A 45,600-nucleotide genomic window follows, 5' to 3' on the forward strand; every position below is an offset into this window, starting at 1 on the left:
CTTCATGGGGATGTCCTCATGTGACTGATGAAGACATTACTAACATCGCGGTGTATTAATCAACGGGGAGCAGGTCACAGACATCAGGTTACTGAGAGTAAAACTAAGCAGCACTTTCTGGTCCTCGTCTACAGCTTTCTTGCAGCGGCTTGTAAGATCCGTTGCCTCCTTACTGGCGAAAGTGGCATCAAAGCGCACATAAGTAGTGTTGTCAGTAGGGCCGCTAAGCGCATTTATCAAAACGCATGGGAAGCCACCATTGAAGGTTTCAATTCTGCGAATGTTGCTCAGATACTTTGATGTCGAGATTGAAATTTTCCGCTTTGGTAGAAATGGTGTTGGTATTATATGCAGAAATATTGGTCGTGATAGCAGTCATGATGTTTACTCTAAGAGTGGGAAATGTTGACGGAGAAACATTCATCCCTGACGGGTAAATGCTTTTCGTAAGGAAGCGCGAATGGCTATGCCGCGCTGGCTGGTCAGTACAAAGAGCCTCATCATACAGGTGATATCCGCATTATGAGGTTAAGCGGATCGACCACTGCAAAAGCAGCACTTCTCTCAGGTCATGAAGTTTTAGATGGCAACCACGTAAGCATTTCTCTCAGGCTGCTGAAAAATTGGTTGGTTGTTGAGACAGCAACAATAATGCCGTTCAAGCGAAATAACTCTAACCTAAACTCACCCCTTCGGCTCAACGCCCCTTGCCTTAAGCTCTTTCCTCAGTATCCGCTTTATCCATGTCGCCAGGTTGACGTCACCATCTTCCCGCGCCTGTTCTTCGAGCTGCGTCCGAAATTCGTGAGAAAGTCGGATTTGGTACTGGTCTGTTTTGGCCTTTTCCTTTGACATTGTAATTACAGAATCCTTAGTATGAAGTGGTTGTAATTACACCGCACTTACAGGGTGTGATGCAACAGAAAGAGCGAAGCCCGGCTGTGCGCGAACACAAACCGGGCTTCTGACCACAACATTAAGGAGACTAATGCGATGGCTGATGTCGATAATAACATGGACACCTTTTATCAATCATTGCCCGATCGTGAGTGTCTGTATTCTGGAATGCATGACGCACTTTCTCAGCTGGACTTTTCAAATATGGAAGCGTATTCACGTTCTTTAATTACAGAGTATTGTGACGAAACACGCGCTGGGCTTTGCCATTGTCTGCACTTTATTGGCGATTCCCTGGTGACGTTTGCCGATAATAATGTGAAAGAATTTACGCCTGAAAGCCTTTGCCAGCTTGGGCACGGGCTGAATGCCATCAGCCTGCTTATTCCAGCGCTTGCCGATATGGCGAAGCGGGCGACCAAGCCGGATAACGCAATCTCTCAGGCATAGCCATCCTCAATCTCTGGAACGTTAACGCGGTAATAAAATCCGTCAGGTGCACAACCCTGTGCACCTGTTCCCTCACCGAATCCGCTTCTGACTCCGCAGCAGCGCCAGGCCGCTCAGCACCGACATCGCCATCAGGTAATAGCCGGGTGCCAGGCTGGTGCCGGTGGCGGTGATCAACAGCGTACAGATTAGCGGCGCAAATCCGCCAAATACCGTCACCGCGATGTTATAGCTGATCGCCATCCCGCTGGCGCGGGTGCCCATTGGAAACAGATCGGCCATGACCGACGGCACCGTGGAGAAGTAAATCGACTTGAGCAACGCCATCCAGCAGACCATAACGATCAACGTGGTGGGCGTGGTGTGATTCACCACCAGCTTAAAGGCAGGGTAGATGGTGACGATCAGTAAAATCAGTGATCCCCACATCAACGGAACCCGGCCCACGCGTTCTGCCCACAGGCCCATAATCGGCGTGACTACGGTCAGGATCATGCCCGCCAGCAAAGTGGCGGTGAAGGCGACAGAGCCGGGCAGGTGCAGGTTGCGGGTGGCATAGGTCGGCACATAGTTGAGCATGTAGTTAACCGCCGTAGAGATGACCATCAGGCCAATCGCCAGCAGCATCAGCTCTTTCTGACGGCCAAACAGGCGCTTAAGCGGGGCGACTTCAGGCTGCCTCGTGGCGAAGCTGGCAGGTTCATGTACGTGGCGACGAATATAAATCCCCAGCGGGCCAATCAGCAGACCAAAGGCAAACGGAATGCGCCAGCCCCAGTCCTGAATCTGGCTTTCAGTAAGAATCTGCGTTAATCCCAGACCAAACGCGGATGCCATCAGCGTACTTGCCCCCTGGGTGGCAAACTGCCAGCTGGCGATAAAGGCTTTGCGCTCGGGGAAATGCTCCACCAGAAATGCCGTCGAGCTGCCAAATTCGCCACCCGCAGAAAAGCCCTGCACCAGACGCGCCAGCAGAATCAACAAAGGCGCAGCCAGGCCAATGCTCGCGTAGCCTGGCATGAACGTAATGATGGCACCGCCCAGCATCATCAGATTGATGGACAACAGCAGCGCCTTCTTACGCCCGTGACGATCGGCGTAGTTACCCAACACAATCGCGCCCAGCGGACGGATCAGGAAGGAGACACCGAAACTGCCGAAGGTCAGCAGCATAGAAACGGACGGATCGCTGGTCGGGAAAAACGCATGGGCAATATAGCTGGCAAAAAAGCCGTAAACCGCAATATCAAACCACTCCAGCGCGTTACCGATGCAGGTGGCGAAAAGGGTTTTGTGCAGGCTGGGTTTATTCGCGTGCAGCGGTGCAGCCGTGTTGAGTGTGCTCATGCGGCACCTCCGGCATGTTGACGGTGCTTCGCCACCAGTTCGCGGCCTTGCTCGCCTAAGTCCCATAACAGTCGGGTCATGATTTGCAGACCTTCACGCGCAATCGACTTCAGCATATGTTCGTTCACGCCGTGCTGACCGCAGGCGGGATAAGAGTGCGGCACCCACAATGTGGGCAGGCCGAGGATGTCGGAAAACACCTCGTTGGGCAGCGATCCGCCCAGGTTGGGCAGCAGAGCCGGTTTTTTACCGCTGGTTTCGGCAATGCTGCCCAGCACCCAGTCGACCAGCGGATCGGTGGGATCAAGGCGGGTTGCCGGCGATCCGCGCATAAACTCGACCTTCACGTAACCAAAGCCATGCTGCGCCAGATGTTCGCTGACGTGCTGCGCCAGGTTCTTCCAGTCGGTGCCCACCACAAAGCGCAGCTGACAGACGGCGCTGGCTTCACCCGGAATGGCGTTCATCGGGCGCGCAGGATTGCCCGTCAGGAATGCCAGTACTTCAAGCGTGTTCCAGCCATACAGACGTTCCGTTGGCGTCAATACCGGTTCACCCCAGTTCGGATCGATCTCGGGATCGCCCGGCATCCCGCCAACCTTAATCTGGCTGAGAATGTCGCGCACCTGCGGGGTCAGCGAGTTGGGTTTCAGCGCCTCAACCTGAAGCACGCCCTGGGCATTAACCAGCGCGGCAATGGCGTTGGCCAGTTGGGTGCCAGGGTTGCTCAGCAAGCCGCCCCAGTTGCCGGAGTGATAGGCGTTGTCACGGGCAGTCACCGTCAGGCGGAAATTCACCGCCCCGCGTGAACCCAGAAACAGGGTAGGTTGCACTGCATTCAGACGTGGACCGTCCGAGGCGATAAACAGATCGGCTTTCAGCAGATCACCGTGCTGCTGGCACAGCTGCGCCAGGCCGGGGGAACTGATCTCTTCGCCCATCTCGAACAGTAGCTTGCAGTTGAAGCCCAGACGTCCACCGCGTGCGATGAACACCTGTTCCAGCGCGGCCAGATTCACGCAGTGCTGACCTTTGTTATCTGCGCTGCCACGGGCGTACCAGCGATCGCCTTCTTCAACGAGCTGCCAGGGCAATAATCCTTCGCGCCAGTTTTCATCATCGCCAAACACCACATCGCCATGACCGTAGCTCAGCAGGGTAGGCAGAGTGGGATCTTCAATGCGCACTGCGACCAGAAACGGACGATGGGCCGCTTCGGCGTTCTCGATGAAGTGCAGGGTAAAACCCAATGCACTCAGCTGTGGGCCGATTTCGTCATGTAAATAGTGGTGTAATTCGCTGTCGCGATCCTGACGCTGACTCTCGGTACGCTGCGAAACGCGGCGTGCGAGTAGCCGTTGAAACTCGCCACTGTCGAACCATGCGGTGGCCTGGTCTACCGCTTGTTGGGCTGTCATGTTTGCTCGTCTTTTATTCATATTATGGTTTTGTCATCATTGCTGAAACGCTGCTTTGCCACCATTATCAATTTATCTAGTAAGGTTTGCTTTTAAAGCAAAGCAAACGTGCCCGTTTTCGAGGCATGCACCAGCATGAGGCGACCGCATGATCAGTAATGAAATCCGCTATTTCCTCGCCGTCGTGAATACAGGCTCGCTCAGCGCGGCGAGTGAGCAGCTGTTTATTGCCGTGTCGGCAATCAGTCGTCAGATTCAGCGGCTGGAAACACAGGTGGGCGTGCCGTTGTTTGAGCGTCATGCGCGTGGCATGGTGCTGAATGAAGCCGGGGAAATCTTTGCTCATCACGTGCGCAAAAATATGCTGGATATGGAATACGCGCTGGCAGAAATCAAAGGGCTGAAAGCCGTGCGCCGTACGTTGATTCGGCTGGCCTGTACCGATGGACTGGCCTTTACGCTGCTGCCCCGCATGATTGCCGCCTTTCGGGAAGATAACCCCGGCATTCTTTTTGAAATCAAGGTCGCCAGCCCGCAGGGCGTATCAGAACTGATACGCAACGGAGAATGCGACCTGGCGTTACAGTTCAGCCTGCACGCTGAGCACGGAGTTGAGATCCTCGGTTCCTGGCCTGCACCGGTGCTGTTGGTGATGCATCAGAGCCATCCACTGGCCAGCGCGCCGCAGGTGACACTCAGCGATATCAGCCACTATCCGCTGGCGCTGCCGCAGCAAAACACCACGGTACGACAGCTGTTCGAGCTGGCGAGCCACATGAGCGGCAATCTGATTGAACCGGTCGTCACCTGCGATAACTTTTCAACCCTGTTTCAGTTCCTGCTGCATACGCCGTTAGCCGTGACCATTTGTAGTGCTTTCAGCGTGATACAGGAAGCCGAAGCGCACGGACTGGTTTTGCGATCCGTGGGCATCGATCAGCTAAGCCAGCGCAATTTGCAGTTGCAGGTGCCTTCCGGTCGGCCCCGCAGCGCCGCGCTGGAAGTATTTTTAGGGTTTGCGCGGCAGCAACTGAACGCGCTGGACGAGCCGCTGACCCTATAACCCCACTGCCAGTTTATTGATCACGGGAAATGCGCCAGACACGGGGCTTTTCATTCACACGTCATGTCATCTCTCTTTAGATAGTGTAAAGGACGTAAAAGGCTGTAAAAGGGCGAGGATTCTGCCTGTGACCCGCCTATCATTCCTTTCATAAGCCGCTGTATCTCTGCCGGAAGTTTGCCGATTACACAGAGTAGAGCGGCACATAACGACCTGAACATTCATCTGCAAAGGAGAACCACCATGGATTCTTTCTTTCCTGAGGATGTCATTGATACCCTCAGTAAAACGTTCTGGCAGCGCGTCAGTGCGGTGAAAGGGCTGATTGAACGTCACCAGAGTTTTCGCCTGCTGTGGTTTGGCGAAGCGCTGAAGCGCAGCCGTAACTGGACCGGCGTCACCGCCGAGCAGGCCGTTAACCGGGCGATAAGCGAACATCATGGGCTGCTGCTAGCCGATGTCAGAAAAATGACGATTGCTCAAAAGTGGGTAGCGCTCGTCCCGCTAAGAAAAGCGCTGTATTCCCGCCCGGATGGCAAAACGTTCCAATGGCTGGTGGAAAAGAAGCTCGATGAGCTTGATCGTCCTTGTCGCTTTTCGGCCTAACGGCTTTCCCTAAATTAGTCCGTAGGGGGAACACCGGTGCTTAGCTCAGCGCCTGACGGTAATAAATAACGCCCCGGATATCAGCCTGTCTCTGTATCCGGGGCGGTTATACTGTATGAAGGCTCAGCTGGCGGCGCAAAAGGTTATTATCTTCGTCATGCCCAACGCAGCGTTGAGATTGGCACGCTGTCATCCTCAGGGCATCGTCAGATAACATTGAGCATTATCATCCCTTCAACGTCCTCATTACGGCACATGCGATTGCCAACTCTTAAGCGCCTGTGCCGTTAGCGGCTTTTTGAAACGAAAACGGCATTGTTGGCCGTATGGCGATTTTCATCATCAAGCCAGCCTTTCAGATAATGCTCGATCTGCTCCAGGCTCCTGTTGCGGGTTTCCGGCACGCATTTGATAACAAAGATGGCACCAAAGAGTCCAATGGCGGCGAAAATAAAGAACGTACCCGCCAGACCCACCCGGGCAAGAAGAAGAGGAAAGAAAAGAGAGATCAGGAAGTTCGCTATCCACATGGCGAATACGGCACCGCCCATAAAGATGCCACGCAGTCGCGTCGGAAATATTTCTGACAATAACAACCATGTCACGGGTGATAAGGCACCCTGCTGGAAACTGAGAAACATCAGCATGCCCGCCAGTACCATATAAGCCCGTAGCGCATCTGGCTGACCATTAACCGTTTCAGGCAGCAGATAGCTCACCGTGCCAATAAAGACCAGACAGGCGGTGCAACCAAACTGTCCCATCATCACCATGGTTCGGCGACCCACTTTACCCAGCATCCAGATCCCAACGAACGTCATCAAGACGGACACCACGCCGTTGGCGATGGTGGCAAAAAGCGCGGCGTTATCCGACATACCGACTGACTTCAGCACGGTGGGGGCATAATACATAATGGTGTTGACGCCGGTTAGCTGCTGGATAACGGCGATACCGACACCTATCAAAAAAAGTTTGAACAGCCACGGCGTCAGCATTTCACGTAAACGCGGTTTACCCAGCGAGCTCTGTTCTTCCAGCGTCTCGGTAATCTCCATCAGCTCCCATTCCACCTCATCCTTGTGGCGCGTGCGTTCAAGTACGCGGCGAGCCTCAGCCAGACGGCCTTTCATGGCATACCAGCGTGGCGTATCGGGCATAAACATCATCCCGACCCACAGCAATACGGCAGGAAGCGTTGCTACCACCAGCATCCAACGCCAGGTGCTTTCACCTCCCCATATTTCGTGGAAGGTCGCATTCGAGATATAAGCCAGGAGCTGGCCCGAGACAATCATCAGTTCCTGGAGCGTCACCAGTTGCCCACGTTTATTGGCGGGGGCCATCTCTGCGATATAAACCGGTACGGTCGCCGCCGCGCCGCCGACCGCCACGCCCAGGATAAGACGAAAGAAAACCATCCAGTTTACGTCTGGTGCCAGTGACGTGCCTGCCGCGCCAATCGCAAAAATAACGGCCAGATAGAGGATTATTTTCCTTCTGCCCGCTGCTGCTGCCAGATGGCCTGATAACAACGCGCCAAAGGCGGCACCAAACAGCAAAGAACTGGTGATCAGCCCGGTTGTGAAGGGGGTGAGATGCAGCTCATCGCCCATAAAAAGCAACGCGCCAGAAATCACGCCGGTATCGTACCCAAAAAGTAAACCACCTAGCGTTGCGATGAGCGCAACGACCTTCACGAAAGGCGAAGTAGGTGCGTTACTGTTTGGGCCCGATGCGTTGTTCAGTGTGAGAAATTGTTCTTTCGTCATACAAGACTCCAGTCACCTGATGTAAGAGAAATAAATCTAAAATTTGTCCAGGCGCAAAGCATTCACCTCAGTACACCTAAATTAACAGCATTAATTTAGATCAAAAATTTCATCAATGTTAACTATGAAACTTTATGTTTGAGTTATGGATCATGTTTTGTTAATTATTTTTTATGAAACGACAGGAAGAGGAGAGGTGCTGAACAAAATGTGAACGCAGCATGATGGCCCGACGTGATGCCAGGATATTGATATTATTCGATTCAAACGCGTGAAAATTTACCGCGCTGTCGGCATTAAACCGGCCTGAACGAGACGGGAATTAAGTGGAGTATTTGGAATTTTTCTTTCACAAAGTAGCGGGTAGAAAATCAATGTCAGGTGGTAAGAGGCGCTTACGCACGAAGGTTGTTATCAACGATGCTGTGCCCGCTTTTCATCCAGAGAATGCGTGTGTTGCCTGCAAGCTGGGCGAGGGTAACTGTGCTCTTGCCTCTCCAGCGCTTGATGCCTTTTTGCCAGACGCTTTTGGTCAGCGTAATACATGAGAAAATCAATGACATCCTTGTCATGAGCCCGCTTGCTCTTTACCGAACGTCTTATCGTTATACTGCTGAGGTATCCTGGTGACCGAGCAATTCACGTTCAATCAATTCACGCGTTTCCACAGCCTGGTACTTCATCTTTTCCGGATAACCAAAAAGGGACGCGGCCACGATAGATTCACCGCCGACTTTAAAGGTCTTCTCGGCGAATTTCATTTCGCGCAGGGTACGGAACAGCGCGTCGAAATCCACTTCACCTTCACCTACGGCAACATGCTGGTGGATGGTGGCATCAACACCCGGAGGATTAACGATATAACGACAGTGCCTGGTGTGGTTCATGGTGTCAGCGATGAGCACGTGGGACAGATCGTCACCGGCATAGCGCAACATTCTTGCGACGTCACCGATTCCTTTGTCGTAAAAGAAGGTGTGCGGCACGCTGTAGATATATTTGACGTTATCGCTGCGAAACGATTTCACTACGTCAACCGTCCCGTCGTTCTCTTCGCAAAAATCCCACGGATGAGCCTGAATCTCAACACGAATGCCCTCGCGTTCAAAAACAGGCAACAGTTCTTCCATCGAACGATAGAACATTTCGTCGCAGATTTCTGGTTGATTTGGATCGCCGGAGAATTCGGTATTAATGACCTGCACGCCCATCTCGACGGCGATTTCAACCAGGCGCTTCCAGTTTTTCACGGCGGCCTGACGACGCAGTTCATCAGGACCCGACCAGCGATAAACACAAATAAATGAAGATATCTCTAAACCGGTTTCATTCAGCGCCCGCTTATATTCCGTAATGATTTCGCGGCTGGCGCGCGGATGTTTATAGAAAGGATTGATCTGGGGATGCGGCGACTGCTCGATGTATTTATAACCCCAATCCGCGACCTGGTGCACCATCCGGGTCACGCCCAGATCTTTTATCACGTCTACGTCAAATGCAATTTTCATCATTGTTACCTGTCAGTAAAAATGGATGGTAGGCCAGCGCTTAACGCTGATAAAAAGAGGGGCGTTCAGGCAGCGTAACGCTTACCGTTTCGCCACTTTCCGCTGTTTTCAGGCTGGCATCGGCCGCAACAGATGCTGCATAGCCATCCCAGGCTGAGGAGCCGTGAAGCTGACCGGCCTTAACGTCATTGATAGTTTTGCCGCTCAGCGCCATAAGCCTTGCAGAGGATTCGCCATCAATCCCTGACGAGGCCATAACGCTTTCCGCATTAATATCCGCTTTCGCCACGACCGTTGCGCCCCGTAATATTTGCGTGCAACGGCGAATACGTTCTTTACCGATGAGGCCAGCACCTGTGACACCGAGGCGTAACGTCATGATCTTACGCCCACATGTTCACAGGCTTCAGGATCAGGACGGCACTCAGTAATCGCGCGCCTGCGCGCGTTTTTCATTGATCTGTTTAGCAACCTTGCGAATCCGTTCCGAAAGCGCCGTTTGCGCGACGCCAACGTTCCACCAACTGCCATATTTGTGCACCATCGTTTTCGGCAACACTTTAATATCAATCAGTGTGCTGCCCGTCTCGTGGCGCGAGGCATCGAGCGCCTGACGCAGTTCATCAAGGCTGGTGACTCGCCAGGTCTTGCAGCCATAGCCCGCTGCAATTGCGGCAAAATCGACGGGAACGAGGCCACCGGTCAGTCGGCCATTTTCCGGGGAGCGGTAGCGGAACTCGGTGCAGAAACTGTTCATGCCGTGTTCCATTTGCAGGTTGTTAATACATCCGTTAGTCATGTTATCGAGCAGCACGATATTAATCTTCGCGCCTTCCTGCAGCGATGTGACGAGCTCAGAGTGCAGCATCATAAAAGAGCCGTCGCCCACCAGGGCATAGACCTCGCTTTGCGGCTGTGCCAGTTTTACGCCCAGCGCGGCGCTGACTTCATAACCCATGCATGAGTAACCGTACTCGACGTGATAGGTATTTTCGGCCCGGGTGCGCCAGACACGTTGCAAATCGCCCGGCAGACTTCCCGCTGCGGCCACAATCACCGATTCTTCGGGAAGCACCTCGTTGAGGACGCCCAGTACGCTGCTTTGTGTCAGGGTTGAGTCGGTTATTTGACGAAATTCACGGTAGACTGACTCGCGATCCAGATGGTCGTCGATTTCAGGCACGAAAGACGTTTCCTTCCATACTGCCTGATAGACACGCTGAGTTTCTTTGTGCTGTTGAGTGAGCAGCTCGGCAATACGGTCGCCCCAACTGGCGCGCCAGGTTTCTTTTTCCAGCACCGCATCCAGCGTGTTGAGCGCCGTGAGCGCATCGGCCAGAAGCGGCATACCATCCAGTTTCCAGGCATCAAAATTACTGACGTTGATATTCAGGAAGCGGACGGACGGATGCTGGAAAATCCATTTCGATGAGGTGGTAAAGTCGCTGAAGCGCGTACCGATGCCGATAACCAGATCGGCCTCTTTCGCCAGTTGGTTGGCGGCCAGACAGCCGGTTTCTCCGACACCGCCCGCGTTAAAAGGATGTGATGAGACAACGGTGCCTTTACCCGCCTGGGTTTCGACAAACGGGATACCGTAACGGCTGGCAAAATGCATCAATGCCTGGCCTGCGCCCGCGTACTTCACCCCACCGCCGCAGACGATCAGCGGCTTTTGGCTTGCTTTAATAGCAGCAATAGCGTCATCCAGTTGCGCCTGACTGGCCGGACGACGATCTAACACGTGCACCCGTCGGGCAAAAAAGGACTCTGGATAGTTCCAGGCTTCGCCCTGCACATCCTGAGGCAAACAGAGTGTGACCGCGCCGGTTTCAGCGGGATCGGTCAGAACGCGCATCGCATTAAGGCAGGCGCTCATCAGTTGTTCCGGGCGAGTAATGCGATCCCAGTATTTGCTTACCGGGCGAAACGCGTCGTTAGTGCTGATACTGAGATCGTGGCTCTGCTCGATTTGCTGCAGCACGGGATCGGGCTGCCGTGTTGCAAAAGTGTCACCGGGCAGGAGCAATAAAGGAATGCGGTTTGCTGTGGCCGTGGCTGCGGCGGTAATCATATTGGCCGCACCAGGGCCGATAGAAGAGGTGCAGGCAATGATTTGACGACGCAGAGATTGCTTCGCAAACCCGGTTGCCGCATGTGCCATCCCCTGTTCGTTACGCCCCTGGAACACCCGCAGATCGCCGCAGTTCTGCTCCAGCGCCTGACCCAGTCCCAGCACGTTACCGTGCCCGAATATAGCGAAAATGCCTTTAACAAATTTGAGCTCTTCACCATCCACTTTCAGATACTGATTATCAAGGAACGTAACCAGCGCCTGCGCCATTGTCAGTCTCACTTTGCCCATTTTGCTCATTCCTGTTTTGATCGGTAGTAGCCTGTCGCCCGGCCCCTTGCTCTGTCAGGCGGTGTTTGCCTTGACGCAGTGAAGAGGTTGTACCTTAATCTGGATAATGCCCGATTATAGGCAAACATATTTTTCATTAAACCATAATACAGAAGAAAGATTTCATTTTGCGAGGGCGATCAAACTCTACTGCTATTCCGACGGGGATGCGGGGGCGCAGTGCCTGCCAGGTGAGCAATGCATACGCATGAAAGATCGAGGAATGCGGCATTATTTTGAATTCTAAAATAAAAACGCCACCTCAGACAGGCTGCCTATTGGGATGCATTGGCCCGCCATAACGGCCGCGCGCGCCAGGCGCAGAGGAAAAAGTGACAGCGCATTCGCACTGTTTAAATTTATATTTCATTTAAATTAATTATGGAATGTAAAGTCCATACAAGGGCCATCACTGCCCCCATGCGGAACGCGCTCAGATCGATGACCCGGCCCGGCAAGGCACACAAAACGACATGCTCACAAATGCCGCCTCAATGCGGTTTGACGTCATTGTTATGGAGCGGCTGCCCGTCGCTTCCGTTGCCCGGCAAAGCGCGGCGAGGCCGGAAGATGTCGCCCGTTGCTTCAACTATCCTGGTCGCTCAGCCGGCAACGGCGCGCAGGCTATTGCCCCGATGACCACACTGTAATGGCTGGATGGCTGCTCTCCACTACTAACCTGACCCGCGATAGTCAGGTACTGCCTGACATCGGTAAAAGATTCACACCTGACTGTCGCTGTCCTCGCAGGGTGCTTAAAGGGCATTTAAATGAAATTTCCATTTCATCATGGATGCATTTTTCCACGTGAACCTGCCGGTTTTTTGTCAGGCGAAGAATGGTGAATATTCTGTTGTTAATTAAGGGAAATGGCGGGTTTTGTTCTTTCTTTTCTGAGGTTTCTAACCAGGCGTTAACGTATTTTGCGAGAGTCATCAAAGAAATTTATTTTCCTTTTAATATAAAATGAAATAAATATTTTCATTATCCCGTTGGGTTCGCTTGATGTTACCGGGTTCAGGAGAGTCGCATGACCATCGCCGCAGAACGTTTTTGTATCAACAGAAAGATCGCCCCCTCGCTGAGCATTGAAGCCTTCTTCAGGCTGGTGAACGGTTTAGGGTTGAATAAGGTTGAACTTCGTAACGACTTGCCCAGCGGTAAAGTGATGGACAACCTGAGTGCTGCCCAGGTTTGCGCACTGGCTGAACGCTATGGCATTGACATTATTACCATAAACGCCGTTTATCCCTTCAATCAGCGTACGGAACAGGTTCGCCAACTGACCGAGTCCTTACTGGCTGATGCGAAAGCGGTGGGGGCGCGTTCGCTGGTGCTTTGTCCCCTGAACGACGGCTCGTCGGTTGCGCCAGAGGTAACAGTAAACGCGCTGCGCGATGTGGCACCGCTGTTCGCGACCTATGGAATAACCGGACTGGTTGAGCCGCTGGGCTTTCCACAAAGCTCGCTGCGTTCAGCAGCGCAGGCGCAGAATCTTATTCGCGATGCCCATGTTCCCTTTAAATTATTAATCGACACCTTCCATCATCATCTCTATCCCGATGCTGACGCCGAATTCAGCCAGGTGGATATCGCCCAAATCGGTCTGGTTCACCTGTCGGGCGTGGAGGACAAACGTCCGCGTGAAAGCCTGACCGATGCCGAGCGCATAATGTTAACGCCGGAAGATCGCCTGTTCACCTGTCGCCAGGTTAAACAGCTTGAAGAACGAGGCTATAAAGGCATTTATGCCTTTGAACCTTTTGCGCCAGAACTGGCGGACTGGGATGAGACCAAGATTCAGCATGAAATTAAAAACAGCATCCAACTGATTCAACATTCCCTGAAGTAAAGTGCCTCGCGTGTGAGATTTAACCTGCTGATTTATCGATGATATCTCATGCATCTTCGGTTCACAGAAACAGCATTATGAGGAACGGCCAACAGGGCGTCGAAGTAAACGCGCCCAGGCTTCGTTGATGCACTGACGGGCAATCATGCCCGTCAGTGTGATTCATCATCTGTCCGCTCTGAGAGACGACAAACTTCCCCGCAGAGAGGCAGGATGTTTTACTCTGTCGCTACTGGCGTAGCATTCTCATCAATCTTCGTGTCGCCCTGAATCGCCTTAATGCGTTTTTCAACGGCATTAACCTGCTCGCTGTTGTGCAATAGCGTATAGGTAAGATCAAACGCCGTACTTGCTCCTGGCGCCAGCTGTTTCACCCGCTTCTGTTCACGTTCAACGGTCACCGGATAAGCATAGTTGGTGCCGGGTTCAATACCGGTGACGTAACCTTGTTTCAGCGTATCGGTATTTTTCCACAAAGTCAGCAGTGGCAGTTGTTGGGTATCAAACTGGATGGAGGCGCCTTTATTTCCGGCTTTATTGACGACGGCAGCGACCGTGTGATGATCCTTGTCGGAAAGCGGCTTGATGTTAAACACCATTTCATCAAAGTCTTTGGTCGGTCCCTGATAGGTTTGCCAGTTTTTCAAACCCGCTTTGGCGTAATCATTAAACGGACTGATGCTCGACATCGGAGCGAGGAAACGAGCGCCTTCTTCCAGAATCGGCGTACTAAAGTTGCTGTGATAAATAATCTCGTAATCGTGCGGGTAATCTGAATGGTTAGTCAGCACGTCATGCAGGCTGAACTGATTGCTGCCAGGCACATAGCGCAGTTCGGTAAGCGTCTGGAGATCCGCTTTTTTGAACGTGCTCTCTTTGATCAAACCCCGAATACGAATCTCATGCGGGGCCGCATCGGCTACCTCGACTTCAAGCTGGGATACCGGTGTATTACCCGCTTTACCGTGCAACGTATAAATGCGCCCTTTGTCGTTCACCGGATGTCCGGTCCATTCATAGCCGCAGCGCACCATCATTTCGTTGAAACCTTCCAGCCAACCCAGGCCATTTCGGCTTTCAAGATTGATGTAAGCCGGGTTCACCACCTCTTTCACGGGGGAATCCCAGCCCAGCCGGGTGCCAAAACCTTCTACTCGCAGCAGGTTCATTCCTCGGGTGGGGATCAGCGTGATGGTCAGGCCATCCTGACTGCGAATCTCAAGGATTTTACTGCCTTCTTGTTTACCGCCGTGCAGGACTTTCTGTTCGATGCTGAACGGTTTGCCCTGCAACTTCAGCTCGCTGCTGGTTATTTGCCAGTTGCCTTTGTCTGTGCCTTGTTCAGCACTCGTCAGCACCCAGGTTTTTGCTGACACGGAACCCGATATCATCACGGCGAATACGGCAAGTGCGATTTTAGTCTTCATCTTTCCTTCCTTAAGCTGAATCGTTTTTTCAGTCGTTAAGGGAATTTACTGATTTGCACTTAACCGAAACGTGATTCGCCTCACCTGCTGGAAAAAGAATCCACAAATGCCCCAGCACTGTGCGCCGGGTCACAGATAAAAATGAGAAAGGTGACGATTACGGCGGTTAACAGGATTAGCGTTGTAACGATTCAGCCGATACGAGCGGGCGTAAAGAGCCGGGCAAGTCGGGCGGGCCAGGTCATTATAAACGTGCTTTGCCGGTATGCCTGGCTGGGGAAGGGCGGCGGCATTTTCAGCCGCGCCTGGCGTGCCTGTTGCAGACGCGCGTCCGTTATGTCAGATAAAACTGGCGCCTGAATGCGAACATATCGTTCATCAGGCAATACTCAGGATTACCCAGGGTTATCACCGGGACACGTTGGGCAATGGTTGTTTTCCATGCCGCCAGCGAACGTCGCCATGCGGCGTCCTCGTCGTCGGTCAGGGGAGCGAACTGATAACCCAGGGTGATGTGGAAACCGTAACGCTCATGGTCTGGCTCATGAATGCCAGTCACCTGCGATAGCCGATCGCGCAAACGGCGCAGGCGGGTTTCGGTATCCTCATCGGCTGACAGCAGGCGAAGCGTCAGCGGCTTTTCCTTCGCGGACGGCTCTGCCGGATCAACGCGCATATGGTAAGGAGAGGCATCCTCACCCAGGCGAAATTGCCGCAGCCGATCGGCCAGGATGCGATCGCATTCCTCTATCGGTATATCGAGTGGGAGTCCGGCTGGCCAGAGGGGATAGTGACGGGCCTTGTCGTTTGCGCCACCGAAGACCGTCATATGATAGCTGGATGGCGGCAGTGCCGTGACGTTGCGCGCCCAGGGTTCAGCCGGTAATGCGCGGTAAATATCCAGTAGCGCATCGAACGCGTCAGAATCTTTTTCTTGCTGTGGCAGATGACAAATAATCGTGTTGCCCCGAAACGGCAGTACGCGCCCGTCAGCCGCAAATTTTCTGCCTATGTCGTTCGGCAAATGATCGGCAGCCCGGCTCATGGAGGTGGCCATTCCGGCCAGCGTCAACAGCGTTCCTTTCAAAAGTGTTCTCCGTGTTGTCATGGTGCTCCCCCTCTATCAGCGAATCGTCCGGCAAACGCACTCAAAAGTGTCATGCATGCGCGAACGGGATTGAGGCGGCAACTGTGCGTGCCTCTGGTCTACGCATCATTGCAGACCAACCCTTTAACCGGCGTACCAGCGTTGCACAGGCAGCCTGCCCGATGAAAATATGTGCAAATGATCAAGCAGGCTACGCGAAGTCTGTGACCATACGATGACCCAATGGGCGGGAAAGCAGAATTGAACGGGTTGCTCCGGCATCGATAAAGGGAGCCGATGGCAGCGGGCGGCATCACAATGTGATAAGGGCTGACGCGTGAGCCGCTCTGCGCTGAGGGAATGATGGTCGTCTTTTCAGGATGGCCTGACCAGGCGCGCCGCTGACGCAAGCGGTCAGCATATTATCGATACTGGCGCTTTTCGATTACACATCCAGCCTGTGAATCACGGTGACGAACTCTTTTACCCCGCTAAAAATTTCCTGAATATTGTCTGAGAGATTAGTGATCTTGTCGTTTTCTGTGGTGAGAAAGTGGTTGATCTCATCGAGCTGTCGGTACATCTCATCAATAAGATTAGTATTTTCTTCAACCACCTTGCTGATTTTCTGCGTCGCCTGAGAGGTGGAGGCGGCAAGACGTCTGACTTCTTCCGCCACGACGGCAAAACCGCGTCCCGCTTCGCCCGCACGTGCGGCTTCAATTGCGGCATTCAGCGCCAGAATATTAGTTTGTCCGGCAATGTTGTTAATGGTCGAGACAATCTCTTTGATATCTTTGGCCGAGTAATTCAGTTTGTCACTGATTGCCGTTGCCGCATTGACCTGCGAGGCCATTGATTCCGCGTTACGCACCGTTTGGCTCAGTACATCGTTTGCATTAACGGTGATATGAGAGGTTTTTTCAGATGTGCTCATGGCGATATCGGCAACCTGCTTCGCCGTTTCCACGCGTTCGGTGATATCGGAAGCCAGCTTAATCACTTTATACACGTGCCCCGAGGCATCTTTAACCGGATTGTAGTTGGCTTCAAGCCAGACGCGCTTCCCTGACGCAGTTACCCTTTCGAAACGTCCGGTGAAGGACCGGCCATGCTGAATTTTATTCCAGAAATCCGGGTTTTCTTTATAGAACGCATCGAAGCAGAACATACGGTGATGCTTGCCTTTGATTTCTGCAAGATCGTACTCCATCAGCGCGAGAAAGTTTTCGTTCGCATTGATGATGTCACCATGCGGAGTAAATTCAATCGTCGCCATTGTATTATTCAGCGCAGTAATAATGGCTTCTTTGTGCGTCAGCTCTTCATGCCTGTCGGTAATGTCATTGGCGATTTTGATGATTTTTTTAACGGTGCCGTGTTTGTCTTTCACGGGGAAATAATTGGCGCTCAGGTAGAGCAGGCTTTTGTCTTTTCTGTAGCGTTCGAAGATGCCGCTGAACGACTGCCCGGATGCCAGTCTTTCCCAGAACTGGCCATATTCACGGGAGTGGACGAACTCTGGCTTACAGAACATGCGATGGTGCTGTCCGGTGATTTCGTTAAGCTGATAGCCGGTCACGGCCAGAAAGGCCGGGTTGGCCGAGAGAATGATCCCCTCTGGGGTAAATTCGATCCAACCGCTACAGGCCTTTATCGCCTGAATGTTATTTTGAGCATCTGACACAGCCAGCGAAATTTTGCCTGGTAGTAAACGCGTGAGGGAAAACATAGATCTCTCCATTTATAGCCGTTAAAAGGTCAAAAGATTTTGACCACGTAGTGGAGAGACAACGACCCGTTTAAAGGGAGGCCGATCGACTCGGGTCCACTAAGGTTATCGGCATCGCGTGTGTCATATTTAGGTCACATTTCGGTCATATCGAAACAGAGCAGTGAGGCGCGTCACGCTATTCATCAAGGACATGCAGTGGAGACAACAGAGGGCATGCGCCTCAACGATTAGGTGACGGCCTTAACAGCATCCGCGTGCGGCGGACGTCGTTGCAATGTGGCAGAGTGAGGCCGCGTTACGACGGATTATCCGGAATCGCACTGCGCAAAAATTCCGGGATGGACGGGCGACCATTTTCCAGACAGGTGCCGGTAAAAACCGCCTCGGCGTACACCACATTGTTGACCAGTATTTGTTGGATGAAGTTAACGCGGTTGCGTTTTTCATTGGCGGCCAGCGCGCAGGTGACCTGCATTTCATCGCCTTTTTTCAGGCTCTTTTTAAAGCGCAGCGAGTACTCAAGTAGCATATGAATTCGGCCTGCGGCAAACTCTTCTTCAAGATCGACGCCAAGGTGCTCTTTCATAAATGCGTGACGTGTCCATTCCATATAAAACGGATAGTAAAGTCCATCCACCACGCCCTGAAAATCAATGTGCTTTTCGTCAACCTGATAGGTTTTCGTAAACATAGTCGCGCCCGTTGTGAGTAAGGTTATGCTCACTTTAGTGGTCATCGGTGTTTTTTAAAACGCTTTTTTTGGCAAGGGATACGCGGGGAAAGCGTGGGGGGCAACAGGCATGATCGGCGCAAGCGTTAAGACAGGCCCGGGCCAGCGGTTAGCGGGTCCGGGCTCTGTGATGACTCAGGCACACAGAATAAAAGCGTGCCGGTTAGCGGAAAGCCGGGGTAGCGCTTTTTTCGATGCGGAAGATGGAAACCGCGTCGCGTAACATCACCGTTTGCTCCAGCATACCTTGTGCGGCGGAAGAAACCTGCTGAACCAAAGCGGCGTTCTGCTGGGTTACCTGATCCATCTGGCTGACGGCAATGCTGACCTGACCGATACCATTGCTCTGCTCATCGGAAGCGATGGTGATTTCGCCCATAATCGTCGTCACGCCCTGCACCGATTTCACGATCTCTTCCATCGTATTACCGGCCTGGCGGGCCAGTCCTGAGCCTTTTGCCACATGTTCAACCGACTGAGTGATCAAATCTTTGATCTCTTTGGCGGCAGTGGAACTGCGTAAGGCCAGCGAACGCACCTCACCGGCGACAACGGCAAATCCGCGTCCACCTTCACCCGCTCTTGCGGCTTCAACCGCGGCGTTCAGCGCCAGGATATTGGTCTGGAAAGCAATGCCTTCGATGACCGAAATGATTTCTGCCACTTTGCCTGAGCTTTCTGAAATGGAGCGCATGGTCTCAACAACCTGTTTCACCACATCACCGCCCTGCGTCGCCACGTGTGACGTTGTGTCGGCCTGTGTATTCGCATGACGCGCATTATCGGTATTCTGACGCACGGTAGCGGTAAGTTGTTCCATGCTGGCAGCCGTTTGTTCAAGCGCCGCGGCCTGCTCTTCAGTACGTTGGGCCAGATCGACATTGCCCTGCGCGATTTCGCTCGCTGAATTGTTGATCAGCTCAGCAGAGGACTGGATACCGCTGACGATGGTGACTAACTGCATGCGCATGGCTTCAAGAGAGCCCATCAGGCTACTCTGTCCTTTGACCGGAACGGCGATCTCCACGGTCAGGTTACCCTGCGCAATCATCCCGGCAATATCGGCAGCCGCTTTTGGCTCGCCGCCCAGTGCGCGGATAATACTGCGCGTAATAATGGTGCCCAGAATGATAGAAAGCAGAATGGTGGTGATACCTGCCAGACTCAGCGTCATTTTGGTGGCAAAGGCCAGACTGTTTACCTCTGCAGAACGTTTGGCTAACAGTGTGGCTTCCGCACCGTTGAATTCAGCGGCGAGGGCACGATAGCGATCCATAAACGCTTTATCACGGCCTTCCTGAAAGAAATGCGTCAGGGTCTCCAACGGTTGCTTGCCGCTGTTCACCTCGCGGCGTAAGGCGATCAGTTGCTCATCTACGCCCTGAACGCTTTTATGCAATTCAAGCAGTGATGCCAGCCTTTGCTGCTGCTCGGCGTTATCCGCAGTCATTGAGCGTAGCTGGCTGTACTTCTGATCGAAAGCGGTTTTACCGCTGTTAAACGGTGCCAGAAAGTTGTCATTGCCAGAGACAACAAACCCACGCACGCCGGTTTCCATATTAATCATATCGGTCAGCATGCTGTCGCTGACGCTCATGACCTGGTAACTGTGGACGTTCCAGGTGTTGGCCTGGCGCAGTTTAAGAAAGTTAGTGATCGACAAACTGCTGCCAATCAGCGAGACGATGACGATGATGCCGAACGCTAAAGCGATTTTACGGCCAGTTGTGATTTTCATGTTTTTCCCCGATAAGTGATCTTATTATTTTTGTGATTAAAGCCATTACATTTCGTTTATCGGCAAAGATGAATTGCAGTTTATAACCTGAAGTCTTTTTTTTTAGAAAACTATCCTTTAGTTTAGTTAAAAAGTAATTTCATTGGTTATCAATAGAAAGGACAGGGTGCTGGAGCGTTGTTTGAAAAAGTGTATCGCGCGGCAGCGTTCGTTTAAATAAATTCGAATAACCAGAAAAGATGGTTTGTTCAGTGAAAAAGTCATTTCTTTTTTTATGAAGTGGGATGTATTCGTAATACTTATGCGCAACAAGAGATAAGCAGATTATCTTATAGTGTATTTATAGATGTACGTTGCCGCTTTCATCCTGAATAATGAAAGCGGCAGCGTTATTTAATAACGTAACTTTATTAAAAAGGATGGTTATCCTTTATTACCTGGCTGAGCATGGGTACCCGTTTGGGTGTGATGCATGGTTGGGTTAACAGGGCTTTCTGAATAGGTTTGGGTGTCGTAAATGACCCCCTCTTCTGCTGATTTCAGCAACATGCCTGCCTGGTAGTACTTATCCTGTTTCATCATGGCAAGCGCGTTGGAAACGTCATTTTCGGTTTGCTGCAACGGCATGAGTTCCTGCGTTTCGGTAACGGCAACCCCTGCCAGTTTCAACGCATTGAGCGCGCCTTGTTTATCTCCCGCCTTAATATGCTGGTTGGCTTGATCGATTGCGTCATTTTTCTGTTTGGAAAGTTGATAATCTTCAGAAACCGAGACGTCCGAGCCTATACGAATATAGTTATCACCTGTTATTGGGGCCTTTTTGTCGTAGCGAATATACCTGGTCCAGTCCACGCTATTATCTTTAAGATACGTTTCAGCCTGGGTCGCCAGCGTTTTAGCCTGCTGCGTCTGGCCATTAAATAACGCATTGCGAGAAAGCTGAATGTCATTCATCGCCTGTGCGGCCTGCGCAGACACGACTTCGTTATTTAACGTATGGCTGTCTTTGAATGATTCTGCGGCTGCGGCACCGCCGGTAAAAACGAGTACGGCTACAATCATTGAGCTAATAATCATCTTTTTCATGATAGTTATCCTCTGCATTTATGCATCCGAAAGGTGCTAACGTCATTGATTACATCGATATTGCCTTCTTACGGGTTATTACTGATTGGCAAAAATAATGCGCGGTCGTGGTCAGATATATATCGCTGCCCCTTTTTGGCTAGTGTGGAAATGATTATCCAGCACAGCATTTCTTACACAGAAATGGCCGGGCGCAGCGCCATGTAATCCATAATTTTTTACATGATGTTCGTTGTCATTATTATGAGCGAAAAACATATCGCCTAAAAAAAGCGCGTCGGTGAGATGGGAATCTTGTTGTGACTGATTTTTACACTGAGTACCGTGAAAAGAAAGCGTGATTAACGGGTTCATCATTTATCTCCTTGATGTCGTGCTGACGTCTTTACTTAACACCCGGAAGATATTTAAGTGTGATTATGAGTTTGCATAAACATGTCAGCGTTACATTTGATGATTTTATTTATGATTACATATCAAGTGGTTATCAGAATGCTGTTGTTACAGGCCGCCTGTTCTTTAAAAAAGCAAAGCTTTCTATAGATGAAAACGTACAGGCTGACATCTGACCAACGCTTCACGCGATACCTCTGTGACCATCCTGAGGCTCGCCGGGACAATGTAAACGCCCTGACGTTATCCCTTAAGATTTTGTCGTGTGCTGTTTCTGACGCCGTTAAGGGTGAGAAATCCTGTCGACGCCGGTTTTGTCCGCGTCTCATCGTCTTTTCAACATGCTGCTTTACACAATGTATAGCACTGGCAAAATAGACATTTCCCTTTCCAGTTATCCCTATGTCTGAAGAAGCCCTGCGGCAGCAAATCGCGAATTTAAAAAAACATAACGCACGGTTAAAGCGTATTGCGCACGATGCCCGTAATAAATTAAGCGCCGCACTGGACGGCACGGGGTTGTGTCTGTGGCAGTTGGATATTCCCAGCGGCAAGCTGGTTATCTTTAACCGACGCTGGGGATCGATGCTGGGCTTTCAGCCTAAAGAGGTCGGTGCGCATTTCGATGTATGGAAATCCTACCTGCATCCGGACGACGCCAGCGATGTGTTAAAGGCTTTCTACGATCACATCGATGGGAAAGCGCCTTTCTATGAGGCGTTGCATCGCATGATTGGCAAAACGGGCAAAATTACCTGGGTACTGGATCGCGGTCGTGTCAGCGAATGGGATGAGCAGGGAAGGCCCACTAAAGTGACGGGCACCCACATTGATATGACCAAAGAGAAACAGTACGAAGAACAACTGGCCACGCTGGCTATGCACGATCCACTTACGCAGTTAACCAATCGCCATGCGTTAATCAACCATTTCCGCGAGATGAAAACGGACGTAGCCTTTTGTATTGCCTTTATTGATTTAGATAACTTCAAATATGTTAACGACACCTTAGGTCATCGCAGTGGTGACGACGTCCTGATTCAACTCAGCCAGCGCTTTATCGCGGCCTGTCCGGCGAATGTCATCATTGGCCGTCTGGGGGGCGACGAATTTGTTTTACTGATTCCTTTTGCGTTGTCTCATCCGCTCACAGAGAAGCTCACCGACGCTTGCCTGGAGGCAGCCTTACAGCCTTTTGAAGTGGCCAACGGCAGCGCCTCAATTGGCGCATCCATCGGCGTGGTTCAGGTTGAATACCCGGAGAACTTTAACAGCGCACTGGCACGCGCGGATGCGGCCATGTACAGCATCAAGAAAAATGGCAAATGCGGCGTAGCGCTGTCACACGAGGGTTATCTGTAGCGTCCTCTGTTTGCAAATGTTGCTGGGCCTGGCATTAAGGTAAGCGAAGACAATAAGGTTGCTCAGTTGCTGTCAGCAAATGCTCCAGCTCGTAACAACAGACAGAAAGAACCCGTCTCTGTAGCAGCTAAGTATCAGTATGAAAGTCATGGTCAGGTTATGCAGTGGTCAGGCAGAGGTCGTTTACCACTGGATCTGGAACAAATGCTGTTAAACGGAACCCGTCTTGCGTCTCTACTCATTACTTATACTCAAGAAGATGAAGATAAGGCAAAAGATCGTCAGATTAAGCTTTTTGTGCAGAAAGGTAACAATCCTGAGTTGCTGAAAGCGCCTTTAGACGGTTTTAAGCCCGTTTCAAACACTATCCCTTCAGCTGCTACTGAGAAGGCAAAAGAGGCTGTAAAGCCCGCTCCTACAGCGGCTAAAGGTATGTTTGCTTATGAAGACGGGGCTGTGAAGCTTCATACCTGGAACGGAAAGAAAGCTATGCCCAGGCACTTCAGGATCTGGTTAAAGGCGGTGAGACTCTTGAAAGCTTCCTCGCAGATGCAACAGATGAAAACATTGCACAGGCAAGAGAGATTGAGCACAAACTACTGAAAGACTGATACCCATAACGACGTGCAAGAGGCATCCTGTAGGGTGCCTTTTTTATGAGCAATGGTTTATCATTGGCTTGTTGGTAGGTTAAACGGATTAAATAACATGGAACCAATAATTGTTTATTCGACACAGAAAAAATTTAACGATTCAAATTCTGATGATATGAAATTCGGGGATTTGACTGATTCATTTCTGCAAAATCGTTTGAACCTTCGGGATGTTTCGACTGTAGTAAATCCGTATACTCTCGAACTTTTAACGCCTTTCAACCATCCACAAAGCCGCTTCTACTCGCCTACTCCTGGGAAAAAAATTAGTAAACAAACGTGTGCGAAACTGATGTTTGAGGATCTAAAAAAACTAACGCTTCCTTTCTCTTTTTTTGGTCCTTACAAAGGAATCATTAAACAGATGTTCGATCATATGCAAATGTCGAACGGAAATAGCTTCAAAAATGCGAGCCTGAATGCTGCACTAAACCATAATATCATTTCTGATAAAAGTTTAAATAGCAGCCTTAAAAGAATAAAAGAAATACTTGATAAAAATATAAATTACGATAAAAAAACACTCCCTAATGAGGCTATACCACAAATAGCGATAAATATTAAAAGTAGCATACTACCAAAATTCACAAGAACTCAGGATAGCTTCAATGGACTGGGTTTAGCGGTTCATGATACATACAGCACTGAGATTTCAATTGTAGAGCTTGCAATAAGTCAAAACGAATACACAGCTAAAATAAAATATAAAGTTCAAGACCATTTTGGTTTAGATCAAGATGATGTCAGGAACTGGAAATTCAACCAGTTCTATTTCTTTAAGACTTGGTTTGTATTACAAAGATCTGTGAATTTCGGATTTAGACCATTCTTTACAGATATGGAAACTTATGTGACTATCAAAGGCAATTCAAATGGTTAACAAAAAATATATTATAGCTATCTTCATAATCGTAATTGCTGTAGGTTTTTACCTGGAAGTTTTACGAAAAACAGAAATCATCGTCGTAGATCAAGAGCTAAATTTTTCGAATATTGCAGTTAAAAACTTCCCGCTAACAGAAAACGGTAAAATCGCCTGGTGGAATGAAAATAAAGAATATTTGAGAAAAAAATATGACATACCAAAACCTGCAAGCAACGGAGATTGGTATGTGAATATTTGGGATTATGGCGATGGATTCAAATCAAAACCTAAAGGTGATATAAGAGTATTTAACTCTGAAACACAAGATATGATGTGTTTTGATAGTAATGAAAATAAATGCATTGATAAAAAAATGATTATGAGAGTTGAAAATAACAAAGACGGGACAATAAGCATTGAAACAGGAAACGATAAGAAAAATATTAAGTGAAAACAAAATAAAACCTCTGTTCCGCATTGGAACATTTTCCCCCCTCTGCCAAACTTGTCAGGTATCGCCCTCTGCCACGGCTGTCGCGGTAACGTTATTCGCGCTGGCCTGAAGAGTCATGACTTTCACCCATAGCGAGGCACTTATGAGTCTGTTTAAAAGCAAAGATGGCTTTAATCTTTATTACAAGGACTGGGGAAAAGGTCAGCCGGTTCTCTTTAGCCACGGCTGGCCGCTGGATGCAGATATGTGGGATAGCCAGCTTAACTTTCTGGCTGAACGGGGCTATCGCGCCATCGCCTTTGACCGTCGCGGCTTCGGGCGTTCCGATCAACCCTGGGAAGGCTATGACTACGACACCTTTGCTGAAGATATTCATAGTCTGATTGAGCACCTGCAACTCAGCGACGTAACGCTGGTCGGTTTCTCGATGGGCGGCGGTGATGTGTCGCGCTATATCGGTAAGTACGGTACCGCTAAAGTCAAAAGCCTGGTGCTGCTGGGTGCGGTTACGCCGATTTTCGGCAAAACAGACGATCACCCAGAAGGGGTGGAAAAAGCCGTTTTCGACGGCATTAAACAGGGGCTACTCAAGGATCGCGCGCAGTTTATTAACGAGTTTGCTGCGCCGTTTTATGGCACGAACGCCGGTCAACAGGTTTCTGACGGTGTATTAACTCAGACCTTAACGATTGCGTTAATGGCTTCCCTGAAAGGGACGCTGGACTGCGTGACCGCTTTTGCTGAAACGGACTTCCGCTCGGATCTTGCGAAAGTCGATGTGCCAACGTTAATCATCCACGGCAGCCACGACCAGATCGTGCCTTTTGAAGCAACCGGTAAACTGGCCCATGCGCTGATAACCGGCTCGGAACTTAAGATCTATGACCAGGGTCCGCATGGGTTTGCAGTGACGCATCAGGATCAGCTTAATCAAGATTTACTGACGTTCCTGCAAAAGTAGCAGGGCAGAATAGTCCGAAAAGAACGCCCGTCAGGGCGTTTTTTTTATTTTCCTACGCTTCGCTTATTTAAAACGCTCTCTTTATCTTTTTCTCTCTTTTCTGACCCGGTCATTTTGCTAATTGATGTCTGGTTGATTATTAAATGATCTGCTTTTTATCAGTATCTTAATAATAAACGAATTTACCGCTTCGCTTATTTTCATCCGATGAAATATTTTGATAAAGGAATTTGCGTTATCACGCCTGGTTAAATAGATCATTTATTGATCAGATTGACGATGTCAGGCGCAATCATCACGTTGTTACGCTTCGCTTTAAAAGAAAAACAGAGTGGACTTTTTAATGAATCGATCGATTAATACAGGCTGGAAGGTGCCGCTGCCACACAGTGGGCACCTGATGCGGTTTAGTTGAGTTTCTGCTTTAAATAGTTTCATCACTAAAGAATGAGAGGAAAGTTCTTCACAAACCATGACCAGAAATGTGATGCCTTTTCTCAAACATCATGCTTGATAAGGTAAGTTTTATGACTACATTTATTTCTGGCACCCTTTAGCTGATGTAACTTCAACTGTGCTGTTTGAATAATGAAATTTGAGGAGAACACAGAATGACGCAATATCGTGGTGGGGCGGGTAATTTTGCTGCAGACAAAGAACGTGCAGCAGAAGCGGGACGTAAAGGTGGTCAAAACAGCGGTGGAAACTTTAAGAACGATCCGCAACGCGCTATTGAAGCAGGTCGGAAAGGTGGTAAAGTCAGTCGCCGGAGTTAATGATTAATTAACAATGAGTTAATCATTATCTTTGTGCACTGAAAAGCTTAACGTTTCTTCGAAACAGATAAACCTTCCAGTGTAATTCGTTGTGTCAATCATCTCTGGTGTGAGATTGCGTTAATCTTGCCGGAAAGGAAATTCCTTTCCGGTATTTTTTATCTTGTCGTCCGATATCAAAAAAATCACAAATTTAAAAAAATGGAACCTGAGTCCAGCGGGCGGAACGTTTTTATTTAAAGCGTGGATTAAGTTGTACGGTTTATTGATTTTTTGTACAGGTTTGTCGTTATTGATGAAAAATCATTCTTTGACCGAAGATAAATTAAAAGAAGTAAATGACTGGTAGTAAAAGAAAAATTGCATCGGTAATGCTACTTTTGCTGTGGGTTTGTGCAAAGTTAAACGCAATTTCCGCTAATTACACTAAGGTTATATGAGAGTGAGATTTACGGTTGCTGCGCTGAAATTACGGTGTGGCTGTTTAAATAATGAGGCGCTTTTTATGACTGTTAAAACGTTAAATGATCTTTTCATCCATGACCTGTCAGATGTTTACAGTGCTGAAAAACAGATAGCCCGGGCGCTGCCAAAAATGGCCCGCGCAGCCAGTGATGAAAATCTTATCGCTGCGTTCAATCAACATCTTGAAGAGACACGCGGGCAAATTGAGCGGCTTGATGAATTAGTCGACATCACGCCCGAGGTTAAAATTAAACGTATGAAGTGTCATGCGCTTGAAGGGTTGGTGGAAGAAGCGCAGGAGATTATTGAGTCTGTTGAAAAGGGTGAAGTACGCGATCAGGGATTGATCGGGGCGGCGCAGAAAGTTGAGCATTATGAGATTGCTACCTACGGCACCCTGCATGCGCTGGCACTGAAGCTGGGCTACACCAAAGCGGCAAAGCTGCTGGCTCAAACGCTTGAGGAAGAAAAACAGACCGATGAAAAACTGACCGGCGTTGCACAGGCCATCAGCACGGTTAAAGGAGCATCAAAATGACGACGGCGATTGAAAATTATCATGACTGGCTTCGTGATGCTCACGCCATGGAAAAGCAGGCTGAGAGCATGCTGAGTAAAATGGCGGGCCGTCTGGAGCATTATCCGGCGTTGGAGCAGCGCCTGGCACAGCATCTGGATGAAACCAAACATCAGCTCAGGCTGCTGGAGCAACTGCTGGAACGCCACGATATTGACCATTCCATTATGAAAGACGTGATGGGAAAAATGGCGGCAATGGGGCAGGCGATTGGCGGTATGTTTACCCCTGACGAAGTCGTGAAAGGCGCAATGAGCGGCTATGTGTTCGAAAACGCAGAGATTGCCAGTTACACCAGTCTCATCGCGGCAGCGGAGCAGGTAGGCGACAGCGAAGGTGTCAGAGTGCTGACAGAGATTCGCGACCAGGAAATTGCGATGGCTGAATGGCTGTTCCAGCATTTGCCGGAGGTGACTCAACAGTTCCTGCAGCGCTCAGCCCAGCCAGGTGTAGAAGCGAAGAAATAACGTGACTACGCGCTGACGGGTATAAAAAAAGCCGGGACAGATTCCCGGCTTTTTTGCGTCTGTTCGGTACGGCTGGCGGTTAATCAGCCATCAGGTGACCATACATCGCCATCAGACGACGCGTTACCCCGTTTGTCCAGCCAAACCCGTCCTGTAACGGATATTCACCTCCGCCGCCCGGACGGGCACGATCGCCGCTGATATCGTACTTTTCTACCAGTTTATGGTGCAACTGATAGAAGTTATTCACCGTGTTCAGCCAGTTAACGGCAATTTCATTCGCCAGCGTCTCTTCCCCGTAGTTATTCAGGCCGACGACGGCCATCCACTGCATAGGGGCCCAGCCGTTCGGTTTGTCCCACTGTTCACCGCTTTCCACCATTGAGGTCAGCAGGCCGCCGTTACTGAGCAGCAGGTGACGCAGGGCGATAGCCTGCAGGTGTGCCTGGTAAGGCGTAGCCAGACCGACAAACAACGGCACCACGGCGGCGGCGGTAAAGGCTCCGAAGCGTGCACGACGCCAGTCGTAATCGCGGAACACGCCTGCCGTGCTGTCCCATAAATAGCGGGTAATTGCCCGCTTGCGCGCCTCGGCCTTTTTCTGCCAGGCCAGGGCGGTAAGCTCTTCGCCTTTGGCATGAGACAGCGTGGCTATCATCAACTCAAGCTTGTATAACAACGCATTGAGGTCGATGGGGATAAACTGCGTGGTACGAATGCTCGCCAGGCGTTTGGGATTACGTAGCCAACGCGACGAATAATCCCATCCGGACGCGGCACCTGCGCGCAGATCCCGATAAACTTCGCTTGCCGGACGCTTTGAAAGACGAGCCGTTTCCACATCTTCGATCCAGGACTCATCGCGCGGGGTATCCCGGTCATCCCAGTAGCGGTTCAGCAACGAGCCGTCAGGCATACGGACCACATGGCGGTAAGCCTGGTTTGGCATCAGCGAGCCCGCACCGTCCATCCAGAACTGATACTCTTTCATGAGTTGATCCAGATAGCGCTGTGAACCCTGCACGCCGTCCTCTTCAAACAGCTCCACCATCAAGGCAAACACCGGTGGCTGTGAACGACTGAGATAATAGGTACGGTTACCGTTTGGCACATGACCGTAGTTATCGATCAGCCAGGCGAAGTTGTCCGCCATATGGCGCAACAAATCGTCACGGCCCGATTCAGCCAGGCCGAGCATGGTGAAGTAGGAATCCCAATAGTAGGTTTCACCGAAGCGTCCGCCGGGCACCACGTAGGGCTTAGGCAGCGGCAGCAACGAGGAGTGCGGCATATGCTGTTGCGGCATTTTGGTCAGAACCGGCCACAGATCGTCGATATGCTCGTTGAGCGTTTTATCGGGATTTGAGACGTAAAAGCTTTCGTTAATGCCTGGCATATAAAAATGCTCAGTAACGAAACGCGACAGATCAAAGTCCTTGCTGCGCTTTTGACGGCGATAGCGCATCAGAACATCCAGTGGATCATACTTGGGCGAACAATCGGGAAAGGTTTTGCTGTCCTCGAAAATGCCCGACATCTGGACGGCTTCAAACAGCTCAAGATAGCGATCGGCAGGCGTCAGCGCATCCGGAGCCGGTAAGCCTTCGATCAGCTCTGGCTCAGGTTCAGAATCCTGCATGCGGTCCAGCTTCAGTTCATGGGGATCGTATTGATACTCAACTTCCGCCCCGGCACGATTCTCTTCGAATGCATTGAGTTGCTGGCGATAAGTATTAATAACGGCCTCCTGAGCGAACGGGGTTGCACAAAAGAGAAATTATAGACCTCTCGCAGGCAGGAACAACAATGCAGATTGTCTATGAACGTAATAAAAATTGTCGATTAATCGTATGCATTGAATAAAACACAGTCAATTCAACCAAATATGACCAGTTTTGCATTAAATGCATTTCAGATGAATCTCTTAGGATATAACTAAATAAATTTTGATCATCGCCAGCGGGCATGTTTTTGACCTGCGTAGCCGTCAAAATACACAGAAGTGTCAGGATAAAGCAAAATGGTGCGAACAACCCCGCTAAGGACAATTCCGTGGTGAAACCTTACATCTTACGACCTCTCGCTGAGCAGGATGTGTCGGCATTCCGTGCTATCAGACTGGATGCGCTCAGGCGTCATCCCGACGCCTTTGGCGCGGATTACGATCGCGAGCGTCAGCAGTCGGACGCTTTTTTTGCGGCAATGCTACGTGAAAACCGTATGCTGGCGGGCATCGATGACCAGGGCCAGACAGCTGGCATCGTCGGCGTGCGCTTTAATGCAGGCGTGAAACAGCGGCACGTCGCCACGCTCTGGGGGATGTATGTGCGTCCTGAATGGCGGGGCAGCGGGCTGGCGAAGGCGCTGCTCACGGCTGCGATAGCGGAAGCCCATGAATGCCACAGCCTGAAACTCGCCGTGAGCGCCACCAACATCGCGGCTGCCAGGCTGTACCGCTCGGCGGGGTTTCAGACCTACGCGACGGATGTTGCTGCGCTTTATGTCAACGGCGTTTTTCACGATACCTTGCTGATGCGGCGGGATGCTGAACCTGAGCGCTAAGCCTGTAACCTGTGCTGAACAAACGGGCAATACAGGGCGGCGGTCAGAACGGGCTGATACTGAACAGACGCTGCAGTGCCGCTTTGCCGCTGTCCGTTACAACAAGCTCCCGGTATCCCGGTGCCTGCATCAGCCAGTGCTTTTGCAGCAGAAAGCGTAACAAAGCGGCACCCACTTCACCCCCGGCATGAAAGCGTCTTTCACTCCAGTCCAGGCAGGGACAGCATGCTTTTCGTCGGGAACGAGGGGCAAGCACGATGCCCGCCTTGTCAAAGTTCGCCGTGCCGCACGGCGTTAAGGCTGTGCCGTCTGACGTTATCCAGCCTGCCGATTGCAGAAAATCATAGATTTCGACCGCAATCTCACCGGCCAGATGGTCGTAGCAGGTGCGGGCTCGCCTCAGCCGGTTTGGCGTCGTGGTTTTAACGGCGTTACCGGGCTTAACCGAAACGCCCATCAGGTTTTCCAGTAGCCCGGCGACCTCGCGATCGGCCAGGCTGTAGTAGCGATGCCTGCCCTGCACCACACAGACGATCAGGCCGGTATCAAGCAACTTATGCAAATGACCGCTGGTGGTGGACGGGGCGATGTCGGCAACCACGCTTAGCTCAGTGGCGGTCCATGCCCGGCCATCCATTAGTGCACAGAGAATATGCATTCTGGATGCATCCGCCATCGCGGTGGCGACCGCAGACATGCTGGTCTCCAGTGAAGGCGGATGATCTTGTTGATGCCGGGAAGGGATCAGTTTCATGCTGTCGCTAATGTCCATTTTCGGGTGACGTCACCAGCCCGCTCATCATCATCGGTGATCAGGATCAGTCGGTTACTGTGATCGCTGTATTGAACCAGTATAGTAATGCCATTTTCCGCAATGACCCGCGCAATTTCACCCAGTTCTCCCGGCTGTTCCTGCGCTAACTTCCTGATCAACGGTTTTTTGAGCTCTCTGACATCGAAACCGGCGTCAGACAATAACTGATGTGCTTTGGGACCCTCTTCAACAAGAAAATGCGCGTGGCTCTCGTGCGACGTTGTAAAAACGCCACCGCCTTCCAGCCCAATGCCATGCTGGCCGAGCAGGGTGCCAAATGATGAAAGCGCCCCCGGTGTATTACTGAACACGACGTGAATATCAAACATGATCGTGCCCCTCTGGCCCTGAATAGTCCCGAATGAGCTGGACAACGCGTATCTGGTAATGGGCAAAAATGCGTTTTTTACCTTCTTCCTGTGCCGACTGATGCCGCGTGTTTTCCCGCCAGTTTCTTACCGCACTCTCATCCTCCCACCACGATAACGATAAAACCTTACCGGGCGCGCTCAGGCTCTGAAATCGTTCGATCCTGATAAACCCCGGTATTTCGGCCAGCGCGGGTGTCAACTCAGCCGCCAGCGCAAGGTAGCGTTGTTGCGCTGCGGGCAGTGCCTCTGCTTCAAAAAGAACAGCAATCATTTTGGATCTCCATGAGTAAACATGCAGGCAGTTTACGCACGGCAAAATGTCTTACTTCGGCGTGTACCGAATCATGGTTTACGCCGCGCGGGCAAGAGGCGATAAGGATGCAGGCATCAGGCGCAATCAAGACAAGATCGCCGTCGTCTGCCGGTTATCCTGCTCCGGTAGACGACGGCGTCGTTAGCGAGTAAAGTGGGGGTTAGCGGGTCGACCTTAGCCTTTTGCCAGCGTCGCGCGAATCACGTCCTGATAAGCGGTGGTGGGGCGACCAATAAGCTGGCTCAGCGTGCGCGAGTCATCGAACAGCCCGCCCTGAGCAACACCGACGTCGGAGTCCGCCAGTAAGTCCGCCAGCGGTGCCGGTAAACCTGCGGCTTTCAGCGCTGCGGCAAACTCCGCCTGCGGCAGGTTCACGTAATCGACTTTTTCTCCGCTTTGTGCCGCAATTTCAGCGGCAAATTCAGCCAGGGTGTAACTGTTATCGCCTGCCAGCTCGTACACTTTTCCGGCCTGATCGTCACGAACCATCACTTCGGCCGCTGCCTCAGCATAATCCTGGCGCGCAGCAGAAGAGATTCGTCCTTCGCCCGCAGCACCAAGGAACACATGATGTGCCAGGGCTGGCGCGATGCTGGCGGCATAGTTTTCGGTGTACCAGCCGTTGCGCAGCAGGGCGTAAGGCATACCAGAGGCTGCCAGCATGGCTTCGGTCGCGCGATGCTCAATGCCAAGTGAGAGCGGAGAAGTATCAGTATGCAGCAGGCTGGTATAGGCAATAAATTTCACGCCTGCGGCTTTGGCTGCGTCTATCACGGCGCGGTGCTGAGCTTCACGTTGGCCCACTTCACTTCCCGAAATCAGCAGTACTTTATCTACCCCTTTAAAGGCGGCCGCTAAGGTCTCAGGTTTGTTGTAATCCGCTTCACGCACTACAACGCCCAATGCGGCAAGGTCACCGGCTTTAGCGGGCGAGCGCACGGTGGCAACAATGTGGTCTGCAGCAATTTTTTTGCGTAATGCTTCTATGACTAAACGGCCCAGCTGGCCAGTCGCACCAGTAACAGCGATCATTGGGTAACTCCTTTAACATAGCGGTTGGTGAAAAACAGCCTAAGCGATAAACTAACTTTTAGTAAGTACTTACAGAATTGTTAGCGTGGAGTGATATAACTAAATGTCTGAAAAAATGAGTGAAAGATTTAAACGCGGTGAGCTGTTGCACGTTAACTGTCCGTCACGTGACCTGTTAAAGCGCATTACCAGCCGCTGGAGCGTGTTAATCCTGCTGGCGCTGAAAGATAAAACGCTACGGTTTAGCGAATTACGGCGGACGGTGGGCGGCGTGAGTGAACGCATGCTGGCACAGAGCCTGCGCTACATGGAAGAAGACGGTTTTGTGCAGCGTATTGCCTATGACGTGGTGCCTCCGCATGTGGAGTATCGCCTCACGCCATTGGGCCTGGAAGTGGGGGAGCAGGTGGTCGGCCTGGCCGACTGGCTAGAAGAGAATGTTGATCGCATTCTGTCTCATCGTGAAAAAGACGCCACCGGGGAATAAATTGTCACCCTGAACGGGGCGCGTTTGCCTGTCAGGTGCCGCGCCAGCCTGGCCATAGCCGATTACGCAGAGTAAAGGCTGCACCGCAACTGACCGGCATGAACAACCGGCCAGCGCCACAGGGGAGGTTGTTCGCTGGCATTTTTTAACATCGTTTTTACTAATGCGGTTATTTCAGCGAGCTATCGGGAAGAAATAATGACTTTTGGTTTTAGCGGATAGTTCTTTATTTACATACTGCGTTAAATTTTAACATAAATAGCAAACTGGCCTGTGCTGAATGGCGCGAGTAAACGCTTATTTATTCTTGGTTAAATATGTCCCGAACGGGCAAAAACCGTCAGAGAGAGAAGATAAGATCACTATCCTGCTAACAATATAAAAAACAAGTAATTTTATTGTGGGATGTAGATTTTTACCGGATTTAAGCCAGCCGGGAAAGGCTGAATAACAGAGAAAAACAGCGAGTTGCGAGGTTTTTTTTACCCAGTACAGCCTGACGGGAATGTACTTTTTTAGCCTCTAATTTAATAACAAAAATGTCACATTGCGGCGCTGTAATTAACTTTTTATTGTTGTTTTTCAAATAAAAGATCTTTCAACAAAAAAATGATCTAAATCAAAAAATACTGTTATAGTTTTTACATATCTGATTGTCTCTGTTTTACCAGGGCGAAGCGTTTTACATTCGCCATGGAATTTTTCTGTGCAATGGAATGACGTTCTTTGTACATAAGTTGTTAATTATAAGTAACTATATGGTGTTCTATGTGGCAAAGAGGTAAGCAATGTTTGGATTAGATGCCTTTCATCTCGCCAGGATTCAGTTCGCATTTACTGTTTCCTTCCATATTATCTTTCCCGCCATCACGATCGGCCTGGCCAGTTTTCTGGCTGTGCTGGAGGGAATGTGGCTAAAAACGCATAATCAAACCTATCGCGATCTCTATCATTTTTGGTCGAAAATCTTTGCGGTGAACTTCGGTATGGGCGTGGTTTCCGGGCTGGTCATGGCGTATCAGTTTGGCACCAACTGGAGTGGTTTTTCTCAGTTTGCGGGCAGTATTACCGGCCCGTTGCTGACCTACGAAGTGTTAACGGCGTTCTTCCTGGAAGCCGGTTTTCTGGGTGTGATGTTATTCGGCTGGAACCGCGTCGGTCCCGGCCTGCACTACTTTGCGACCTGCATGGTGGCGCTCGGCACGTTAATTTCCACGTTCTGGATTCTGTCCTCCAACAGCTGGATGCAAACGCCGCAGGGCTACCTGATTCAGAACGGCGTTGTCGTGCCGGAAGACTGGTTTAAAATTGTCTTTAACCCGTCGTTCCCTTATCGCCTGTTACATATGTCTGTGGCGGCCTTTCTGGCCAGTGCCTTCTTTGTGGGCGCTTCTGCAGCCTGGCATTTACTCAAAGGCAATGACAATCCCGCCATTCGTAAGATGTTCTCAATGGCGTTGTGGATGGCGCTGATTGTGGCACCGGTTCAGGCCATGATTGGGGATGCGCACGGGCTGAATACCCTGGAACACCAGCCAGCAAAAATTGCGGCTATCGAAGGCCACTGGGAAAACCCGCCGGGTGAAGCGACGCCGCTCATTCTGTTTGGTGTGCCGGATATGGAAGAAGAACGCACTAAGTATGCGCTGGAGATTCCTTATCTTGGCAGCCTTATTCTGACGCACAGTCTGGATAAGCAGGTACCGGCGCTAAAATCCTTCCCGAAAGAAGATCGTCCAAACTCAACCATCATCTTCTGGTCATTCCGTGTGATGGTAGCGCTGGGCCTGTTGATGATTACGCTGGGGGTGGTCAGCTTGTGGTTACGCTTTAAAGGGCGCCTGTATGAGTCGCGTCCGTTCCTGTGGTTTGCCTTACTGATGGGGCCATCGGGCCTGATTGCCATCTTAGCCGGCTGGTTTACCACAGAAATTGGCCGTCAGCCGTGGGTCGTTTATGGCGTACAGCGCACTATCGATGCGGTATCGCCGCATGGCGAAATGCACATGAGTATCAGCCTGCTCGCCTTTATCCTGGTTTACTCCTCCGTCTTCGGTGTGGGTTATCACTATATGATGCGGTTGATTAAGCAGGGTCCGGTGACGGGCGAAGGCGATATCGTTGAAACGGGTGGCCCCGGCCAGATCAAAACGCCATCACGTCCGCTCTCTGCTGCCACTCACCAGAATGAGGAGCGTTGAGATGGTTGATTACTCTGTTATCTGGTTCGCGATTATCGTTTTTGCTGTCCTGATGTATATCGTGATGGACGGTTTCGACCTGGGCATTGGCCTGCTGTTTCCTTTCAATAAGGATGCAGGCGAGCGCGACATGATGGTGAATACGGTTGCGCCGGTCTGGGATGGTAACGAAACCTGGCTGGTGCTGGGTGGTGCGGGCCTGTTTGGCGCGTTCCCCCTGGCCTACGCGGTTATTGCGGATGCGCTTTCTATCCCGCTCACCGCCATGCTGATTGGGTTGATTTTTCGCGGCGTGGCCTTTGAGTTCCGTTTTAAGGCCGTCGAGCATCACCGGGCATTTTGGGACAAGTCGTTTATCGCCGGTTCGCTGCTGGCGACCTTTAGCCAGGGCGTTGCGGTAGGTGCCATGCTGGACGGTATTCCGGTATCCGGCCGTAGCTTTGCAGGTTCCACGATGGACTGGCTGGCCCCGTTCCCGCTGTTCTGCGGCGTCGGACTGGTGGTGGCCTATGCATTACTGGGCTGTACCTGGCTTATCATGAAAACCGAGCATGAGCTGCACCGTAAAATGTCCGCACTGGCAACGCCGCTGCTCGTGGCACTGCTGGTCATTATTGGCGTGATCAGCATCTGGACACCCTTTACCCACCATAACATTGCGCACCGCTGGTTCAGCATGCCGAATCTGTTCTGGTTCCTGCCGGTGCCCGTTCTGGTGCTGCTGTGTGCCTGGGGACTGAGAAGCGCCATCAAGCGTGAGGCGCATTATTCGCCTTTCCTGCTGACGCTGGCGCTGATTTTCCTGGGCTTCTCAGGTCTGGGAATCAGTATCTGGCCGAATATTATTCCGCCCTCGGTTTCTATCTGGGATGCTGCTTCTCCGCCACAGAGTCAGGCATTTATGCTGGTGGGCAGCCTGCTGATTATCCCGATGATCCTGGGCTACACCTTCTGGAGCTATTACGTGTTCCGCGGAAAAATCAAAGCAGACGAAGGATACCATTGATATGCAGACCCAGGTCAGCAGCAAAGAACGTCAGAATGAAACCCGGTCGCCGTGGTGGAAACGCGTGCTGTGGCTGGTGGTTATCTATGGGGCAAGTGTGCTGGCACTCGGTGTGGTGGCCACGCTGTTCAGAATGATGATGACCGCCGCTGGCATGCGCAGCCACTAAGCTTCACCCACTGCGTACCGAAACCGGGGCAGGATATCGTACCCGGTTTGCTCTGTTCTTCTGTTATCGGCCAGCCTTCGGGCTGGCTTTTTTAATAGTAACCCAGGCAATTAATGCGCTTTTCGCCGTCCATCCTGACGTTTACCCTGCGCTTCATTACATTTTGTAAGGCTTTTTGTTACTCTTTTATGACGAATTTCCCCCTCTTTTTCTGTTCATACATCAATGCTAAGTCAAACCATAAAAAAACAGCATATTAATGATTTAGTCGACTGGATTGAGGCCAACCTGACCAACGACATTAATATCGACCAGATCACCCTCAAATCCGGCTACTCAAAATGGCATATGCAGCGTTTGTTCAAGGAGATGACCGGACAAACACTGGCCGCCTATACGCGAAAACGCCGGCTCACGCTCGCCGCCATGGCACTGCGACTGACCCGCATGCCGTTGATTGATGTTGCGGTGCGTTTCGGCTTTGAAAATCAGCAAAATTTTAATCGTGTCTTTAAAAACCATTTCACGATGACGCCGGGGGCTTTCCGACGCCTCAGAGTCTTACCTGTGCGCCATTTTCACGGACGCATTGCCCAGCGCGCGCCAGTAAAACAGGTGTTACTGACAGTACGTGAAGAGGCGTTGCAGTTACAGGGCGAGACGCTGGAGTGGGAGTGCAGGTACGGCGACTATATTAGCGATCGCCATCATCGCGTTGCCGAACAGGTTCGTCATTTTGTCCTTGCACATCAGGGAACTGCACACGGCTGGCTGGGGTTTCAGTACGGTCCGGGAAGCAGCGCTGTTGAACAGCAGCACATCAGTCTGTTTCGCGGGGTTGAGGTGCAGCCAGCGGCTGATGTCCATCAGGATAAGCCGGTCCGCACGGTTGAGCCTGGCCTGTATGCCAGCCTTACGTGGAGCGGTACGCCGGAACAACTCACGCGTTTTATCGCGGATATTTATTATCTGCATTTGCCCAAACTGGGCGTTGCCTGCCGTCCGGGGATGGATTTACTGTGCCTGGATTTAGCCCGGTGCACAGCTGACAACATTGAAGGCGTATTTTCCATCCCGGTAACGCAATGCTGAATGCACATTACGTGCGCCATACTGTGATAAAGCGCACGATTTTATAAGCAGGTAATCTGGCGAGGCGTAAAATTCTCCCTGAAGCTCACTGAGGAGCCACTACGACGGCTTTTATTTCTCTGAGCTGGAATATTCACCTGCTTTCTGCGCCTTATCAGGCTAAAAACTATGATTAAACTTTCCCAGATATCAGCAATGCTGCTGGCTATCGCGCTGTCTGTGGCTCCGGCTCTGGCTGGCGCGCAAATGGCCGATCCTGTCAATGTGCCAACAGGTTTGCACCCTGGCTCGCAGGGCACGCATAACGAGATACTCGGTGACAGCTCTCTGCCTCAAAGCAGCGGACAAAACCCGGTTCGATAACAACGTTATTGCCGTCAGTTCTCTTAAAAGGTGCGCAAGCGCCTTTTTTGTTTTTACACGCCCGCTTCTTCTTCCCTTTCGCTCCCTCTCTTCATAACCGATCGCATTTTTGGTCATTGTTCTTAAGATATATCATAGCTATTCTGAGCCGCTAACATGAGAATGATTTCTATTTACTCAGGCCGCGCGAAAACCATCCCCGCTCGCACAGCCGCGTTTCCGGAGAGTTACCGTGCATACATCTTATCCCCGTCGTTTACCTGAACGCGTACGTAACGAACTGCGCTTTCGTCGCATCCATGTGGCCGCAAAAACCAGGCTCGCCGACACGTTTTGGCGCATCGTCTTCACAGGTGACGACCTGATGGGCTTCAACTCCCCAGGTTTTGACGACCATATTAAGGTCTTCTTTCCCTCCGCTGACGGCGCAGCGCTGGCACTGCCGACGATCAACGAGGACGGTATTCAGTGGCAAGACGGATTGCGGCCGGTAGCGCGCGACTATACGCCACTGGCGTTCGACGGCCAGTCATCGCTGACGCTGGATTTTTACAGTCATGAAAGCGGCGTCGCCAGTAACTGGGCAGCGCAGGCGCAGGTGGGTGATACCTTAATCATCGGTGGTCCGCGTGGTTCTTTGCTGGTGCCGACAGATTATGCTTTTCAGCTTTATGTGTGCGATGAAACCGGGCTGCCAGCGTTTAAGCGCCGCAGCAGCACAGTAAAGGCAGAGGCGCTGCATCTGTTTGCCTACGCCGATGAGGCCGCCGGGCGCGCTTACCTGGCGGATACCGGCAATGCAGAGATCAGCTGGCTCGGCAGGGGTAACATGACGTTGGCGGATTTACCACAGCTCACTGCTGCACTGGATAAGATAGTGATTCCGCAGCACGACGCCTTTATCTGGCTCACCGGAGAAGGGCAGTTCGTGAAACAGCTGTGTGACTATTTCACCACGCAGCGCGGGGTTGACGCTGATTGTGTGCGTGCCGTGGCTTACTGGCATCAAAAGTAAGTCTTCTTCTGCTAACTGGATTTACGTGACCTGCTGTTGATTGAATTTTGCCTGACGGCCCACTACCATCAGGCTCTTTCCACTGACTCAGGCAGAGAATGAAAATGGATTCGGCACATTCAGGGCAGAGTAACCACGATGCGCATTCGGAGCCGTGCAGTGGACGTCGCAAGCGCCGTGAAAAAATGTTGGATGCGGGCGAGATCCGTCTGTTGATGCTGCATTTTATCTCGCAGCGCGCCACGCATGGTTATGAGCTGATTAAATGTATTGAGGAGCTGTCAAAAGGCGAGTATTCGCCCAGTCCTGGCATCATTTATCCCAATCTGACATGGCTGGAGGAGATGGACGCCATTCATATCCATGATCCTCTCGCCGCGCGTAAGGCTTTTGTGCTGACCGAAACGGGCCATGCCATGCTAAAGCGCGATGCCGCATTGCTATCTCGCCTGATGAAGCGTTTGTCATCCCTTGCGGTTCTGGTCAATAACCGCAGCATACCGGAGATTGAGCAGGCTATTTATCACTTCAAAAGTGCCTTAAACACTCGCCTGGCGCAGCAGGAGATTACCGATGAAACCCGGGAAAAAATTGTTGCGGTGCTGAAGACTGCGGCAGATGAAATCAACCGCAGTTAATGACTGAGGCTGGTGATCAGCTGTCGTCAGATTTATTTTTATCAATGTGCCCCAGCGAACGCTCCGGGAAACAGATATCCCTTACCCGCTGCTTAAGCGTCTGGGCATCGGGGAATCCGCCATCGCGTTTGCGTTCCCACAACAGATGCTCATCCAGGGTAATTTCAAATACACCGCCGGTGCCCGGACGCAACGTCACGCTGGCTAAGTCCTGTGCAAAGGTTTGCAGCAGTTCCTGCGCCATCCAGGCGGAGCGCAGCAGCCAGTTACATTGGGTACAGTAGTGGATGACGATCACGGGTTTTTGCATCTTTCCCTCTCTTTCTTATTCGTTAACGCTCAGACCAGCAGGCGCTATTAGCGTGCGCGTCCGGCTGTGCTGTTACGCATGGGTTTCTTGTCTTGATGTTTTGTTGCTAACCCTGACGCGAATCCTCACCCGTGGCAGACAGCAGCGCAAACCTTAACCCATCGCCAGCCGAAACGGTACAGGTAAGCGCCTGCGTTTATTCTGATAAAACATCAGATTAGCTGTTTCAGGTTGTGTGGTTTCGGCCATACTTCACTCATGGCAGGAAACAAAGGAAAACCCATGATGAAACTTAATGAGGCCGCAGCGTTACTGGGGCAGCAACTTTTATCCTCTGGTCTTCGTCTGGCGACGGCGGAGTCCTGCACGGCAGGATTAATCAGCATGACGCTGGCTGCAGTCGAAAACAGTGGCGATTTTTTTACCAGCGGTTTTGTGACCTATAGCGAAAGCGCCAAGGTACGACTGCTTGGCGTCAGCGAGGACACGCTGGAAAAACATACGGCGGTAAGCCGGGAAACCGTATGCGAAATGGCTCGGGGTGCGCGTGAGCGCTCTGGTGAGCCGGTCAGTCTGGCTATCAGCGGCTATGCCGGGCCGGACGGCGGACAGGATGGCACCCCCGCAGGTACGATTTGGGTAGGATGGGCCTTGCCGGGCGGTGACGTCATCGCCCGCTGTCAGCACTTTTCCGGTGAGCCGAAAGCGGTGATGGAGCAGGGGACGATCTGGGCGATTCAGGGGCTGAGCGAATTACTGACGCGCCCGCCTTCGTCGCTCCAGACCGTAAAAGAGCATTAAGCGCAGTCGACGATCAGACGGCCCCGGATTTTGCCATCCAGCAGGTCCTGTGCGCCCTGGCACACTTCACTGAGCGGGATGACTGTTGTCATCTGGCTCAGTAACGCATCATCCAGAAGCTGCCCCAGCCGCTGCCAGGCCTGTTGTCGCAGCGGTTTAGGGCACATCACGCTGTCTACGCCTGCCAGCGTCACGCCGCGCAGAATAAAGGGCGCGACGCTGGTGGGCAGATCCAGCCCTTGTGCCATGCCGCAGGCCGCCACCACGCCGTCACGCTGCATTCCGGCCAGCACATTGCTCAGCGTGTGGCTGCCGACGCTGTCGATGGCGGCGGCCCAGCGCTCTTTACCCAGTGGCTTGCCGGGTTGGGTCAGTTCGGCGCGATCCATCACCGCGGTGGCCCCCAGGGTGGAGATTAAATAGGCTTCATCGCTGGCCCGTCCGCTGGAGGCGATTACCTCATAGCCAAGCTTTGCCAGTAAAGCAACGCTGAAGCTGCCGACGCCTCCGCTGGCACCGGTGACTAAAACCGGACCGCTACCGGGCTTAACGCCCTGTTTTTCAAGCGCCAGCACGCACAACATGGCGGTAAAACCCGCCGTTCCAATTGCCATGGTATTCAAGGGTGTCAGCGTATCCGGCAGCGCGACCAGCCAGTCGCCAGACACGCGGGCTTTCTGTGCCAGCCCGCCCCAGTGTTTTTCCCCAACGCCCCAGCCGGTGAGCAGCGCCGCATCGCCTTCTTGCCAGTCAGGATGGCGGCTTGCCGTGACGTGTCCGACGAAATCAATCCCCGGCACCATTGGGAACTGGCGCACAATCGGCCCTTTATTGCAGATTGCCAGCGCGTCTTTGTAGTTGAGGGTGGAATAGCTTACGTCGAGGGTGACGTCTTGATCGGGTAATTGTGTTTCGGAGAGTTCTTTGAGTTGAGAGCGGTAACCCTGTTCGTCATTGTCGATGACCAGTGCCTTAAACATGCAGCCTCCGTCAGGCGTAAGAATAATCAGGCAAGTTTACGCCGGATACGCCGATTGCGGTAGGCACTGGACCGACAAGTGCGCGACGTGCCGCAATTTGGTGGTGTTCCAGTACAGGCTGATGAAGGTGCTGCCGTATTTGCATATTGCATAATTTTGCATTAATTACAGAAACTTAATCGGTTGGTTATGAACGTTTTAATTGCAATTAAATGATATTTAAGGCTTTTTTATTTTGTGTTTATTGACCTGATATTTAAAGTTGTCGGGTTGTTCCTGCCGGTAAAAAATGACATTATGACCGCCACTTTTTTCTTGCCACCGCCCGCTAACAGAGGACGCTATCATGTCCGGTTCAATGCGCATCCGCACTTGTTCCCACTCGCCTGAGCTGGCGCGTGAACTGTTCCTCGTCGTCATGCCAGTTACACACACATCGTTCACTATGCGGTGAGGCCAATCGGGCCGCAACTGTTGGACATGAGTAAGGACTACTCTTTACTGATGTCTATCGGTCTATCGCGTCAGACATTATTCGCCGGGGAAATTTCCCTATTGCCGTGCCTCAGGCACCCACTCCCTGACTGTTAGGGATTTGTGTTATGACACCACTTAAAATTGCTGCCAGCGCTGCTGTTGCGCCTAATCTGACCCTGAATACTGCGCGCGACGTGGTTACGCTGGATAATACTGATTTTACCGATGTGGCGGCTGTGGTCGTCTCGCTGGCTGATACACGCAGTGGCGTGCTGGCGTTGTTGCGTCACACTGGTTTTAATTTACCGGTGTTTGTTGCCAATGCCTTTGAAGAAGAGGTGATGCACCTGCCTGGCGTCACGGGTGAACTGAATGGCGAGCCGCAGGATTGGGTGGCATTGGAAACCGCCGCTCAGGCTTATGAAGCCGCATTATTGCCGCCGTTTTTTGAAACTCTGACGCGTTACGTCGACATGCAAAACAGCACGTTTGCCTGTCCCGGCCATCAGGGCGGTGCGTTTTTTAAAAAGCATCCTGCAGGTAAGCAATTTTTTGATTTTTATGGCGAAAACGTTTTTCGATCGGACATGTGTAATGCCGACGTTAAGCTGGGCGATCTGCTGATCCATGAAGGCTCGGCGAAGCATGCACAAAAGTTTGCTGCCAAAGTGTTTAATGCGGATAAAACCTACTTTGTGTTAAATGGCACTTCAAGCGCGAATAAAGTGGTCACCAATGCTTTACTGACGCGCGGTGATTTAGTGCTGTTTGACCGCAATAATCATAAATCCAACCACCATGGTGCGCTGATCCAGGCAGGGGCAACGCCTGTTTATCTTGAGGCTGCCCGTAATCCGTTTGGCTTTATTGGCGGCATTGATGCGCACTGTTTTGACGACGGCTATCTGCGCGAACAGATCCAGAAAGTCGCACCTGAGCGGGCCAACGACGCGCGTCCATTCCGGCTGGCGATTATTCAGCTAGGCACCTACGACGGCACGGTCTACAACGCGCGTCAGGTGGTGGATCGCATTGGTCATCTGTGTGACTACATTCTGTTTGACTCGGCCTGGCTGGGCTATGAGCAGTTTATTCCGCTGATGGAAGGTTGCTCTCCGCTGACGCTTGAGCTTAATGAAAACGATCCCGGCATTTTTGTTACCCAGTCAGTGCACAAGCAGCTGGCGGGCTTTTCGCAGACCTCGCAGATTCATAAAAAAGATAACCATATTCGTGGGCAAAAGCGTTTCTGCCCGCACAAGCGGTTGAACAACGCATTCATGCTGCACGCATCAACCAGCCCGTTTTATCCGCTGTTTGCCGCACTGGATATTAACGCCAAAATGCATCAGGGCGAGGCGGGACGCCGTATGTGGGATGAGTGCGTGATGCTGGGCATTGAAGCGCGCAAAGCGATCTTTGAGCGTTGTGAAATGATCCTGCCTTTCGTGCCGGAAATCGTCAATGGCGAGCGCTGGCAGGATGCGCCAACGGAAGCGATCGCACGCGATCTTAACTATTTTAGCTTCGAACCTAACGCTAAATGGCACGGTTTTGCCGGATACGATCGCGATCAGTACCGTGTCGATCCTTGCAAGTTGCTGCTGACCACACCAGGCATTGATGCTGCCAGTGGCGAATACGCTGATTTCGGTATTCCAGCGACCATTCTGGCGAACTACCTGCGTGAGAACGGCATCGTGCCGGAAAAATGCGATCTCAATTCCATTCTGTTTCTGCTAACGCCAGCAGAAAGCCCGGAAAAAATGGCGATTCTGGTCGCGATGTTGGCGCAGTTTGAGCAGCATGTTAAAGACGATACGTTGCTGGCTGAAGTGCTGCCCACGCTTTACCGTAAAAACGCCAAACGCTACGCGGGTTACACCTTGCGCCGTTTGTGTCAGGAGATGCATGACCTGTACGTGAGCTTTAACGTAAAAGATCTGCAACGCATGATGTTCCGCGAGCAGGGTTTGCCGCAGGTTAAAGTGAACCCACAGGATGCGCATCAGGCTTATATTCGTGGTGAAGTTGAGCTGGTACCGATTGCAACGGCAGAAGGGCGTATTGCGGCGGAAGGCGCACTGCCTTATCCACCCGGCGTACTTTGTGTGGTACCGGGTGAAGCATGGGGCGGGGCGGTGCAGCGCTATTTCCTGGCGCTGGAAGCGGGCATTAACCAGTTGCCTGGTTTTTCTCCGGAGTTACAAGGGGTTTACACCGAGGAAGATGCCGACGGACGTAAGTATCTGGTGGCGAATATGATGGTGCAATGAGGCATGGTTTTTTGCCTGGCGGCGGAGGGCTTTCATGGAGCTGACGTTCGGAAGCTCTGAGAAGGTTTCGCTCGCCAGGCGGCAGGGAGTTTCAGTTTGCCCCGTGCGGGCGACCGACAAGGGGCCGCCAATCGCCGCGGCCCCTTGACCCCGGGCTCCCGTCCTGCCCACCCGCCGCTGCGCGGTGCCTTCGCTGCTTCAGGATTTCTGCCGGACCGCCAGGACGCGCCGTCCCTGGCGCGGCCCGGCTCTCGCCGACGTCCTGTCGGCTCATCCGGAAATCCCTCATCCGCTCAGCGGTCGGGAAGGCCGGCCAACTCCCCCGCTTCGATATCTGTAGTAAAACCAACCGCGTTGCCGCTTCAGATGCAGGAAAAGCCTCCTGGCTCATCACTTTTCAATTTTTCATGTTCGTCAGGCTTTCCCATCCTGAGTTTTGATTGCGCATGTTAACAACAGGCGAAGCCAGTCTTCCGGGAAAACATTCGATCTCACAGGCGTAGGTTTTCGGAGGCATTTGGAACGCATCCTAATATATTGAGATAAAGATATTTTTCTGTTCCCTAAACGTCCGCATTCATTTAACCGCACGCAGTCAAT

At 51.5% G+C, this 45,600-nt stretch carries 44 protein-coding genes and 2 pseudogenes; 24 read left to right on the forward strand and 22 right to left on the reverse strand.

Annotated elements, in window-relative coordinates; translation table 11 throughout:
• Nucleotides 1-84 precede the first annotated feature (84 nt).
• Nucleotides 85-379 (reverse strand): annotated as a pseudogene (locus tag NR177_RS13935) (DUF3577 domain-containing protein); the annotation flags it as partial.
• A 305-nt stretch (nt 380-684) separates the two neighbouring features.
• Nucleotides 685-855, reverse strand: a complete 171-nt coding sequence (locus NR177_RS13940) for a hypothetical protein (RefSeq protein ID WP_256853093.1) — start codon at nt 853-855, stop codon at nt 685-687.
• 138 nt (nt 856-993) lie between these two features.
• Here NR177_RS13940 and NR177_RS13945 point away from each other — a divergent pair, with 138 nt between their 5' ends.
• Entirely contained in the window at nt 994-1,347 is a 354-nt protein-coding gene (locus NR177_RS13945; protein WP_256853094.1) for a hypothetical protein, read from the forward strand.
• A 72-nt stretch (nt 1,348-1,419) separates the two neighbouring features.
• On the opposite strand, the gene NR177_RS13950 is transcribed toward NR177_RS13945, so the two are convergent.
• Nucleotides 1,420-2,694: an MFS transporter gene (locus NR177_RS13950; RefSeq protein ID WP_256853095.1), complete on the reverse strand. Its 1,275-nt coding sequence runs from the start codon at nt 2,692-2,694 to the stop codon at nt 1,420-1,422.
• On the reverse strand, nt 2,691-4,112 hold the full coding sequence (locus NR177_RS13955) for a M20 family metallopeptidase (RefSeq protein WP_256853096.1): 1,422 nt from the start codon (nt 4,110-4,112) through the stop codon (nt 2,691-2,693). The genes NR177_RS13950 and NR177_RS13955 overlap by 4 nt, the downstream gene beginning before the upstream one ends.
• A 148-nt stretch (nt 4,113-4,260) precedes the next feature.
• Here NR177_RS13955 and NR177_RS13960 point away from each other — a divergent pair, with 148 nt between their 5' ends.
• Both NR177_RS13960 and NR177_RS13965 read left to right on the forward strand, forming a co-directional pair.
• Complete coding sequence (locus tag NR177_RS13960; RefSeq protein ID WP_256853097.1) at nt 4,261-5,175, forward strand: LysR family transcriptional regulator; 915 nt, start codon at nt 4,261-4,263, stop codon at nt 5,173-5,175.
• A 243-nt stretch (nt 5,176-5,418) separates the two neighbouring features.
• Nucleotides 5,419-5,781: a hypothetical protein gene (locus tag NR177_RS13965; RefSeq protein WP_172897899.1), complete on the forward strand. Its 363-nt coding sequence runs from the start codon at nt 5,419-5,421 to the stop codon at nt 5,779-5,781.
• A 287-nt stretch (nt 5,782-6,068) separates the two neighbouring features.
• Here NR177_RS13965 and NR177_RS13970 read toward each other — a convergent pair whose 3' ends face one another.
• From NR177_RS13970 to iolD, 4 genes and pseudogenes are all read right to left on the reverse strand, one after another.
• Nucleotides 6,069-7,553 (reverse strand): sugar porter family MFS transporter, encoded by a 1,485-nt coding sequence (locus NR177_RS13970; RefSeq protein ID WP_256853098.1) that lies wholly within the window; start codon nt 7,551-7,553, stop codon nt 6,069-6,071.
• A gap of 605 nt (nt 7,554-8,158) precedes the next feature.
• The gene (locus NR177_RS13975) at nt 8,159-9,061 is read right to left on the reverse strand and encodes a sugar phosphate isomerase/epimerase family protein (protein WP_063880881.1); all 903 of its coding nucleotides are present in this window, start codon (nt 9,059-9,061) and stop codon (nt 8,159-8,161) included.
• 40 nt (nt 9,062-9,101) lie between these two features.
• Nucleotides 9,102-9,254: pseudogene (locus tag NR177_RS13980) on the reverse strand (inositol 2-dehydrogenase); the annotation flags it as partial.
• Nucleotides 9,255-9,485: 231 nt separating this feature from the next.
• Nucleotides 9,486-11,426: a 3D-(3,5/4)-trihydroxycyclohexane-1,2-dione acylhydrolase (decyclizing) gene (iolD, locus tag NR177_RS13985; protein ID WP_256853099.1), complete on the reverse strand. Its 1,941-nt coding sequence runs from the start codon at nt 11,424-11,426 to the stop codon at nt 9,486-9,488.
• A 512-nt stretch (nt 11,427-11,938) separates the two neighbouring features.
• On the opposite strand from iolD, the gene NR177_RS13990 reads away from it, so the two are divergent.
• Together NR177_RS13990 and NR177_RS13995 are read left to right on the forward strand one after the other, a co-directional pair.
• The gene (locus NR177_RS13990; protein ID WP_256853100.1) at nt 11,939-12,115 is read left to right on the forward strand and encodes a hypothetical protein; all 177 of its coding nucleotides are present in this window, start codon (nt 11,939-11,941) and stop codon (nt 12,113-12,115) included.
• A 380-nt stretch (nt 12,116-12,495) separates the two neighbouring features.
• The gene (locus tag NR177_RS13995; RefSeq protein ID WP_256853101.1) at nt 12,496-13,317 is read left to right on the forward strand and encodes a TIM barrel protein; all 822 of its coding nucleotides are present in this window, start codon (nt 12,496-12,498) and stop codon (nt 13,315-13,317) included.
• 218 nt (nt 13,318-13,535) lie between these two features.
• Here the strand turns inward: NR177_RS13995 and NR177_RS14000 are convergent, their stop codons facing one another.
• From NR177_RS14000 to NR177_RS14035, 7 genes are all read right to left on the reverse strand, one after another.
• Nucleotides 13,536-14,744: an aldose 1-epimerase family protein gene (locus tag NR177_RS14000; protein ID WP_256853102.1), complete on the reverse strand. Its 1,209-nt coding sequence runs from the start codon at nt 14,742-14,744 to the stop codon at nt 13,536-13,538.
• 334 nt (nt 14,745-15,078) lie between these two features.
• Entirely contained in the window at nt 15,079-15,852 is a 774-nt protein-coding gene (locus tag NR177_RS14005) for a DUF1868 domain-containing protein (protein WP_256853103.1), read from the reverse strand.
• A 424-nt stretch (nt 15,853-16,276) separates the two neighbouring features.
• A complete protein-coding gene (locus NR177_RS23900) occupies nt 16,277-17,563 on the reverse strand; it encodes a PAS domain-containing methyl-accepting chemotaxis protein (RefSeq protein WP_109716972.1) in 1,287 nt (428 codons plus the stop codon).
• A 298-nt stretch (nt 17,564-17,861) separates the two neighbouring features.
• Nucleotides 17,862-18,257 (reverse strand): thioesterase family protein, encoded by a 396-nt coding sequence (locus tag NR177_RS14020; RefSeq protein ID WP_063880873.1) that lies wholly within the window; start codon nt 18,255-18,257, stop codon nt 17,862-17,864.
• Between the two features lie 202 nt (nt 18,258-18,459).
• Entirely contained in the window at nt 18,460-20,034 is a 1,575-nt protein-coding gene (locus NR177_RS14025) for a methyl-accepting chemotaxis protein (RefSeq protein ID WP_256853104.1), read from the reverse strand.
• 423 nt (nt 20,035-20,457) lie between these two features.
• The gene (locus tag NR177_RS14030; protein WP_145394458.1) at nt 20,458-21,120 is read right to left on the reverse strand and encodes a YfdX family protein; all 663 of its coding nucleotides are present in this window, start codon (nt 21,118-21,120) and stop codon (nt 20,458-20,460) included.
• Between the two features lie 111 nt (nt 21,121-21,231).
• The gene (locus NR177_RS14035) at nt 21,232-21,477 is read right to left on the reverse strand and encodes a hypothetical protein (RefSeq protein WP_241568448.1); all 246 of its coding nucleotides are present in this window, start codon (nt 21,475-21,477) and stop codon (nt 21,232-21,234) included.
• Nucleotides 21,478-21,915: 438 nt separating this feature from the next.
• Here NR177_RS14035 and NR177_RS14040 point away from each other — a divergent pair, with 438 nt between their 5' ends.
• The 8 genes from NR177_RS14040 (at nt 21,916) to NR177_RS14075 (ending at nt 28,093) form a co-directional block, all read left to right on the forward strand.
• Nucleotides 21,916-22,875 carry a sensor domain-containing diguanylate cyclase gene (locus tag NR177_RS14040; RefSeq protein ID WP_256853105.1) on the forward strand — a complete coding sequence of 320 codons (960 nt, stop codon included), beginning with the start codon at nt 21,916-21,918 and terminating at the stop codon, nt 22,873-22,875.
• Nucleotides 22,876-22,941: 66 nt separating this feature from the next.
• Nucleotides 22,942-23,478 (forward strand): hypothetical protein, encoded by a 537-nt coding sequence (locus tag NR177_RS14045; RefSeq protein WP_256853106.1) that lies wholly within the window; start codon nt 22,942-22,944, stop codon nt 23,476-23,478.
• Between the two features lie 105 nt (nt 23,479-23,583).
• The gene (locus tag NR177_RS14050; protein ID WP_256853107.1) at nt 23,584-24,408 is read left to right on the forward strand and encodes a DUF3289 family protein; all 825 of its coding nucleotides are present in this window, start codon (nt 23,584-23,586) and stop codon (nt 24,406-24,408) included.
• Nucleotides 24,401-24,844, forward strand: a complete 444-nt coding sequence (locus NR177_RS14055; protein WP_256853108.1) for a DUF943 family protein — start codon at nt 24,401-24,403, stop codon at nt 24,842-24,844. The genes NR177_RS14050 and NR177_RS14055 overlap by 8 nt, the downstream gene beginning before the upstream one ends.
• Nucleotides 24,845-24,989: 145 nt before the next feature.
• The gene (locus tag NR177_RS14060) at nt 24,990-25,808 is read left to right on the forward strand and encodes an alpha/beta fold hydrolase (RefSeq protein ID WP_063880868.1); all 819 of its coding nucleotides are present in this window, start codon (nt 24,990-24,992) and stop codon (nt 25,806-25,808) included.
• Between the two features lie 611 nt (nt 25,809-26,419).
• Nucleotides 26,420-26,584 (forward strand): general stress protein, encoded by a 165-nt coding sequence (locus NR177_RS14065; RefSeq protein WP_006118264.1) that lies wholly within the window; start codon nt 26,420-26,422, stop codon nt 26,582-26,584.
• A gap of 505 nt (nt 26,585-27,089) precedes the next feature.
• Entirely contained in the window at nt 27,090-27,587 is a 498-nt protein-coding gene (locus NR177_RS14070; RefSeq protein ID WP_063881254.1) for a ferritin-like domain-containing protein, read from the forward strand.
• Complete coding sequence (locus NR177_RS14075; protein ID WP_063880867.1) at nt 27,584-28,093, forward strand: ferritin-like domain-containing protein; 510 nt, start codon at nt 27,584-27,586, stop codon at nt 28,091-28,093. Before NR177_RS14070 ends, NR177_RS14075 begins: the two co-directional genes overlap by 4 nt.
• A gap of 79 nt (nt 28,094-28,172) precedes the next feature.
• On the opposite strand, the gene NR177_RS14080 is transcribed toward NR177_RS14075, so the two are convergent.
• Nucleotides 28,173-29,831 carry an alpha,alpha-trehalase gene (locus tag NR177_RS14080; RefSeq protein ID WP_096011810.1) on the reverse strand — a complete coding sequence of 553 codons (1,659 nt, stop codon included), beginning with the start codon at nt 29,829-29,831 and terminating at the stop codon, nt 28,173-28,175.
• Between the two features lie 317 nt (nt 29,832-30,148).
• Between NR177_RS14080 and NR177_RS14085 the strand changes: the two genes are divergently transcribed.
• Complete coding sequence (locus NR177_RS14085; protein WP_256853109.1) at nt 30,149-30,655, forward strand: GNAT family N-acetyltransferase; 507 nt, start codon at nt 30,149-30,151, stop codon at nt 30,653-30,655.
• Nucleotides 30,656-30,698: 43 nt separating this feature from the next.
• Here NR177_RS14085 and NR177_RS14090 read toward each other — a convergent pair whose 3' ends face one another.
• From NR177_RS14090 to NR177_RS14105, 4 genes are all read right to left on the reverse strand, one after another.
• Nucleotides 30,699-31,427 carry a helix-turn-helix transcriptional regulator gene (locus NR177_RS14090; RefSeq protein WP_256853110.1) on the reverse strand — a complete coding sequence of 243 codons (729 nt, stop codon included), beginning with the start codon at nt 31,425-31,427 and terminating at the stop codon, nt 30,699-30,701.
• Nucleotides 31,406-31,798, reverse strand: a complete 393-nt coding sequence (locus NR177_RS14095) for an amino acid-binding protein (RefSeq protein WP_109716978.1) — start codon at nt 31,796-31,798, stop codon at nt 31,406-31,408. The genes NR177_RS14090 and NR177_RS14095 overlap by 22 nt, the downstream gene beginning before the upstream one ends.
• Nucleotides 31,791-32,111, reverse strand: a complete 321-nt coding sequence (locus tag NR177_RS14100) for an antibiotic biosynthesis monooxygenase (protein WP_256853111.1) — start codon at nt 32,109-32,111, stop codon at nt 31,791-31,793. Before NR177_RS14100 ends, NR177_RS14095 begins: the two co-directional genes overlap by 8 nt.
• Before the next feature lie 216 nt (nt 32,112-32,327).
• Nucleotides 32,328-33,185 (reverse strand): SDR family oxidoreductase, encoded by an 858-nt coding sequence (locus NR177_RS14105; RefSeq protein ID WP_256853112.1) that lies wholly within the window; start codon nt 33,183-33,185, stop codon nt 32,328-32,330.
• 103 nt (nt 33,186-33,288) lie between these two features.
• On the opposite strand from NR177_RS14105, the gene NR177_RS14110 reads away from it, so the two are divergent.
• The 8 genes from NR177_RS14110 to NR177_RS14145 all read left to right on the forward strand — a co-directional run bounded on the left by NR177_RS14110 (nt 33,289) and on the right by NR177_RS14145 (nt 40,156).
• Nucleotides 33,289-33,672 (forward strand): helix-turn-helix domain-containing protein, encoded by a 384-nt coding sequence (locus tag NR177_RS14110; RefSeq protein WP_145394468.1) that lies wholly within the window; start codon nt 33,289-33,291, stop codon nt 33,670-33,672.
• A gap of 788 nt (nt 33,673-34,460) precedes the next feature.
• Complete coding sequence (locus tag NR177_RS14115) at nt 34,461-35,873, forward strand: cytochrome ubiquinol oxidase subunit I (RefSeq protein WP_063880860.1); 1,413 nt, start codon at nt 34,461-34,463, stop codon at nt 35,871-35,873.
• A 1-nt stretch (nt 35,874) separates the two neighbouring features.
• Nucleotides 35,875-36,879: a cytochrome d ubiquinol oxidase subunit II gene (gene cydB / locus NR177_RS14120; protein WP_063880859.1), complete on the forward strand. Its 1,005-nt coding sequence runs from the start codon at nt 35,875-35,877 to the stop codon at nt 36,877-36,879.
• A 1-nt stretch (nt 36,880) separates the two neighbouring features.
• The gene (locus tag NR177_RS14125) at nt 36,881-37,048 is read left to right on the forward strand and encodes a DUF2474 domain-containing protein (protein WP_074181036.1); all 168 of its coding nucleotides are present in this window, start codon (nt 36,881-36,883) and stop codon (nt 37,046-37,048) included.
• 225 nt (nt 37,049-37,273) lie between these two features.
• A complete protein-coding gene (locus NR177_RS14130) occupies nt 37,274-38,140 on the forward strand; it encodes a helix-turn-helix domain-containing protein (protein WP_109716981.1) in 867 nt (288 codons plus the stop codon).
• 168 nt (nt 38,141-38,308) lie between these two features.
• The gene (locus NR177_RS14135) at nt 38,309-38,503 is read left to right on the forward strand and encodes a hypothetical protein (protein WP_256853113.1); all 195 of its coding nucleotides are present in this window, start codon (nt 38,309-38,311) and stop codon (nt 38,501-38,503) included.
• 232 nt (nt 38,504-38,735) lie between these two features.
• Nucleotides 38,736-39,518, forward strand: a complete 783-nt coding sequence (locus NR177_RS14140; RefSeq protein ID WP_256853114.1) for a siderophore-interacting protein — start codon at nt 38,736-38,738, stop codon at nt 39,516-39,518.
• Nucleotides 39,519-39,616: 98 nt separating this feature from the next.
• Complete coding sequence (locus tag NR177_RS14145; RefSeq protein ID WP_063880855.1) at nt 39,617-40,156, forward strand: PadR family transcriptional regulator; 540 nt, start codon at nt 39,617-39,619, stop codon at nt 40,154-40,156.
• Nucleotides 40,157-40,172: 16 nt separating this feature from the next.
• Here the strand turns inward: NR177_RS14145 and NR177_RS14150 are convergent, their stop codons facing one another.
• The gene (locus NR177_RS14150) at nt 40,173-40,466 is read right to left on the reverse strand and encodes a SelT/SelW/SelH family protein (RefSeq protein WP_063880854.1); all 294 of its coding nucleotides are present in this window, start codon (nt 40,464-40,466) and stop codon (nt 40,173-40,175) included.
• Nucleotides 40,467-40,748: 282 nt separating this feature from the next.
• On the opposite strand from NR177_RS14150, the gene NR177_RS14155 reads away from it, so the two are divergent.
• Nucleotides 40,749-41,267, forward strand: coding sequence for a CinA family protein (locus NR177_RS14155; protein WP_063880853.1), 519 nt, complete (start codon nt 40,749-40,751; stop codon nt 41,265-41,267).
• Here the strand turns inward: NR177_RS14155 and NR177_RS14160 are convergent.
• A complete protein-coding gene (locus NR177_RS14160) occupies nt 41,264-42,247 on the reverse strand; it encodes an MDR family oxidoreductase (protein WP_256853115.1) in 984 nt (327 codons plus the stop codon). The genes NR177_RS14155 and NR177_RS14160 overlap by 4 nt on opposite strands.
• Nucleotides 42,248-42,849: 602 nt before the next feature.
• Between NR177_RS14160 and NR177_RS14165 the strand changes: the two genes are divergently transcribed.
• On the forward strand, nt 42,850-45,000 hold the full coding sequence (locus NR177_RS14165; RefSeq protein ID WP_096011799.1) for an ornithine decarboxylase: 2,151 nt from the start codon (nt 42,850-42,852) through the stop codon (nt 44,998-45,000).
• Nucleotides 45,001-45,600 lie beyond the last annotated feature (600 nt).

It is taken from the genome of Pantoea sp. Fr+CA_20 (assembly GCF_024520835.1).
GTDB classification, from domain to species: domain Bacteria; phylum Pseudomonadota; class Gammaproteobacteria; order Enterobacterales; family Enterobacteriaceae; genus Pantoea; species Pantoea allii.

What these genes read in the sequence shown, in the direction of transcription:
- NR177_RS14050 (WP_256853107.1), top strand. Translation starts at nt 23,584, where the DNA reads ATGGAACCAATAATTGTTTATTCGACACAGAAAAAATTTAACGATTCA.
- NR177_RS13960 (WP_256853097.1), top strand. Translation starts at nt 4,261, where the DNA reads ATGATCAGTAATGAAATCCGCTATTTCCTCGCCGTCGTGAATACAGGC.
- NR177_RS13945 (WP_256853094.1), top strand. Translation starts at nt 994, where the DNA reads ATGGCTGATGTCGATAATAACATGGACACCTTTTATCAATCATTGCCC.
- NR177_RS14040 (WP_256853105.1), top strand. Translation starts at nt 21,916, where the DNA reads ATGTCTGAAGAAGCCCTGCGGCAGCAAATCGCGAATTTAAAAAAACAT.
- NR177_RS14135 (WP_256853113.1), top strand. Translation starts at nt 38,309, where the DNA reads ATGATTAAACTTTCCCAGATATCAGCAATGCTGCTGGCTATCGCGCTG.
- NR177_RS13990 (WP_256853100.1), top strand. Translation starts at nt 11,939, where the DNA reads ATGCTCACAAATGCCGCCTCAATGCGGTTTGACGTCATTGTTATGGAG.
- NR177_RS14090 (WP_256853110.1), bottom strand. Translation starts at nt 31,427, where the DNA reads ATGGACATTAGCGACAGCATGAAACTGATCCCTTCCCGGCATCAACAA.
- NR177_RS14000 (WP_256853102.1), bottom strand. Translation starts at nt 14,744, where the DNA reads ATGAAGACTAAAATCGCACTTGCCGTATTCGCCGTGATGATATCGGGT.
- NR177_RS14025 (WP_256853104.1), bottom strand. Translation starts at nt 20,034, where the DNA reads ATGAAAATCACAACTGGCCGTAAAATCGCTTTAGCGTTCGGCATCATC.
- iolD (WP_256853099.1), bottom strand. Translation starts at nt 11,426, where the DNA reads ATGGGCAAAGTGAGACTGACAATGGCGCAGGCGCTGGTTACGTTCCTT.
- NR177_RS14095 (WP_109716978.1), bottom strand. Translation starts at nt 31,798, where the DNA reads ATGTTTGATATTCACGTCGTGTTCAGTAATACACCGGGGGCGCTTTCA.
- NR177_RS14020 (WP_063880873.1), bottom strand. Translation starts at nt 18,257, where the DNA reads ATGTTTACGAAAACCTATCAGGTTGACGAAAAGCACATTGATTTTCAG.
- NR177_RS14005 (WP_256853103.1), bottom strand. Translation starts at nt 15,852, where the DNA reads ATGACAACACGGAGAACACTTTTGAAAGGAACGCTGTTGACGCTGGCC.
- NR177_RS14105 (WP_256853112.1), bottom strand. Translation starts at nt 33,185, where the DNA reads ATGATCGCTGTTACTGGTGCGACTGGCCAGCTGGGCCGTTTAGTCATA.
- NR177_RS13995 (WP_256853101.1), top strand. Translation starts at nt 12,496, where the DNA reads ATGACCATCGCCGCAGAACGTTTTTGTATCAACAGAAAGATCGCCCCC.
- cydB (WP_063880859.1), top strand. Translation starts at nt 35,875, where the DNA reads ATGGTTGATTACTCTGTTATCTGGTTCGCGATTATCGTTTTTGCTGTC.
- NR177_RS14145 (WP_063880855.1), top strand. Translation starts at nt 39,617, where the DNA reads ATGAAAATGGATTCGGCACATTCAGGGCAGAGTAACCACGATGCGCAT.
- NR177_RS14115 (WP_063880860.1), top strand. Translation starts at nt 34,461, where the DNA reads ATGTTTGGATTAGATGCCTTTCATCTCGCCAGGATTCAGTTCGCATTT.
- NR177_RS14155 (WP_063880853.1), top strand. Translation starts at nt 40,749, where the DNA reads ATGATGAAACTTAATGAGGCCGCAGCGTTACTGGGGCAGCAACTTTTA.
- NR177_RS14100 (WP_256853111.1), bottom strand. Translation starts at nt 32,111, where the DNA reads ATGATTGCTGTTCTTTTTGAAGCAGAGGCACTGCCCGCAGCGCAACAA.
- NR177_RS13940 (WP_256853093.1), bottom strand. Translation starts at nt 855, where the DNA reads ATGTCAAAGGAAAAGGCCAAAACAGACCAGTACCAAATCCGACTTTCT.
- NR177_RS14075 (WP_063880867.1), top strand. Translation starts at nt 27,584, where the DNA reads ATGACGACGGCGATTGAAAATTATCATGACTGGCTTCGTGATGCTCAC.
- NR177_RS14060 (WP_063880868.1), top strand. Translation starts at nt 24,990, where the DNA reads ATGAGTCTGTTTAAAAGCAAAGATGGCTTTAATCTTTATTACAAGGAC.
- NR177_RS14130 (WP_109716981.1), top strand. Translation starts at nt 37,274, where the DNA reads ATGCTAAGTCAAACCATAAAAAAACAGCATATTAATGATTTAGTCGAC.
- NR177_RS13950 (WP_256853095.1), bottom strand. Translation starts at nt 2,694, where the DNA reads ATGAGCACACTCAACACGGCTGCACCGCTGCACGCGAATAAACCCAGC.
- NR177_RS14160 (WP_256853115.1), bottom strand. Translation starts at nt 42,247, where the DNA reads ATGTTTAAGGCACTGGTCATCGACAATGACGAACAGGGTTACCGCTCT.
- NR177_RS14035 (WP_241568448.1), bottom strand. Translation starts at nt 21,477, where the DNA reads ATGATGAACCCGTTAATCACGCTTTCTTTTCACGGTACTCAGTGTAAA.
- NR177_RS14165 (WP_096011799.1), top strand. Translation starts at nt 42,850, where the DNA reads ATGACACCACTTAAAATTGCTGCCAGCGCTGCTGTTGCGCCTAATCTG.
- NR177_RS14070 (WP_063881254.1), top strand. Translation starts at nt 27,090, where the DNA reads ATGACTGTTAAAACGTTAAATGATCTTTTCATCCATGACCTGTCAGAT.
- NR177_RS13965 (WP_172897899.1), top strand. Translation starts at nt 5,419, where the DNA reads ATGGATTCTTTCTTTCCTGAGGATGTCATTGATACCCTCAGTAAAACG.
- NR177_RS14055 (WP_256853108.1), top strand. Translation starts at nt 24,401, where the DNA reads ATGGTTAACAAAAAATATATTATAGCTATCTTCATAATCGTAATTGCT.
- NR177_RS14065 (WP_006118264.1), top strand. Translation starts at nt 26,420, where the DNA reads ATGACGCAATATCGTGGTGGGGCGGGTAATTTTGCTGCAGACAAAGAA.
- NR177_RS13975 (WP_063880881.1), bottom strand. Translation starts at nt 9,061, where the DNA reads ATGAAAATTGCATTTGACGTAGACGTGATAAAAGATCTGGGCGTGACC.
- NR177_RS14110 (WP_145394468.1), top strand. Translation starts at nt 33,289, where the DNA reads ATGTCTGAAAAAATGAGTGAAAGATTTAAACGCGGTGAGCTGTTGCAC.
- NR177_RS14030 (WP_145394458.1), bottom strand. Translation starts at nt 21,120, where the DNA reads ATGAAAAAGATGATTATTAGCTCAATGATTGTAGCCGTACTCGTTTTT.
- NR177_RS13970 (WP_256853098.1), bottom strand. Translation starts at nt 7,553, where the DNA reads ATGACGAAAGAACAATTTCTCACACTGAACAACGCATCGGGCCCAAAC.
- NR177_RS13955 (WP_256853096.1), bottom strand. Translation starts at nt 4,112, where the DNA reads ATGACAGCCCAACAAGCGGTAGACCAGGCCACCGCATGGTTCGACAGT.
- NR177_RS14125 (WP_074181036.1), top strand. Translation starts at nt 36,881, where the DNA reads ATGCAGACCCAGGTCAGCAGCAAAGAACGTCAGAATGAAACCCGGTCG.
- NR177_RS14150 (WP_063880854.1), bottom strand. Translation starts at nt 40,466, where the DNA reads ATGCAAAAACCCGTGATCGTCATCCACTACTGTACCCAATGTAACTGG.
- NR177_RS23900 (WP_109716972.1), bottom strand. Translation starts at nt 17,563, where the DNA reads ATGTTTTCCCTCACGCGTTTACTACCAGGCAAAATTTCGCTGGCTGTG.